The sequence below is a fragment of the Paenibacillus sp. Soil787 genome (assembly GCF_001429545.1).
GTDB lineage: Bacteria > Bacillota > Bacilli > Paenibacillales > NBRC-103111 > Paenibacillus_E.
Genome location: NZ_LMSP01000001.1, coordinates 56366 through 114036, shown reverse-complemented (window position 1 = coordinate 114036; position 57671 = coordinate 56366). Strand labels below are relative to the sequence as shown.

Genomic DNA, 57671 nt, shown 5'->3' with positions numbered 1-57671 from the left:
ATTAGCAACTTTATCTCCGCTAGCACCATTAGCACTGTACAATGAAGACTGGTAGGAATAACGCAGGTCAGGTCCAAATGTAGCAGAGTCACCATAATTAAAATTATCTACTAATGTGTATCTCTTTCGACCCCATAACGGAATGCTTCCTGGATACGGAGACGGGTTTCCACTCGCACCATCGAACTCAACCGGAACAGTCTTCGAACCCTTGTGCTCCCATATCCTACCAGCAGGTTGCCGGTACATTTGATGCATAGGTTTAGTTAGAGATTTACCGTAAACAGTAGTCGCCCCACCCCCTAAACTTGTTAAGGTCACCGATGTGGAAGAAAAGGTTGCAACACCCCCGGAACCACCTCGATTACTCAATGTAACCCCAGTAATCGTCCCACCAACAAGTGCGCTGACATCCTTAGTGAATGCCTTAGTTGCGGAGGAAGAATACTGGGCAGCCACAGATGATGTGCTATAGGTCCCTTGTTCAAAATTGTAATACAGTTTCACAGTAGAAGCTGCCCGCACTCCCCCATGATCTAAGAATGGGATCAATAATTCCATTAAAATCAAGAAGAGCATTGCGATATTAATAAGCTTTCGCAAACTAACCACTCCCCTATTTAGATGCTAATGTTGTTTTATTGTTAAGAATATCAAATACAATGGCAATATTAGCAATTCTATTAGGAAGTGCGTAAGCAACGTAGCCCTCATGGGTCTGCGGTTTATTAAATTTCATCCAGCGAGTTAATGCTTGCTCGGACATTAGCAGGTAATTTGAAGTACCTAATTGCGTCAGTACTTGTACTGGCAACATATCAGGTGCGCCAACACCATCTTCGGTGGCTACTACAGTGAAGTTTGCAAAAATAACTTTGTTGTCGGTTTTACTGGTTGTTGGTTCCCAAGTACTCATATCAACAAGTTTCATATACGGATCTTCGGGATCAGCAGGGTCGGCAACGATAAGTTTGTTCAACTTTACGGTAACGCCATCGGCGTAAGTCCAGGTAGTCCCTATTTCCTTCGGCTTTAAACCAAGCATTGTAACCACATTACTACCAGTCTCAGCAATCTCAGCAGCACTGTCAGCATACTTATCTACCGGTAATTTCTCACCCTTTTTAGCCGACAAGATACGCTCGATAATCGTAATCGCCTGTGCTCGAGTGCTTGTCCCATAAGGCGCTAAATCTGTCGTGCTGACACCATGAATCAAACCTATTTTCACTGCATCAAGCATTGTCCCCTTCAGAGCTTTATCCACACTCCGAGCACTTAACATAGCCATTTCAAAACGTTGAAGCGGCTCATTAGATCTTTCCGGGAATTCCATTGGAATAACACTTAACTCCTTCAGCCTTTTAACATAAGGCACGAACCAATCATTTCCCTCCACCTTTTCTACTTTTTCACCTACTGCGGAAGATAACATTTTGATAAACTCTGCACGGCTAATCGGTAAATCCGGTTTAAAACTACCATCTTCATAGCCATCCACGTATTTCTTCTCAACGGCTGTTTGAATGGCTTGTTCTGCCCAATGCTGAGATGTGTCCACGAACTTGATAGGACTTTGTGCTGAAGAGTTAATCGCATCATACCCAACGGATGCTGCGCATAGCACCGTACATAAAATAATTGAAACCTTTTTTTTCATGAAAAATCCCCTCTTTCTATTGGTCACTCATTAAACGTAACTTATCCTCATCGGAAGTATCACAGAATATAAAAAACCGCCCAGCAATCGCCTAGCACACAGCGACACATGGGCGGTTCTTCCGCTCGCATTCCATATTCTTCTTGTTTGAAAATACCATAAACTAGTAGTTTTGTAAATCTCAAATTTTGAAATATTACTTTTTCGCTTCGTTATCCCCTGTGAGCCTGCTTGTTTCTTGTTTGAAACGGCAGATCATAGGCTTTTTTGCCATAATGATTGTCATATGTGTGCTAGATTTAGAATAAGTAGTAATAGAGAAGAAAAGGAGGACCGCTTGTATGCTAACTTTAAAATCATGGACAAGTTTTTTCAATAGGGAATCGCCCGAATTTTATAAAACCGTTAAAGTCCGTGCACCTCGCGATTTTTTTAACCGAGCAGAAGTTTTTATTGAAGATATCCAATACACTACAAATGAAGAACTGTATGGTATGAATATAACGTTCCTTGTAAAATTATTATTTGATAATTTTCTTGATCACGTTCGCCAAGATAAAGATTTGTACGATTACCTGTTGGATTTGAGAGAAACCTACAGTCATTTTTTAAATATGAATACCAGCGTAATGGGTAACAGTCTGCGAGATATACATAGAGTTGCGAAGTTTCAATGGAGTTTATCTAACGTGTCTAGTATGACCGGTGCAAGAGATTATTTGACCCTGAACGTAGACATCCATCCAAGAGAAGTCAACCGAATAGCCGTATTTTTCGATGATTGGGATTGTAAGTATGAGATTCCATTGGATATGGACCTGAATGAGCTTTTGTCGTTGCTCTTTATTGAATTCATCACTGAACTAAGGAATGGACTTGCTGAGGAGACCAAAAAGGAGATTATTGCATCCATCTTAAAGAAATGGGAAGAGCGTTAGCAAGATACAAAATAAAACACGCACAATCCGTTTCGTACAATCTGGACTGTGCGTACTATTCGTAATTAACTCTAAGTTGCATTCTGCAAAGCAAGAAGTTCCTCTTTACTCAACTCTCTCACTTGACCCAATGCTAAACTTGGATCTAACGCAAGTGGCCCCATCGAAATTCGTTTCAGGTATACGACTTTTTTGCCGACGGCTTGAAACATCCGTTTCACTTGATGGAATTTGCCCTCCATGATCGTTAGCTCGATTTCCGAGGGCTCATTTTCAGACTCTTTGCCGGTCTTCAAAATTCGCAAAATACCCGGAAGTGTTTCATAACCGTCGTCCAAAGTAACACCTTGGGAGAAGGCATCGCGGTCCGATTCGCTTACCTCCCACTCGACTTTCGCGAAGTAGGTTTTGGGTACATGTTTGCGTGGAGAAAGAAGATTATGGGCCAATTTCCCATCGTTCGTTAGCAAAAGAAAGCCTTCTGTATCCTTGTCCAGGCGTCCAACAGGGAATACATCGAATGGTGCATATGCCTTATCCAAAAGATCCACAACCGTGCGGTCGCGATTGTCTTCTGTGGCAGAAACGACCCCCTGCGGTTTATTCATCATGAGATAAACGAATTCACGGTATAATACCGGTTCACCGTTTACAATGATGATATCGGTATCGGGGTTCACCTGCATACCGCTGTCTTTGACTTTCACACCGTTGACGTAAATCGCGCCATCTTTGGTGAGGCGTTTGAGTTCAGAGCGTGTGCCGATGCCCACATGGGCGAGTATTTTATCGAGCCTATGTGTTTGTTTCATGACCGATTAGGTCCACCTCCAGCCGGGCGGGTATTCGTTCTTCAGCATCCCGTCGTGCCATTTGCCCCAGCCGACGGGATGGTCTTCAATGCAGACAAGGCAGTAGCCTTTGGCTGCCTTGGTCACTTCCGGGTCGCGGACGATCTCGCTCTCCGCGACTTCGAGCGTCTCGCCCTTCAGGTACCGAAGGGCTCGCTCGTCGCTCGAAGCCAAGCTCAGCGCTCGCTTGGCTTCGCGCATGCGCAGTCCCATGGCTAGCGCATGGGACGGTTCGAATCGGCCGCGGTGCAGCGCGCCGATGTACCAGCCCGGCCGCACGACTTTCAGTCCGTGCAGCTCGGGCAAACCGGCCGGCGACGCATAGGCGTGCTCGCCGTAACACACGAGCCGCGCGGCGGCGAAGGGCTCGCTGCGCAGCAGCTCGCCCGAGAACGCCTCCAGCGGCTCCAAGCTCACAGCCGCGCGAGTCGACGCCTCCGCGCGCCCCTTCCGCAGCGCCTCACGGCCGCTGCGCTTCCCCGATGCCGACACAACGTCGGGATCACTCCCTACATCTCTTGCATCTCTTGCATCTCTTGCATCCCCATCATCGCCAGCGTCCAAATCCCCATCCCCCCGCAAAACCGCAACAAAATGCCCCTCGCCCCGCAAACGATGCGGCCAAAGCCTCGCGGTCCCAGCTACCGCCTCCCGAGCGCGGTCAGAGAACTCCTCCGCACACCATGGCGCACGCAGCCAATCCGGCCGTCCAACGCCAAAACCCTCAACCGGAACCACATCAAACGCCGGATGCTTGTCCAAAAACTCCGCGATCTGCGCTTCATTCTCCTCCGGTGAAAATGTACAGGTCGAATAGACAATCATTCCGCCGGGCGCTAGCATTTGGGCAGCCTGACCAAGCAGCTCTCTCTGCATACTAGCGAATTCCTGAACAGAATGACGCTCCCACTGCTGCATCATCTCTTCTTCTTTACGGAACATCCCTTCACCCGAACAAGGCGCGTCTATTAATATTTTATCAAAATAGCCTTGAAAGACCTTTAACATCCGCTCCGGCTTCTCATTCAAAACAATAGCGTTTCTAACACCCAAAAGCTCAAGATTTTTAACAAGTGCCTTCACTCGATCAGAATGAATGTCATTAACAACAAGCACCCCTTCGCCTTGAAGCTTAGCGGCTATTTGCGTTGATTTCCCGCCAGGCGCGGCACATAAATCGAGAACACGCTCCCCCGGACGCACTTGCAGCAATTCGACTGGCGCCATCGCGCTTGGTTCTTGAATATAGTAAAGCCCTGCATGATAATACGGATGCTTCCCAGGACGTTCACCTTCTTCGTAATAAAAACCATCGGAAGCCCAAGGCACCGCGCTTAGCGCAAACGGACTTTTCGCCAAAAAATCCGCCTTTTCCACCTTCACCGTATTCACCCTTAAACCAAACGTTCTCGCTTGGTCATACGATTCCAGAAATTGCTCAAATTCATCTTCACCCAATAAATCAATCATTTTTTCTCTAAAAAGAGCAGGCAGCTGCTTCGTCATCCGGACATCTTCTCTTTCATCTTTTATCTTTAGTATTTTATCTTTTCAATCTCTTGTCTTCATTATCAGCCTTCATTTCACATTCATCCAATAACCTATCGGTATTATAGCCGACTTGTCACCAAACAGCCAATTATTTTCAAAATATCAACAGGATATGCTATACTTTTTAAAGAAGATAGTAGAAAGTAAACATTATAAAGAGGTGCATACATTGAAGAAGCTGCTTATTTATCTAGGCGTTGTTCTTGTTTTATTTGGAGGCTTATATTTCGTTAATCAGCAGTCTACCAAAACTTCGGACAAAGCTAATGCTGGCAATCCCTATGGCGTTGCCGCATCCAAATTAAATCCGGAAACAGTGAAGCAATTAAATGATCCGAACTATCAAAACCTCATTCTACCAAAGGATTTGGATCAAAGACTGAAGAACAAAGAAACATTTTTCCAATATTATTACGCTTCGACCTGCCCACATTGTAAATTAACAACCCCGGTTCTTGTACCCATTGAAAAAGAGCTAGGTATTGATGTCAAACAGTTCAACTTGGAAGAATTCAAGGATGGCTGGGAGAAATATAAAATCGAATCCACCCCTACACTCGTCTACTACAAAAATGGTGTAGAAGTGGAACGAATTGTCGGCGGTGTTCCGGAATCCGGTTCAACTGGCGGCAACACGCCTGAGATGTTCAAAGCCTTCTTCCAAAAGTATAAAGGTTAAAATCTTACAAGGATAAACGACTCCGTCGTCCTTTAGGGACGAGGGCGTTTGTCAAGGTAGATGCGAAGCAAAAGTATAAAAACTTATACTTTCTTATGTACTGACAAAAGCAGCGGAGATTCCGCTGCTTTTTGTTATTCATCTCAAATACTCAACTACTCGCACTAGTATAATGGCGCAAAGCGATCTTCCATAAAGCCCTCGTCAATCCAAAACAAACCATAGCAATCCCTACACACCAAACGACTTGCCATCCGCTGATTCGACCAATGAGCGCTGCAGCTGGGAATGTTGTTATGAAAGCAATCGGAAATATATAGGTTAAGGTGAATCGTAATAAACCTTTATAGACCGAAACTGGAAACCGTGCGGTTTCAAAGAACGAACTAAATAGATAAGACAAGTTATCTACTTTAACAGCCCAGAACGAGAACATCATCATGCCCATCCAAAGTGAATAGACCACAACCAACGATGCAAGGAAAACAATAACAAAGCGTAAAAGCTCAACAACACCAGGAACAGCGTTTAGCTCTAAGAGTGCATAAGCCGTCAAACCAAAACCAAGAATAATATCGGCTAATCGCCAGAAAACCAGGTGCCTAAAGCTAATGTAAAATTGGCTGTTAACGGGTTTCGTCAGGATGAAATCCAATGTCCCTTTACGAATATGACTGACAAGACGAGACATATTCGGCTGAAGGATAAACTCAATAAATCCATGTACAGCGTTGAAAATACCTAGAAGCACCAACACCTCATAGAAACCCCATCCGCCAATTTCCTGAGTACGATAAAAGTATAATTGAACGGTCAAGATTGCCACGAATAGCCAAAAAACCGTGGATAGAAGATTTGCGGCAAAGTTAGCTCTATACTCGAACTCTTCGACTAAACATGCCCGCATAAACTCCGTGAACCTCTCTCCAATGAATTGGATAGCTTCTCAAATCATCGAGACTTGTAACCTCGTCTCTCCTTGAAGGCTAGTTCCTAACCTGATTAGACTGGTATGGCTATGATATTTTTTGCAAAGCTAGTTTCAATATGTTAATGGCTGCATTTTCGTCCCGATCTGCCTTGTATCCGCAAGAACATTGATGGACACGAACAGCAAGTGATTTTTTGACGATTTCGCCGCAGTTAGAACATCGTTGTGATGTTTGATAGGGATTCACTTGCATAACCTGACGACCAGCGCTTTCAGCCTTGTACGTCACGAATTGAACAAGTTGCTTCCATCCGCTATCCGCTATGCTTTTTGCAAGATGATGGTTCTTGACCATCCCTTGTATGTTCAAGTCCTCGAAGGCAATGAGTCCATACTCATTTACTAGCTTTCGCGACTCTTTATGGGCATAATCCTTACGCTGATTCGCTACCTTTTCATNTGTTCTAAGGTATCACTGGGTTCCATGAAATAAAGTATGTTCAAGTCCTCGAAGGCAATGAGTCCATACTCATTTACTAGCTTTCGCGACTCTTTATGGGCATAATCCTTACGCTGATTCGCTACCTTTTCATGAAGTCTGGCTAGTTCGCCTACAGCTTTGCGTCTGCGGTTTGAACCCCGCTTTTTCTTCGAGACCGCACGCTGCTTTCGTTTCAACTTTTCTTCGCTTTTACGAAGAAATTTCGGTGATCGTATACGATCACCCTCTGATGTTACCGCAAGCTGTGACACACCAAGGTCAATGCCTATCTGCTTTTCTGACGCTGAAAGGTATTTGCTTTCGACTTCGCAAGAAAAACAAGCGTAATATTTGCCATTCTTCACCATGATGGTACACGTCTTAATCGTTCCTTGCGGTTGCCGATGAAGTCGTATGCGCACATTGCCGATCTTGGAAAGCTGAAGATGCTTTCCCCCTATGGAAAATCCGCTTTGCGGGTAAGTAAAGGAGCTATACTGACTTTCAGGCTTGAATCTCGGAAAGCCTGCTTTCTCACCGTTTTTGACGCGGCGAAAAAAGGCTTGATACGCCTTGTCCAACCGTTCTACGACATTTTGAAGAACTTGTGAATGGACATTTTTGAGCTCGGGTATATACTGTTTTCTCACTGGCAACGTCGCCTTCTGCTCGTAGTAGGTTAAGCTTAGCCCAGTTTGCTTATAGGCANCCTCTATGGAAAATCCGCTTTGCGGGTAGGTAAAGGAGCTATACTGACTTTCAGGCTTGAATCTCGGAAAGCCTGCTTTCTCACCGTTTTTGACGCGGCGAAAAAAGGCTTGATACGCTTTGTCCAACCGTTCTACGACATTTTGAAGAACTTGTGAATGGACATTTTTGAGCTCGGGTATATACTGTTTTCTCACTGGCAACGTCGCCTTCTGCTCGTAGTAGGTTAAGCTTAGCCCAGTTTGCTTATAGGCATCGATTCGTTCTGCGAGCAAACGATTATAGAGGAGACGGCAACGTTGCAGAACGAAATGAATGTTTTCTTGCTCTTCCTTGGTTGGATATAAGCGGAATTTATAGGTTATTAGCATTAGCCCTCTCCTTCCATTTGCCTTGTGGAAATCAAATATATAACATTCGTTTCTATCTGATTCCATTATACCAAACAAATGTTCTTATTCAAAGAGGAGAGGAAGAGTATTGTTAGAATAGGAATTTTTTTGCCCTTGCCATCCCACAAAGGGATATCGGGCAAAGCGGACTTTCATCTACCCCATTAAAATGGGAAGGATTCTCATCCGCATGTCCTAAATAGTCGTATATATTTGATCACTGTCGTACCGTTCCTTCCTCATCCGCCCACTGAAATATAGCTGACGATCCAAGCTCAAGCTTGCCTGTCAGCAGCTCAACTGGAAACCCTACGGTTCCATAGAACGGCAGCCAGGCTGCCATTTTTTCAACCCAAGAAGGAAACATACTCAGCGGGGCTAAGCGACCAGCAAGAAACAAATGAACACCCTCATATAAACTATAAATCGCGGTCTCCCTGTTCGTCCAAAAAGCCATCAGACCAAACTCGAAACCAATCAGAAAACGGATTGCAGAGGAAAGCACAATAGCGAAGAACGAGAGTAAAATTATTTCCAGGGAAATAGTCAACCTGAGCATAGGGACGAAAACAGCAGTTATCGCCCATGCGGGGATTAGCAATACAGCAAAAAACAATTTATATACGAGGTTTTGAGAGATACTCCAATGAACCGGATGGAAAGGCCGTACGATCTTGGTGGAGAGCGACCCGTCCTGAATGCTGGCATCCAGCTCCCACACATCCCATGTACTCGTCAATCGATCTATAAGAAGTACTCCCAGGAAATACACCATATAATCATGAGCTGTATATCCGCCAATGGAATTATTATCGCTTATCGAGAGCCAAACAGCCATACTGACCAGAGGCTGAATGAATGCTCCTATCATCCAAATGAGCGATTCACTCCGATAGGCAAACATAACCGCCCATTCAACTCGAAGCAGCATCCGATATTTTTGCCAAAATAAAGCTAACGCCTTCATGCTCCTTAACTTCCCCCTTCGGTCCCCGCTTCAAACGCTTGTGCGATCACCGATTCCATAGAAGGATCTTCAATGGTCAAATCCAATACCTTCAAATGGGTTAATAATCGGGCTGAAAGTTCGGAAACTTGCTCTCTTGGCACGTCTAATTCCACATTTGGAAACTCATAATGAGATAACGTCCCTAACCCTTGGGTTACAGCAATGAGCTCTGACTCCCTTACCCGCTCAGCCAATTGAAGACGAATACGCTTATTAGGCGCATATTTATCAACTAGTTGGGAAATTGCACCATCGTATAGGAGACGCCCTTTTCCAATTACCAGCACTCGCTCACATAACGCCGTAACATCCGCCATATAGTGACTAGTCAATAAGATGGTCGCCTTATATTTACGGCTGTAATCCTGAATGAATCGGCGCATCACTTCCTGCATATTCACATCGAGGCCAATCGTCGGCTCATCTAGAAATACAATACGTGGGCGATGCAGCAGCGCCGCCGCCAGCTCACACTTCATCCGCTCCCCTAGCGAAAGCTGTCTAACCGGTTTACGGATGACTTCTTCCAACTGGAGCAGCTGCACCAGGTCTCCTAAGGTTTCTTCATATTCCCGATCAGGTATCTCATAAATGACTTTATTAACGAGAAACGTTTCCGCTGCGGGAATGTCCCAGATGAGCTGACTTTTCTGTCCCATAACGAGTGAAATCTGCTTCTTAAATTCCTTTTTTTGCTGAAAAGGAACGAAACCGCCCACATTCACTTCACCACCTGAAGGATGCAGCAGTCCAGTTAATACTTTCATTGTAGTCGTCTTACCTGCCCCATTCGGACCCAGAAAAGCAACTATTTCACCTTCCGGTATAGAAAAGGAAACATCGTCTACCGCTTTAACGGTGCGGAACTTGCGGTGAAACAAGCTTTTCAAAGATGCCATGAAGCCAGGCTCTCGCTCATGAACTTGATAATATTTACTCAGCTGACGAACCTCAATCATGGCCATCCTCCTCTTCATGCTGGGGTGGATGCAGCTTCACTTCAGCAAGAAGTTCACTCAATTCATTATCTACAATATGAATGTCCAAATCATAGGGGGTAAACGGCTCATTCTCTATCCGTAACAGCTTATTTAAGTACTCCCCACTATCTCGGATCAGTCTTTCCAAATCAATGCCGAGCGTATGTGCAGGGTATGGCGCTAGCTTGTCCAGTCCTGCGCTAAATAGCTTGATGGAACCGCTTACGTTTCCATTGGCATGATGATAAAGGCCCACTGCAACCTGCAGTAGACCTTGGTATAAGGGGCTTCGGCCTTCCTCCAGCCAAAGCTCCTCCATCACTTCATGACATTCGAAATAGTCTCTTTGATCATTGAAATAGTATAAGTAAGTCACATATAAACGATCGTAGATACTCATAGATCAGTTATTGTCTCCTTTTTTCGCTCTGGCGATTGCAACCTCAATATCGGATGACAGATCACTCAAACCTTCTTCCGTCTCCCATATCTCGTTAAATCGCAGCTGAAATTGAGCGGCTTCCCGAACTCGATGATAGAAATAAAGTTCCTGAATGTTATTGAGTACTTTGTTTACCAAATTCGAGTTATCTTCAAACATCTTCTGAGACGCAACAATCTCACCACGAATACTGGACATTTCCTGATCCAACAGATAAGCAGCCTCGGCCGCTTTACTAAGGCGTGCTCTAACCTCAGATGGCAATTGTTCTTTATATTTATAATTCAAAGAATGCTCAATCGTCGCCCAGAAATTCATGGCAAGCGTCCGAATTTGCACCTCAGCTAATATTCGTTTCATTCCTAAAGCGGTTTGAACGGGATATTCAATAATAATATGAAAGCTGCGATAGCCACTTGGTTTTTTATTAGCAATATAATCTTTTTCGTAGACTACACTCATATCCTGTCTGCTGCGAATCAGCTCGGCCAAACGATCAATGTCTTCTACGAACTGACACATTATCCGAATCCCAGCGATATCCTCAATACCCGACTCTAATTGATCCATCGGAACGCTCAAGCGTTTCGCTTTCTCCAGCACGCTTGATATCTTTTTGACACGTCCCGTTACGAATTCAATAGGTGCATACTCTTCTCTACTCTTCAGTTCGCCACGCAGTGTCTTGAACTTTACTTTTAGCTCCTCCACTGCTTGTTCATAAGGCAGGAGAAATTTCTTCCAATCTCGTCCATCCATTCTTTTATCCTCCATTCTGAATGAAGTCAATGATGATCTGCGCCGATTGCCTCTGAAATATGTGTATAACCATCTCTCCTGAGCAAATCTTGTAGTCCTTTATTCAAGCTGGCAAGCATGCCGGGTCCTTCATAAATAAAGCCCGTATATACTTCAACTAAGCTTGCTCCGGCCCGTATTTTGTCATAGGCCTCTTGCGCCGTAAATATTCCACCGGACCCAATGATCGGCAGCTTGCCTTCCGTCAATTGATAGACACGTCTAATGACTTCCGTTGTTCGCTTTGTTAGAGGCTTTCCGCTAAGTCCGCCTGCTTGCTCGCGATTAGGGTGAACTAGCCCTTGTCTGCTGAGCGTTGTGTTCGTGGCGATAATCCCAGAAATACCGCTATCTTTAATTGTATGCACGGTTAATTCAAGTTCTTCATCCGTAAGATCCGGCGCAATTTTAACCAAAACAGGTTTACTTGAATGTCCATTCTTCTTCTCTTGAAGCTGCATTTCCGTTGTCACGGCATCAAGCAATCGCTTCAAATCGTTCCCATGCTGTAAATTACGCAAATCCGGTGTATTTGGTGAGCTAATATTCACAACAAAGAAATCACCATATGTATATAACTCCCGAATACATGCTCGATAATCCTCTTCGGCTTGTTCATTCGGTGTCGTCTTGTTTTTACCTATGTTAATAGCTACGGGGATGTCACGTTTACCTGACTTCATCAAGTTTTTGGCCATCACATCTGTACCTACATTATTAAAGCCCATCCGGTTGATAAGCGCCTTGTCTTCCGGAAGACGAAATAGCCGCGGCAGCTCATTGCCCGGTTGCGGCTTTGGTGTAATTGTGCCTACTTCCATGAAACCAAAGCCTAGTTGTGAGAATCCTTTAACAGCCTTGGCATTTTTATCTAAACCAGCAGCCAAACCTATTGGATTTGCGAATTGTATTCCCCATAATTGTTGGGCCAAGAGTGGTGAATTGGGCACTCCATACATGGATTTGAGCAGTTGTTTCCCACCAGGGAAGCTCACTACTGCACTTAGCCCGTCAATCGTAAGATGATGCGCCTTCTCCGGATCCATTCGGAACAAGATTGGTTTTCCTAACTTCTTATACAGCATGTCCTATGCACTCCGTTCTCTAATGACTCTAACAGTCAGTTTAGCTGACAACGTGCAAATATGCAATCCACTGAAAGGTATTTCACCTCTATTTCAAACAAAAAATCCCTGCTCCATGAAGGTTGCAAGGGAATCCAGATTAGCTATTTAACAACCTATGCTTCTGTTCGTTGCAGCAGTCTTTCCAGATGCATCGTCAAGTAACCCGTTTCATCGTCAGGCACTTCTAATTGAAGAGAATCACTCAGCATGAGAGATAACACCTTCGCCTTCACATAGGTGTCTCCATACTCCTCTTTAATCTTTTCAAGCAGCGAGTTCTGGAGTGTCTTTTTTTGTTTGACCCGTTCAATAACACCTTTCAAGTGACTAATGAAGCGCAGTGTTGAGAACGAATCATCGAAATTAAAGCCTAATTCTTTGGCAGATTCGATCGTCTGAGACACAACTCTAACTACCGCTAAGGAATCAGAAGCTTGCTCTTTTTTACGTGAGCCATTGAAATGCATGGTTAAGAAAGCAACTTCATCTTCCGGCAATTTGACATCCAAATGCTCATTGAGAAAATCTACGGACTTCTTGGCTACTTTGTATTCCTCAGGATACATATACCCAATTTCATATGCGAATGGATTCGTGATGAAAATACCGCGTTTTTGTCGTTCGACAGCAAAGTTAATGTGATCGACCAGCGAAGCGTGAATCGTTTCGGAGAAGTCGCCTTCCAGCATGCTTTGCGCATAAGCGATGACTTCCTCCGTAATCCCGATAATTTTCAAATCAACCGCATTCAGAATTTGCTCGTAGTTTTTAAGAACTTCGGATGTATGCAGAAGAAATTCTTGTGTTATTTCGCCTTCATCAATGAGCATTCCCGGCGTTTTTTTGAATCCAATTCCTTTACCGAAAGCAATTGAATTTTTCCCTGATGTCAAATGTGCCATCACCACGTTATGGGATAGTACATGAATAATCGTCCGTTCAATCATAAGACACCTCCTAATCTTTGTTTCGGGGTCCCCGCAAAGTAATCGGAATAGACTTCGAAGGCATACGTCACTTTGTGGGGTAAATTTAGGCTTGTCCTGATTTGTCTTTTTGCAAGTGAAGCAAGGGTTTAATACTTTCTCGAATTTGTTCCGATTCTGTACCAAAAACAACGTGTACATTTCCTTTTCCAAGTCTAATAACCCCAATAGCCCCAAGGTCTTTAAGCTCGCTGTCTATAATTAAGTTTTCTTCATTTACCAGGAGGCGTAGTCGTGTAATGCAAGCATCGATCGAGATAATGTTAGAAGCTCCGCCAATATGCCTTAGAATGCTGGTTGGACGGTCTTCTTTCTTTTCTGCAATGGCCTCAATAGCATCTTCTGTTCCAATCTGAGCAGCTTCGTCCTGAGCGGGCACTTTGAATGGAAAGAAATGAAGATAGGTCCGAAATACCGCATAATAAAGGAAGAAGTACCCTACTCCAACAAGGAGAATCCAATACGGATTCGTAGATTGATGCCAGCTAAGAACGAAATCAATAAATCCGGCTGAGAATCCAAATCCCATTTTCACCTGCAGCATATTCATGATCACCATGGAAAAGCCAGTTAAGACCGCATGTATCAGATATAAGCCTGGTGCTACGAACATAAAAGCAAATTCAATTGGCTCTGTTATGCCAGTTAGGAAGCTGGTTAATACAGCACTAAGCATCACAGGAACAACAAACTGACGGTTAGTAGACGAGCTTCTAATTAAAGCTAAGGCAGCTGCAGGAAGCCCAAACATAATAACGGGATAAAAACCAGTCATGAAAAGTCCCGCTTCTGGATCTCCAGCAAAAAATCGTGAGATATCGCCGTGCAGCATTTTACCTGTTGGTGTGATGTAATCTCCGATTTGAAACCAGGCTATATTATTAATAATATGATGCAAACCCGTTGGGATTAGAAGCCGGTTCATCATTCCGTAGATGAATACGCCAATGTTCCCATTATCAACAATCCATAACCCGATTACACTTATGCCCTTCTGAACTGGAGGCCAGATGAAACCCATCAACACCCCTAGGAAAACCATGACCAAAGATGTAATTAACGGAACGAATCGCTTGCCTCCGAAAAATCCGAGCGCCTTGGGCAGCCGGGTATGTTGGAACCTGTTAAAGAAAGCAGCAGATAGTATCCCAACGAGCATACCGCCTAGAACACCCATATCCAGTCGTTCCGCGGAGTCGGTCCCCACTTGAAAATGCTTCAAGACATTGTCGAACACTAAATAGCCAACCGCTGCAGCAAGCGCCGCTATCCCGTCTCCGGACGTAAGTCCAATGGCGACACCAATTGCAAATATGAATGGCAAATTATCAAAAATCGCACTTCCGCCTAACTCAAAAATCTGAGCCACCTGCATAAGAAATGGATCACTAAACGTCATTTTCCCAATACGAAGAAGAATGGATGCCGCCGGCAGCACCGCAATCGGAATCATCAATGAACGTCCTATTTTCTGCAATATATACATAGCTCTCATGTCATGTTCCCCTATAAAAGCCTACAAGTTTGGCCGTTTCTTGTTTGCTCTTGCCTATCCCAATTATAGTAGAAAGAACACCCTCCCGAAAGGATAAAATCCTCTAGGATAAGGTGTTTATTCTATGCAACCCATTATACAGTTATTTCACAGCACCTGCAGTAATGCCACTTGCGATTTGACGCTGAAAGATCATATATACAATCAACGTTGGAAGTGTCGTTATAAGCAGGCCTGCGAATAACGGCCCCCACTCAACTCTATACTGCATTTCTGCCTGCATAACCGCAAGACCGATTGGAAGTGTGTACTTGGTTGGTTCATTGGTCAAAACGACCCCTAGGAAGTACTCGTTCCAGTTATTCAGCATGTTTGTAATCATCACCGTGATTAGACCTGGTTGAGACAATGGCAGCATAACACGGAAAAACGTACCGTAATAGGAGGTCCCGTCAATAATCGCCGCTTCTTCAATTTCCTTTGGCAGTGATTTGTAGAACCCTACAAGCAAGAAAATTCCAAAAGGAAGATTAAGTGCCGCATAGACCAGAATTAATCCTAACCACGTATTGATTAAGTGCAGATCATTCAACAAGAAGAACAGTGGAATCAGTGCTAGTGCAAAAGGTATCATCATGGACGAGATGTAGATTGTTAAGAGGATTTTGTTCCCTTTAAAATCATACCTAGCCAGGATGTAGGCTGTCATTGCAGCGAGTATCATACCCAAAAGAGTACTTCCAACCGTCACAATAATGGAGTTCATGAAATAGATGCTAAAATTATATTTACTCCAAACATAGGAGAAATTTGACCAAAGCAGCGGGAATTTAGGCAATGCCCATGGGGCATTTAAGAAAAATTGTTCATTATTTTTGAGCGCATCAAGCAGTGTCCAAATCAATGGATACAGGACGGCGACGCTCCAAATAAGAAGAATGATCCCGATAAACATTTTGGCTAACGGATTTTTGATGACCATACGTTGGTTCCCCCTCCTTCAGTATCGTTTTCTATAATGACCTTAATGCATTTCGATTGTTTCTTGGCGCATGATACGCTGCAGGACAAGAGTAGTAATCAGTGAAACGATTAAAATCATGACACCGATGGCTGCCCCATAACCGAAATGATATTGCCCAAAAGCCATCCGATACAGATAAGATCCCATAACTTGGGTCGTATTATCAGGCTGTCCGCCATTTGTCATTAATTGAACAATGACGAATGATCCATTGAGTGTCGTAATGACAATATTAACAATGGAAACCTTAATTTGTTCCCAGATGAGCGGCATGGTAATGTGGCGGAATTGCGACCATTGACCAGCTCCGTCTATATTAGCTGCTTCATAGTAGGAAGCAGGAATATTCACGATTGCAGCAATCATCAAGATCATATAGAAGCCGATACCAGCCCAAATCGTTGGGGGTAATAGCATCCAGATCGTATGCTGTGGAAATCCTAACCAAGTAATATCGACTTTATTACCTGTGAATAGTGACAAGAACGCATTCAGGAATCCAATTTGCGGGTTGTAGATGAAGTTCCAGAGCACACCAATAACAACAACCGAAATTACATTCGGGATAAAAAATATAGCGCGGAAGAAGCCTGAGCCTCTCAGCTTGAAACGAGTTAAAGCAACAGCGAAGAACGTCGCCAGAATCATAATGCCAATAACTTTACCTACGACTAAAAAATAATCATTCCCGATGGCTCTAAGTACAATCGGATCCTTAAATAATTCGACGAAATTATCAAATCCAATAAACGTGCTATTCTCTGACATTCCTGACCAATCATAGAATGACTTCTGCAAAGCTTGTATCACAGGGTATACCGTAAACACACAGAAGAAAAGAAAAGTCGGAATGATGAATGAAGCGATGAACAAATTCCGTTTCCACATTTTCGACTTGGTCTTCATTCTATCCTCACCGTCCTATCATTAAAATGGCGGAGAACTCCTAGGGCTAATGCCTTCCTAGTTCTCCGCACTGCTTCATTCAGTTCCTATTTCTTTTGTTTCGCTACGACATCAGACACACGTTTTACCCACTCTTCAGGCGTAATTGTACCAATCGTCAATGCCACTGTTGCATCTTGCATCGCTTTGTCAACGTCTGCCGCGAAGGAGACAGTTGGCACTACAACTGTTTCAGGGGATGACAAGAATTTCGCCGCATCTTTAACGAAGTTAGGTGCTTTGGAGGAGGAGATGTCACCTTTTACATTCGAAGGAGCACCACTCAACTCAGCCCACTGCGAAGCTTGAGTTTTAGAGAATACGAATTGCATAAACGCTTTTGCTGCATCTTTGTTTTTTGCTTTTTTCGCAACTGCAAACGTAGAAGTCGAAGTATTAGCTACAACTTTTCCGCCTTTGTCTTGTGTGATGGATGGAATGAACCCGAAATCGAAGGAAGCTGGTACGTCTTTGGCCATTTCGTTTGGCAGCCATAGACCGTTCGGGATGAATGCATCTTTGTGCTGCAGGAACAAGGATTGGGAATCCGTGTGATTGATTTGTACGGAAGCTTTGTCGATGTAACCTTTGTCACGAAGCTGAACGATTTTATTAAGACCTTTAAGGATTGCTGGGTTTTTCCAAGCTTCTAGATTATTTGTAGACATGTCTTGCAGCAATTTGTAGTCATTATTGTTCGCAGATACGATTGCAGGAAGCAATACGCCACCGTTGATGTAGTAAGGATATTTCCCCGTGTGGATGAAAGGATTAATGCCAGCACCTTTAATTTTCTCACTTACCGCCAAGAATTCTTCGAAATCTTTTGGCTCTGCCCAACCTTTGTCTTTGAACAAGGCTTTATCGTAGAAAATACCCCATGAGCTCATTACGAAAGGAACGTTGTAGATTTTGCCATCAAACTCTTGTGGTTTTTGAGCAAGCAAATCAATGATTTTCTCGCCGTCAACGTTTTTAGCATCTTTGATCCAGTCCGTCAAATCTTCAAGCTGTCCGTCTGTAACCATTTGGCGATCGAACAATTCAGGTCCGTCAATGTATACGAAATCAGGTGGGTTACCAGCGATCCAACGGGGTTTCATTTGTTCGTTGATTTTTGGTCCCGCACTTTCTTTAATTTTCAGATCAGGGTTTGCTGCTTGGAAATCAGCAATCACTTTTTTCCACCATTTGTCGCCATAACCGCCAACAAAGTACTGGATTTCAAAATCACCGGTTAATTTCTTGGGACCAGCAGCTGTTGGAGCCGCAGTAGCAGCCGTAGTCGGCGCCGCCGATGCTGCAGGTTTTGTTGTTTCCACTGGTGTAGATTTACCACAGCCTGCAGCTACAAGTACCATGGACGCAGCCAAGCCCATTGTTGACCATTTTTTCATATTCATGTGTTCATCTTCTCCCTTTTTTAATAAGTCTGATGGTTATTTATGAAGTAGCGTATTCCTAAATTTAACTTTCCTTGTAGTTTGCGCTACCAACTCCCTTCAGGTTTCATCATTTTTGGCAAAAATAAAAAGGGCATAGTTATAGAAGAAATCTTACATTCTTCAATAACTAATGCCCTTACGGTAACATGTTATTAAAACTGACATATTCAATTATTATTGGCGTTTCATGTGATTAAATCTTACAATAAAATGACATGATCGTCAATGCTTGATTTTAAAATCATTTTTTTACATTCATATTCTATGAACGACCCTACTTATGCTATGATAGTACCATATTCTTTAATTCCCAAGGAGAAGGTGATTCCTATGTCCAGACGTAAACCGATGATGTCAAATCGTAGAGCCAAAGAAGAAGTCAATAAGAAAGCGATCATTTGGACAGGATCCATTTTGCTTGTTGTCATCATTACGATGACGTTACTGATCATTTTGAACAAATGATTAGGAAAGAAGTGATTGAATTCATCACATTTTGAATTGTAATCGCTTTCTACATGGTTGTCAAGGATAAACCTTGGGAACGCCAGGGCAACACGACAAAAACCGTCTGAGTACTTTCAGACGGTTTTTGTCATATTCAAATGAGTTAATCAAGCCATTTGTATTTCTTACTAGGATTGCTGTCATTGGTCTGCAATGGAAGGCCGAAGGATTGATCCGGCTTCCCTCCCCCGGCTCCAAGTCCTGAGCTTCCGCCGCTATTACTAGCATCCGAATTTGATGAGGGAGGCAATACCCCTTTACCAATCGTCACTATCGTTTCATGGGTTACCATGTTATAGAGCTCTTCAATGTCCGCTTGCTGCATTCGAACACAGCCATGTGATTCATCTTTCCCGATACTGGAGGGCTTATTCGTACCATGAATTGCATAAAGTGTATCCGACAAGGTCATTCCTCGGCTGCCAAATTCGCCATTCGATTTGCCATTCGGATTGCGCACCTTTTCACTAATGACGAACTCCCCCTGCGGCGTCTTCTCGCCCCCTAAACCAACGGGATAGCTTCGGATGATGAAATCACCACTAACGAGAGCCAGACGATGCTTATCGGTATCTATAACAATCCTAAGCGGTTCTAGCAGTGGGTCTGCGGAAGCTTTCGGTTGCGAACTAGATGGTGTGGCCTGATCTTTGATCTCTTGTTTAGGCTGCTCATTTTTATCCGCAGCTTGTACCGGATCCTGCGCTTTCCCCGTTTTTGCGCTTTCATTAACCTTGCTTACAGCTTGAGGGAACGCTTCCTGCATTTCGGGAGAGAGTCCTGGCAAGAGATTATCTGGGTAAGGTTTGGCAAGCTGTTCAGGTTTTTCTGGCAGGGTTCCCGTCTTCTTTTGGTAGGCTTGGATTGCGCTTTGTAAGACAATAGCTTGCTCACGTTCATGCATCCAATTATCTATGACGGGAACAATCGCAGAGCTATCTGCGACCTGACAGGAACAAGTTTGAGACTGGTAATACTTTAATGCTGCTAAACCCCCGCCTCCGCCTTTACTCTCAACGCTGATCAAAGGCTTAACCGACCTGTTCCACTCGTTCCATTTATCATCTGCACTCCGGGAAGCTTCCATGATGACAGATTCCCCAGCTCCAGATCCTGAGGATGATAATACTTGCTGAAGCTTCTTACCCCAATCTCCATTAGAGAAATAGAGTTTTAATCCAGAAGGCACTTCCTGTTTAGGAGTTGCAGGTGCAGGTGCATTTGCTGCCGCTGGAACTGCAGCAGCAGTCTCATGCGGTATGGCCCCTATATCCTCCTTTGCTGCTAAATCCATTGCTGCTGGAACAGCTAGCAGGAGTAGAATGACCATTAACGGCATCCATTTCCCTTTACCGCTGGACTTTCTTTTAACAGATCCGACGGTGGTGCCTTTATGTAAGACCGAAGCAGGCGAAGTAGGTAAAGGTCCTTCTATCGTTATTTTCTGACGTTCGAAAGCCTCATAGATTTCCCCAGACTGCGCGAAACAATACGCTGCTTTGCCTTCTTTTCCTTGCGCTGCGTATTCTCTGCCCAATAAGTACCAAGCCATTTTATGATCAGGATGTTCTTTCACATATTTTTTGAGATAAAGAGGATCTTCGATTGGATTATGTTGGAAAAATCGTTCCACCTGATCAATGCGATTCTTGTCCTTCAATCTAGAAAACCTCCTATCGATTACTTTGTAACTCTCCTTCATTTATCGGCAAAAATTACCTAGAGGTGAAGTCACAAGGATAAACGACTCCGTCGTCCTTCAGGGACGAGCGCTTTTGTCAAGGTAGATGCGAAGTAAAAGTATAAAACTTATACTTTCTTATCTACTAAAAAAAGAGCCTGGACAAAGGTTTCCCTCTGCCAAGCTCATCTTGCAGATTACTTATTTCACATATGATTTCGTGCGTAAAATAGCTGTTTGGTGTGCCGCATCCCACTGGACATCGCAGCCAATTTGCTCTGCGAAGAAACGTACAGGCACATACGTACGGTCTTGTTTCACATAAGGCGAAGCATCCGTCACTTGTTTGATGTCATCTCGTCCTATTTGTTTACGTACAACGCCGGTTTCACCAATCGTTAGCTCAACCGTAACATCACCTTTGATAAGCCGAACGACTGATTTCCCGGCTAACTCGACATATTTGACTTCATAGCCAAATGCTTCGCTTATTGCACGGACGGGTACCATTGTGCGTCCGCCCTGAATTTCAGGCTCTGCATCGAATGAAATCACTTTATCACCCTTTACCACTTTTACTTGGTCATTATTCGCTAGATTTCCAGGTAATTGGTAAGGAGTAATTTTACGAATTTTGTTATTAGAAGAGTCTGCTACCACAATATTACCTTGAGCTGTTACAAGAACATCGCTCGGATTGTAAAACTCAGCTGCTTGTTCCACGCCGTCCGTTTCACCCGTTTGGACTGTCCCAGCAATCGTTGAAACCTTTCCATTCAGCAAATAACGAATTACATGATTCAGACTATCAGCAATTAAAACCCCGCCCTCAGAAGTTACTGCAAGCCCTTTAGGGAAGTCGAACTTCGCTTTAAGCGCATCTCCATCTGCAAAGTCTCCGCCAGCATATAACTCATTTTTATCATAGAGTGTCTGATTGCTTACAACAGGTGTCGATCCAGCAACCGTAGTGACAGTTCCTGCTTGGAGGTCGATATAACGTATACGTTGGTTGCCTGTGTCACTGACAAACAAATTGCCTTTGCTATCTAGAACCAAACCAGCGGGTTCATTGAACTTCGCTGTGGCTATGCTGCCATCTTGAAACTCACCAGCGAAAGAAGCTTCACCTGGACGAATTTGAATAGCTCGAGTCGCAGGCGCATTCAAAGTAGAAACACTGCCGTCTACGGCTATTTTACGGATAACATGATTGAGCGAATCCGCTACATACAGAGTTCCATCTGCAGCTGACGCAACATCACTTGGGTGATTGAAGCTTGCCTCCGCACCTTTTCCATCCTTGCTGCCAGGAACGCCATTTCCAGCCAACGTGGAAACTTGTCCATTCGTATCCACTTTCCGAATTGCGTTATTTGCCGAATCAGCTACATACACATTCCCTTTAGCATCTACAGCTAACCCTGTCGGCTCATTGAAAAAAGCTTCAGAAGATTTCCCATTAAGAAGCCCTCCCGTAGGAAAGCCTTGGTTATTCTTCGTCACGACAACTTCCGGGCCTGCGAAAGTGGTAACTTTCCCACCCGAAATTTTACGGATGAGATGATTCCGTGTATCAGCAACAAGAATACTGCCGTCTGAAAGTTGAACAACGCTGCCCGGGGCTCGGAATGCCGCACTTAACGCATCCCCGTTCTTATCTTCAAAATCGCCGATTCCCGCGAAGGTAGACACATCCGAAAGGATTTGTCCATTGCTGGATAATAGAGCATCCGCCGACAAACCTGCCGCCCATGCGGATGAACCTCCCAGTAAGGTTGCGGCCACTAGGGATGAAACGAATATATGTTTTAAGGGTTTCATTGGCTTCTCCTTTTTGCATAATGAATGTTGCTATCAAATTCCAGAAACTTCAGTAACTTCAGTTGTTATAGTAACAGGTAGAATACTAGCTAATGGTATTTCAATATTTTGAACAGTTGAACCATTCTTACGAACAATGACAATTTTGCCAACACTAATCGTTTGTTCACCAGTTCCCTGCAATGGAATTGTCACTAACTTCTGAGCACTTGTAACCGTAATATTCCCTGAAGTACTTCCAAAATTAGTTACGGCATACACTAGTTCCTTTCCAGTGGAACTCTGGTATTCCTTTATATGATTTGCACTATTCTCTGGTTTGAAGATAATCCCATTTATTATTGGTGAATTAGGATTATCGTAATAATAGGTATTTCCACCGTAAAGCAGATGAACTTCTACGCCGTAAATATCATTAGCACCAACAAAATTACTTAAATTGATATCTAAATTAAATCCAGATAAACTTCCAGGAATCGCAGTAGCTTTTAAGCTAACCGACGGATTGAATACTGGCGTCCCTGAATCCGTCCCCCCGGGATTCCCCGAATTCCCTTCTGACGCCGGAGCCGGAGTATTCGTCCCATTCTTCTTATCATCAAAATCCTTTTTCTCTTTATCTGTGTAGCTTTCCTTCAGTTTCGCTTCAGCTTCAGCTTTAGCCTTCTCTTCCACAACTTTCGCCGCTTCAAGAACCTTTATCTTTTGCTCTTCCAAAGCTTTAAGCGCTGCTGCCAGCTTTATTTTGAGCTCTTCTTGCTTCTTCGCTTCTTCAAGTTCCTTTTTGAGCTTCTCCGCTTCAAGTTTTTGAAGCATATCTTTCTTTATTTTTTCTTTTTCTGCGTCGACACCCGCCGTTTCATCTAATTCTTTAACATTATTTAAATCTAATTTCTTTTCTTGTTTATCGATTTTTGCATTTGCTTGTTCAATGACTTTATTCAAAGACTCTCTATCAAACTTATTTTCTGTGAGAGCCTTCTTGGCAATATTACCAATTAAGTTATCTAAGTTTTGTTTCACTTTATCTAATTCAGCCTGATCCTTCACGGACAAAGAAGTCTTATCATCCACGAGTTTGCCATCTTCGATTTCTTTCTTTTTCTTAGCAATGAACGCATCATTTTCTTTATCTATTTCGGCCTTGTTCAGGATAATTTCTCTAATGATTTCCGGCGACGCATCCTTAATAAAATCACTTAAATCTAGGAAATCTACTTTAAGAGACAGATCATCCGTCTCATCCCTAGCATCCAAAGAAATTTGTTGCGTCGGATATAAGTATGTAATTGAAGACGTTAGAGTGGAGTCAGGTCCGTTCGTTACAGTCGTTGCAGAGACTTTCCCTGCTCCAACCGCCATTTTAATTGCGCCTGTTTTCGGATCAACGGTAACGAAGAACTGCGTTCCACGAACACCCATCACGGCGGTTGGCGTCTCAACTTCAAATTCATCATCTGATCCAGCTAAAGATTTCACCTTGACCCACAAGGAACCGGCCCATACTTTAAGCTTGGATTTCTTATTTCCATTTGAGGTATTGAGGTCTGACACGTTAATCTCAGCATTTTCGCCTAATGTTACATCTGCATCCCCATTGCTCAAATTAAGCTTGACTGATGAGCTAGCTCCTGTGTAAACCGTGTCGCCTTGATTTAAACTCATACTTTCATAGGCATCGTACGATTTGGAGCCTCCGCCTTTCTTGATCGTAACATCACCAGATAATGCCGCAATGACTGCTACCCGAACGGTTTTTGCGTCCACAGGCTTTATAAGCATCGCTGAGACCAAGCTAAATACTAAACAAAAACTTATGAATAAGGCCACAAATGATTTCTTAGTTACTCCCACACTGAATTCCTCCCCAGCATCCATTTATTAGAGATTCCCGATAACTTCATATACCGTCACAGGCTTTTCTTTTCCTTTCACCTTAATTTCACCAATGGATTCTATCTCAAATAGGTCTTTGACCCTCGCATAGGTCTGTTCACTGATTAGTATTTGACCTGGTTTCGCGTTCGCTTCTAGTCGAGCTGACAAGTTAACCGTATCTCCGATAGCCGTATAATCAAGCCTTAGATCTTCGGAACCAATGTTTCCAACAACCGCAGGCCCACTGTTAATACCCAGACCGAACTTCACGCCGATTCCATACTTTTCAATCAGTCTCTGCTCAAGAATAGTAGCCTGCGACTTCATCTCAATCGCTGCTCGCACAGCCATCTCCGGGTGATTGTCATATTCAATCGGAGCACCGAACATCGCCATGACACCATCACCAATAAACTTGTCGAGTGTCCCGTTAAATTTAAAAATAGCTTTCGTACATACATCCAGATACTCATTCAATACTTGAATCACTTGCTCTGGCTCTAGTCGTTCCAACATGGGAGTAAACCCGCGAATATCTACGAAAATAAGCGAGATATCTTTACGGCTGCCGCCAAGCTTAACATCTTCACCTGACTGCAACAGCTCGTCTACAACCGATTTGGAAACGAACCTTCCGAAAATACCAGTTACACGGTTGCGTTCCTTCCGCTCTTCCAGGTAATGACTCACCAACGACCAAATATAGATCAAAACTAAAGCAAATTGCGGATACACTAGTGGAGCAAAGGTTGATCCAGCAATGTAGAAGGTTAACCACACGCCACCATAGATCACGAACATTCCTATAAAAATAAATAGGGCTGTTTTACCTTTATATCTATGAAATAAGAAAATGGCCAGCAAAGAAATAAGTAAGATAATACCTACACCAAAAGGCTTACTTGTCTCTTTATAAAATTTGCTTTCTAATATTGTTTGAATCATATTCGCATGTATTTCGATCCCAAACATCTTAACAGAGCTGATCGGTGTTGGATATTCATCCTGCATGGCCGTTACGAACGGTCCTACCAGAACTATGCTTCCTTGCAAGGGTAAGGGATTTTTACTATTCATAACATCAATGAAAGAGAGTGATTCATAGCCTGTTGTTGCATCTACTTTCTGCCTAGGCAGTGTGAAGAATTCTGTCGTAACTTGATTTCTTTCGTTCGTTGGCATTACGATATTGCCGCGCTTCCATTGTCCAGTTGCTTCATCTCGCTTCACTTTGTCTTTATCATCCAGAACTAGATTGGCAAGCGCAACGCTGAACGCAGGTATGTATGCTCCATTCTCATCCGGCAGCCCAACTGGCAGCTTCCGTGCCTTGCCATCCTTATCGACGAACACATTAATATGTGCCATTTGCTGCCTACTGGTTGTTAGTGTTGGAGTGGGGTAGTCGATTTTCTCAGGCAGTAGATTGCCTGATTGCTCTTGCTTGGAGGGATAATTAATTTGGACGGGCATAATGACATTATGATACTTGGCCAAAACATCAGCCAATGCTTTATCGTCGGCGGGGTTTTTCGAAGGTTCAGCTAACACAACGTCTATACCAATTGCCGCTGCGCCTGACTGCTCTAGCTTCTCTATCAATTGCGCATAGGTCGTTCGATCCCATGGAAACTTTCCAATAGCTTTAAGTGATTTCTCATCAATCTTAACGATTTTGATGCGATCATCCGGCTGACGTTCATCAACAGATTTCGCTTTTCGCAAAACATCTTGGAGGGGACCCTCAACAAAATAAAATAAGCCGCTAGAGTTAACCGTGTAGAAATATGTCGAAAATAACATTAACACAAGTCCTACTACTAAAGCTTGAATCCATTTCTTCTTACCCATAAGATCCTCCCCATGTTTACTAGCTTCATTGTAAGATGGCACGTAAAAAATGGCAATAAATAGTTACAAGTAAAAACAATTTCACCAACAAAAAAGAGCCCAATTCCTTTACAGGAACTGAGCTCTTTCGACATTCTGCGAATCACTTCACAGAATTATGTTGTAAACTGATTAGCTAAAAGGTGTATCCGCCACTTTAATGGAATCCGTTGGGCAGCCATCTTGCGCATCCTGTAGATCATCAAACAGATCTTCTGGAATTTCAGTTACCCCTTTGTTGCCATCTCCATCAAAAATTACTTCAGCCAAACCTTCATCATCGTAATCATAAATGTCTGGAGCTGTAGCTCCGCAAGCGCCGCAAGCGATGCAAGTATCTTTATCAACAAATGTATACTTTGCCATGATTTCTAACTCCTCCTCAAATTATCCTCAATGTAAAATATAATATAAATACGGACAAAGTTCAAACCTTAAAATTAATTACTCTCAAAATATTGTTCAATAAAGTCAGCTATACCAGGGATATTGTTCAAATCGAAGGAAGGAACTTTCAAATCATAGTTGAAATCGTCCATATCTGTTGCAACAGCAATCGGCCTAGGCTCAAGAACCTGAATAATTTCACTTTGCTCTATAGTACGAAAAACAGCAATCTTTGGATGCTTTTCCTTCTTGAAGCCTTCGATAAAAACATAGTCTAGATGTGCATAAGCACTTACTTGTTCTTCTAGGCTTGGATTCCACTTTTTCTCAAACACATGAATCCCTTCTGGAGATAAGGTTACAACCGCTTCTGCACCCGACTCTGCAAAAGTCGTGGAATCCGTCCCTGCTGCTTCTTTATAATGTCCATGCGCATCATGTTTCATTACGGCTATCCGATAGCCGCGCAGCTTCATTTCTACGATTAGCTTGGCCACTAACGTTGTTTTTCCGCTGTTCGAATATCCGGCAAAGCCCATACAATGTGCCATTCTTTCGTCACTTCTCCTCTTCTTTGTGAAGGGGATTGTTCCTCAAATGGTCCATTTGCAGGGACGTCCCTCTTGTTTTATGATTTCTAATCATGGTTGAAGGATTATCGCCCATCATCCCTGCGGTTAGAATCGCATTTTCCCCAAATTTATCACGTAGTCCGTCCATAATGCGATTCAAATTTTCTCGTTTAGGCTGCTTTTCATAATCGAATAAATCTAACTGAACGAACGTTTCTTCCTTCACCGTTAGATTTTGCAGCGTAATCCCTAACAGCCGAACAGGGTTGCCTTCCTCCCATTGATGATCATATAACTGGCACGATGTTCGATAAATATCGTCCATATGCTCGGTTGGCGTAGGCAAGGTTACGGATCTCGTAATCGTTCTCATCTCTGGATCACGAATCGTGATTTGGATCGTAGAGGCCATCAACTCCTGCTTACGAAGCCTTCTGGCTACTTGATCCGCCAGATTTAAGAATACTCGGTGAATTTCTTTGGTATCGGTAAAATCCCGCGGCAGCGTCGTCGTATGCCCAATTGACTTGCTCTGTTCTTGTTCGGGGTTTACAAGTGAATGGTCAATCCCATTAGCCGAACGCTTCAGATGTGCACCTAAGATGCCAAAGTGTTTACTTAGCAGCAACTCGTCCCCAACTGCTAGTTGACCTAGCGTATGGATGCCAAGTTTAATTAGTTTATCTGCCGTCTTATTGCCAATCCCATATAAATAATTGCAGGGTTTGTCCCACAATACAGTGGGCACATCCCGTAGACGAAGCACAGATATCCCGTTCGGCTTCTTCATATCAGAGCCCATCTTGGCAAGCAGCTTATTCGGGGCAACGCCGATCGAACAGGGCAGCATCAGTTCCTTCATGATCTTCTGTTGAATGCTATTCGCGATCTCAAGCGGGGTTCCAAATTGTTTGGACCCTGTAATATCAACGAAGCATTCGTCAATAGACATGGATTCCACCATAGGCGAATAACTATAAGCAATCTGCATAAACCGTCTTGAGAAGCTTCGATATAGATCGAAATCAGGTCTTATCAGTATCAAATCCGGACACAACTTCACCGCTTGCCTAACTTGCATGCCTGTCTTGATCCCAACAGCGCGCGCAGCATAAGATGAAGTAACAATAATCCCTTTACGAAGCTCAACACTGCCAGCAACAGCAATAGGCTTACCTTTGTATAACTCAGGCTGGGTAGCCTCATGAACAGAGCAATAAAATGCATTCATATCTATATGCAAAATGACTCTACCTTGCTTGGGATAATGATGCTGTGTTGTCACCATTCATATTCCCTCCCATTGATAAACAACTAACTTTAAGAGCCATTTTCAGCATACAAAAAATTATTCTTTCAAGCAAACGTATTTTTGCGTTATGATGTCTTTACCCGTACTATTATGGTATAATCGTAAATTATACATTAGCGCTTTAAAGCAAGCACAAGCACCTGCAAATCAAGCACCGAAGTCACTTTGCTAGCTTTTGAAGGAGGAACCTATGCCAACATCAGTCAAAATCTTCGACACCACACTACGAGACGGTTCGCAAGGAGAAGGCATCAGCTTATCCGTCGAGGATAAAATTAAAATTGCCCGCAAGCTCGATGAGCTTGGGGTTCATTATATTGAAGGCGGATGGCCGGGCAGCAACAGCAAAGATATTGAATTCTTTGAACGCGCTCGCGACATGAAATTCACAAATGCGAAGATTACTGCATTCGGCAGCACAAGACGTAAAGACTCCATAGCTGCGAACGATATTAATTTGAACAGACTCGTGGAATCAGGTGCTCAGGTAGCAACAATCTTCGGTAAGTCTTGGGATTTCCATGTCACAACGGCCATTCAAACTACACTTGAAGAAAATCTCGCTATGATCTACGACTCCGTTCTTTATTTAAAAAGCAGCGGTCTTGAAGTCATCTACGATGCCGAGCATTTCTTCGACGGTTACAAGAATAATCCCGATTACGCTTTGCAAACAATCAAAAAAGCACAGGATGCCGGAGCTGATTGGATTGTCCTATGTGATACCAACGGCGGCTCCTTACCAGGAGAAATTTCATCCATTGTCACTACCGTTAAACAAAATGTCACCACCCCTGTTGGCATTCACGCTCATAATGATTGTGAATTAGGTGTGGCAAACAGCCTTGCCGCTGTACAAGCAGGAGCAGGACAAGTCCAAGGAACCATCAACGGCTATGGAGAACGGTGCGGTAATGCTAACCTTAGCTCCATTATTCCTAACCTTCAGTTGAAGCTTGGCTATTCGGTTATTTCCGAGGAGCAGCTGAAATCATTAACGCCTGTTTCGAGATACATTAGCGAGATCGCCAACATGCATATGCCAGTTAATCAACCTTATGTCGGGAATGCGGCATTCGCGCACAAAGGCGGTATTCACGTTTCAGCTATTCTCAAGGATGCTAGTACGTACGAGCATACGAAGCCTGAACTCGTCGGCAATAAACAGCGTGTTCTTGTTTCAGAGCTTGCAGGGCAAAGCAATGTACTTGTGAAAGCCCATGAACTGAATCTAGACTTTGATAAAGAACATCAGAAAACCAAAGAAGTCATTGAGAAAATTAAAGATCTCGAGCATCAAGGCTATCAATTCGAAGGTGCCGATGCCACACTTGAGCTTTTGCTGCGCGAAGCATTCGAAGGCCTAGAAGAGATTTTCACATTAGAATCATTCAAAATGCTGGTTGAGAAGTCCGCGAATCAGTCGGTCGTTTCCGAAGCCATCGTTAAAGTGAAGGTTCATGGGGAAACAATCTACACCGCGGCTGAAGGCAACGGTCCTGTAAATGCTCTTGACAATGCCTTGCGTAAAGCGCTGATCCAATATTACCCTGATATTAAGAACGTTCATCTTTCCGACTATAAGGTACGTGTCCTTGATGAGAAGGGTGCTACAGCTGGCAAGGTTCGCGTTCTGATGGAATCGACTGACTTCAACTCAACATGGAACACGCTTGGTGTGTCCAGTAACATTATTGAAGCCAGTTGGTATGCACTCGTAGATAGTTTGCGCTATGCATTAATCGGAAGAAAACGCGTAGAGCCTGTAAACAAAGATCAACAAGAGCGCCTAGGTTTAGTGAACCACTAATAAATAAAAAAAGCTGCAGAGATACGCCAAACCATCAGCGCTCTCTTGCAGCTTTTTTACTCTTTAATGAGACTTGCAATTTTCTTATCCAAATCTCTAGGAGAGAGTACATGGATGACTTCACGAATGACCCCATTTTTATCGATTAAGAAACTGGTTGGAATGGCAACTACCCGATAGGTATCCGCATTCGTTCCTTGCTTATCCAATAACACCGGGAATGGGTATTTGTAGGTTTCCACAAACTTCGTTATGTTCTCCATTTTATCACCAGGTGTCACATTCACCGCATAGAGATCAAACTGCCCTTGATATTTGTTATACACATTCACCAAGTCTGGTGCCTCTCCCTCGCATGGACCACACCATGAAGCCCAGAAATTAACGAACAAAGGCTTCTCACGCGGTCCACCTACCGTATAATCTTTCCCATCAAGCCCTTTTAACGTAAACGAGGGAGCCAAGAAATTCACTTTTGGCGCTCGCTCCGTAGGCATAAGCGTCTCTTTATTCTGGCGCTGGGCATTTTGATAAACAGCAAAACCAGCTAATATAATAACCAAGGCGATCACAAACACATTTCTTTTCAAAAGTATTCCCACCTCCACTCTGTCTATATTATCTCCAAATTCACCGAAATTCCAACATCCAAGGATAAACGACTCCGTCGTCCTTCTAGGAAGAGCGAGTTTGTTAAGGTAGATGCGAAGCAAAAGTATAAAACTTATACTTTCTGCCCTGAAAATTAAAAATTTTCATTCATCAGTGGTGCTGCAACGCGGCATGGAAGTCTTATCTACTTAAAAAAACGGCTTTCGCCGTCTTTGATTGAGAGCTTTTATAAATGTTGATGCAAAGTGTCTCCAACACGCGAGACGCATATGCTTTTGCTTTTGCTTGTCCGTGTATTGTTGCACTTTGCACAACATTTGGCAAGCTAATCCGCTATTTTCACGCGATTGTTGCAAAAAATACAACAATTCTGATCCAAAGTGGTCCATTAGAGTGAGTTAAGGCCAAATTGTTGTACAACATACAACATTCTGAGCTTTCCAAGGAAAAATTAAAGAAATTGTTGTACGTTACACAACTTGTAAATCTAATTTCCCTATTTCTCCCAAAAATCAGAACCAGAAGAAAAAATCAAAATAGAGAAAAGCCAAACACAGAAAACCAAACATAGAAAAACCAAACACAGAAAACCGAAGTCACTAACGAAGCATCATGTCACTATCCTTAATTTCACTCAGCATTAGCAAAATCCAAAGCTATCCAAGCAAAATAAGGAGTAAGCTGCTAAGCGCCGAGTGGCGACCGATCTGACGACCTTGCGCACAATTTTTGTGCGCTAGTGCCCGGTGGCGGCGGATCCGACGTCCTTGCGCACAATTTTTGTGCGCTAGCGTCCGGTCGCGGCGGATCTGTCGACCTTGAGCACAATTTTTGTGCGCTAGCACCCGGTCGCGACCGATCCGATGACCTTGCGCACAATTTTTGTGCGCTAGCGCCCGGTCGCGACCGATCCGATGACCTTGCGCACAATTTTTGTGCGCTAGCGCCCGGTCGCGACCGATCTGATGACCTTGCGCACAATTTTTGTGCGCTAGCGCCCGGTGGCGATCGATCCGACGACCTTGCGCACAATTTTTGTGCGCTAGCGCCCGGTGGCGGCGGATCTGATGCACGAAAAACCTGACCGATGTCAGGTCCTTGTCCCCATACATTTGAGCATGGAGATGGAATTGGATATGAGGTTCCAACCTGGAATAATATCTTTACGGCTTGTGCATTACTGTGCACGCTTTGCAACAATATGAATCTGAATTGGCTAAAACCACTCCCATTGGAAAATGTACAGTATTTTAAGGGACGGCGGTCGAAAAAAGATTGGTCTCTTCATCAGAAGAGTTCATCTGTACGTTTTCCAGTACTAACATTGATGAACCTAGCCAAAAGAGGTCTCTCATGCCTCAGAAAACTTATCCTTATACCGCTAGGATAAACAACTCCGTCGTCCGTAATGGTGACGAGCTGGTTTGTCAAGGTTAAGCGAGGTAAAAGTATAAAACTATACTATTTTTCAATAATGAAAATCCAAGGAATGCTTTCAACTTTAATGGGAAAAGTAAACATACTACATGTTCTGAAAGGACTCTCATTATTATGACTACAAAAGCAGCCACGGGCAAAAAATTCAGTAAAAACATTTTTGAAGACAAATCCAAAAACAAATCCCAAAAAGGTCACATCTGGGAATACGTAGCCATTGCAACAATCCCTTTAGTTCTCGTTCTAGGTAATTCAATGCTAGTCCCTATCTTGCCAGATATGCAGGAGAAAATGGGCATTTCGCGTTTCCAGAGTTCACTTGTCATTACCCTGTTTTCCATCACAGCCGGACTCATCATTCCTGTATCAGGTTATTTATCAGACCGTTTCACACGCAAAGCCGTCATCATCCCTTCCTTAATCATTTACGGTTCTGCGGGCGTTCTAGCAGGCTTTGCAGCCGTTTGGAATTCCTATCCCATATTGATAGCTGCACGAGCGATACAAGGCCTTGGCGCCGCAGGTACGGCCCCTATCGCAATGGCGCTTGTCGGTGATTTGTACAAAGGCGGGGAAGCAAGTAAAGCACTCGGACTCATCGAGGCATCTAACGGAACAGGCAAAGTTGTGAGTCCTATTTTAGGATCATCATTAGCCTTAATTACTTGGTTTGCTCCATTTTTCGCCTTTCCTATATTTTGTGTATTGGCGCTGCTCGCTGTTATCTTTCTGATTAAGGAGCCTCCCAAAGATAAAGAAGCTGAGCCTCTTAAGCAATACTTGAAACAAATTGGCAAGATTCTTAGAGAAAAAGGACGCTGGCTCATCCCTGCGTTTTTCGCTGGCTCTATTACGCTTTTTATATTGTTCGGCGTCCTCTTTTACTTATCTCAGATACTAGAGGAAGCACCTTACAGCATTGAAGGTATACGCAAAGGCCTAATTCTTGCTATCCCTTTGCTCGGTATGGTTATTACCTCTTACACAACTGGCGCCATAATCAAACAAAACGGCACTCTCATGCGCTGGCTAATGAATATCGGACTCATCCTGATGACGATTTCGCTCGCATTAGCCATCTTCCTAAATACCAATCTCTACATATTTATCGGTTTACTTACGCTTAGCGGTATTGGCACAGGCCTCCTGCTGCCTTGTTTAAATACATTGATTACCGGTTCGGTAGAGCGTGACCAGCGCGGCATGATAACCTCGTTGTACAACAGTCTCCGTTTCATTGGCGTCGCCTTTGGACCACCACTTTTCGGATGGCTCATGAACATTTCACACAAAACCATATTCATTACCGTTTCTTCTATGGCGCTCCTTATGCTTGTACTCGTCTTCTTCTTTATTAAGCCTAAAGGGGATTTGAATAAAAAAGCATGATATACTAACCTCATTCTAACATGCGCTTTGATTAGGAAGGGGGGGATAAAGGGTGAATGTATATATAAATCAAAAGGTATACAACGATCTTATCTCCCACAGCTTTAAGCGACTCCCCGAAGAAGCATGCGGCTTCATTCTCGGTGGACAAGCCCATGGTAAGAATGAAGAACTGCAAGCAAGTACCTTCATTCCTTTACGTAATGTTGCCAGTAACCCACGGAATCGTTTTGATATAAGTCCCGTAGAAATGCTCCCTTATCTAATGGACAGCAATAACACCGTAATCGGACTTTTTCATTCGCACCCTACGGCTCCTCCCATTCCTTCGGAACAGGATCTGCAAACCCTTTGGCATGCGATTCCTACCTATTGGATCTTATCTATGCTACAACCGCAGCACCCCAAACTACAGCTATACCAAATAAAAAAAGCCACCTCGACCACATATCACAAACTTGCGTTTGTCATCGGTCAGTGATGGCTTAATAAGGCGTACAAATCCCCTAAGGTATCTACATTTCTTGATTTTATTTCCTCCATGAATCTAGACCATAGCTGCGCAGTCATAAGGGAATCATCAAGCGCATGGTGACGATTCGTTACCGGAATATCATAGGCATGAAGCAGAGAGTCCAAACTCAAGTTTTTTCTCTTTGGCATTAGCCACTTGGCAATCATTATAGTATCGAGAACACGATGTGATAAGCTTACTTTGGACGTACGCCATAAAGCCGAATTCAAGAAGTTTTTATCGTGCCCCGTTGCATGAGCAACCAATATTCTTTGCCCAACAAACTCCAAGAAGTCACTTAACACTCCTATTAATTCAGGCGCGTCAGCAGCCATTTCGTTCGTAATGCCGGTTAGATTAACAATCTCATCCGGAATCTTACGTTTTGGATTTACCATACTATAGAATGTATGATTATTTTGTACTTCACCGCCTATGACAGAGACGCCTCCGAATGAAATAATTTCATCACCGTTATAAGGAGAAAATCCTGTCGTTTCCAAATCAAAAACAACGATTTCCATCGAGTGAAGCGGTATCTCAAACAGGGAATCTTTCCTTTGCTCCTTCAACATGGAACGAATAAAAGCCATCTGTTGAGCACTCTGTACATCAAACATGGACGTAAGCGCTGGTGTAAGACCACCCATTTTGTACAAATGCCACATTCGCCCAGCCGGACGCATATCTTTCATCTCGAATCACCACTCCCTGCCTAATGAAAAATAATCCCGTTATTTCTAACCTTTTCCTGTCTCTAGGTGTGAATCGATTGATTTTCTAACGTACTTTTGTAATCCTATCCCCGTACGTAAGCAATGTTTTAATTCTTGCTTCATCTCTTTGGTCAACTGATCAGCGTTTAGTTTCCCTCTTGTCGTGTACATCTCATGATCAAGCTGATAAGGTGTCAAATCTCTAAGTTTAAGCGCAACTCCAAAAGCAGACTGCCATTCAACGGCTAATTGCTTAGGGATGAAAGAAGTTTCCTGCAGCAATCTAATTCTCTCCAACGTAGAGGAGTGTATGATCCCTGCTTGGATAGCAAGAAGTCGAATCCCATTTACGATAGGAATATAGGCGCCATACTTAATGTCAAACCCGCCTGCATCCTCTCCATATCTCTCTGTGATCAAATGTCCGAATACGCCCATTGTTATTCTGTGATGAAGTGTATTGGATAACAGATACTTCAAGATACTCGGATGTTCCTGAACATAAGCAAGAAACTCGCCTTTAAGCCGATCTACCAGAGCTTCTGAACCGAAGATACAGCGCATATCAGCAAGGATGAGTAAATAACGAACATTTTCCCAATCTGGTTCCATAAACCATGCTGTCATCATATCGATATACTTGGAAAACGATTTTCGCCATTGCTTGTTGCTCGAGATCACATTGCCTTCACAAGGCGGATAGCCTAAAATATCAAGACCACGAAGGATACATTCTACAAGTTTGATAAAATAATCATCTAATTCTTCCTCTGTGTGATCTTCACTTTCTTCATAAATAAGTCCGTTATCTTGATCACTCCAAAGCGTTTGTTCTCGTCTTCCGCCACTGCCAAACAAAATAAATGAATAAGGTACGGGCGGTTTCCCGAACCCTTCATCCTCCAGCATATGTTCAGCCAGTTCTATCGTCCTATGAATAAAAGCATCGTGAATTTGATTTACTTTTCGCCCAATTTCAGGTGAATGAGAGAAAAGGAGATGCTCCCGAAACATCTCATGCACCTGATCTCTGGTTATTCGCATCTCATCGAACTGTTCCGATTGATAGATGCGTTCCAGGATCTGTTCCATTGAGAGATGATTCATGTTGCATCCCCTTTGCTCTAGTAGAAAGTGTAAGTGGTATTAAACGGACATGCCGTTTTGAGCTGCTTTTTTCATTTGTTCTGGATATCCGTATGAACCATGTTCAGACAAATCCAGACCGATAATTTCTTCTTCTTCTGTAACACGAAGACCAATTGTTGCTTTCAGAATGCCTAAGATAATGAAGGAAAGGACAAGTACGAATATTAATGCTCCAGCTAAACCTAGTGCTTGAACGCCTAATTGGTGTAAACCACCGCCGTAGAACAATCCTGCACCGCCAACACCAACCTTCGCTGAAAGCTCAGGTGTAGCGAACAAACCTGTGGATAGAGTTCCCCAAATACCGGCGATACCATGCACGGAGAAAGCATAGATCGGATCGTCGATACCAGCTCTTTCGAACCATTGTGCTGTGAAGAATGTAACAATACCAGCTACAGCACCGATGACGATGGCAGCCCAAGTATCTACGAATGCACAAGCTGCTGTAATCGCAACTAGCGCTGCAAGAACACCGTTCAACATGCTAGGAATATCTGCTTTACCGAAATACATCCAAGAAATGATTAGAGCCGCAACCCCGCCTGCCGCAGCAGCCATGTTCGTTGTCAGAGCAATATAACCAAAGAACCCATCACCCATTGCACTTAGTGTACTACCTGGGTTGAAACCGAACCAACCGATCCAAAGAATGATAACACCGAGGACAGACAACACTTGGTTGTGACCAGGAATCAAGTTTGGCGTTTTATCTTTATTATATTTGCCAATACGTGGTTTTAACAAGATAGTAGCTACGAGCGCTGCCGTTGCACCTTGTAAGTGAACAACTGTTGATCCCGCGAAATCCTGCATACCAAGCTTGCTCAGCCAGCCGCCGCCCCAAACCCAGTGAGCAACGATTGGATAAATCACGACGGTAAACAAAATTCCGAAGATGAAGTAAACGGGAAGTTTCGCTCTTTCGGCAAATCCGCCCCATGCAATCGCTAAAGATACACCTGCGAAAGCTAATTGGAACAAGAACTTAATACCGATAGGTACATCTGAGAACGAAAGGGATCCGAATGCCGCCGCCGCTTGATCTTCTAAACCTGTAACGAAGAACCCAGTCGTTCCGAAGAAAGCATTTCCGTCACCGAAGGCGAAACCGAAACCTACAGCCCAGAAAGCAATGGCGCATAAGCCAAATGTTAAAATTGTTTTACCGGCTACGTGACCGGCATTCTTCATTCTAGTAGACCCAGCTTCTAATAAAGCAAAACCAGCTTGCATGAAGATGACCAAAATAGCTGCTAACATAACCCAAACTGCATCGATAGCACTTTGAAGTTGCGGTACAGTCGCTTCATCTGCAGCGAATGCGAGAGTAGGGAACAATAGTGCCATAACGCCGAAAGCTAACAACAACTTCTTAACCATACGACCACTTCCTTTAATGTTATATTAAGTAACATGTAATGAAACTCTTAATGTCATTATATACAGGTTAAATGGGTTTGACAATAGGATATTCTTTGAAAAAATGAAAAAAACGAAAAATAACCTGACATCGAACAGGCATAATTCGTGTTTTCGCTCATAGATCGACCAAAATGTTACAATTCCTATCCTAGAATCAATGTCAGCTTTGAAAAGTATTACGTTTGACTGTACGGTTTGTAATCAGTTATCATTACTATATAGAAGAACTCATTCATAACATTGGAGTAGAGGTGAATTTATTATGGGGAAAGAGAAGCTTTATAAAATCGGAGAACTAGCCAAACTTGCCGATGTCAGTTCTCGAACCATTGATTACTACACCAAGTTGAACTTGATTGAACCAGAGAAGAGATCAGATACCAATTACCGCCTTTATAGTGATGAAACTTTGACTCGACTTAAACGTATTGAATCAATGAAGAACGAGAAATATACCTTAGAGGAAATCAAAGCGAATTTACAAAAATGGAGTAAGGTGTCCCCAGATGATACAGTGAGAGATAAGCTGACATCTATCCAGCTTCATTTAGATCAGTTAATGAAAGAAGCTAAAGAGTTGGGACCCCTTATCCAACAGTTGAAACCAAATCAAATGAAGAAGCTTTCCCGTATACTTACTCAGCCAACTGCGGCCTGTATTGAAGCGCTTATAGTTCTTCTAGGTAAAAATCCGTTCTCTTAACGAAAATACGGAGGAATGTCAAATGTTTTTTCATCCCATGGATTTTCTCATTATTATTGCATTCGGACTTTCGTTGTGGGCCTCGTTTCGAGTTCGGGGAACATTCAACAAATGGTCAGAGGTTCCCATTTATTCAGGAATGACAGGTGCTCAGGCAGCAAGACGCATGCTTGATGCCAACGGGCTATATGATGTCCCTGTTGAAGCTGTACCCGGAACCCTATCAGATCACTATGATCCGACAGCTCGAGTAGTACGTTTATCTGAGCCAGTCTACTATCAAAGCTCCATATCTGCAGTTGCTGTCGCCTGTCACGAAGTCGGCCATGCCATTCAACACCAAGTTCACTATCCCATGCTTGTCGCAAGGCACCACATGTTCCCGGTTGTTAATTTCGCTTCTGGTGTAGCTCCCTTGCTTATACTTGCCGGCTTCTTCTTCCAGCAGATCCCATGGTTACTCGGTCTTGGCATTATCTTTTTCGCAGCAGCCGTTGCTTTTCAATTAGTCACATTGCCTGTAGAATTTAACGCCAGCTCAAGAGCCCGAGATGTAATGATTGCTGAAGGCTTCATCTCTAATGAAGAAGAACGTGGGGTAGCCAAGGTATTGAATGCAGCCGCGCTTACGTACGTTGCAGCCGCATTAATCTCCGTTCTTGAACTTCTGAAATATATTATGATATTCAATGGCCGTAATAATGACGATTAAACATAAAAGCTCATCTTATAAGGTGTCATTCACACACCCAAGATGAGCTTTTTTTCATTGAAAATAATCACATAGAAACCGCCTGAAAACTTCAGCCACCAAGGGCAGCTTTTCACTTTTTCGGCAAATTAAACCGACCGTTCTAGTGACCACAGGATCAGTCACACGAATTTTGACTGGCTGCATTTGACCGTTTTCCATTAAAGCCATGGAAGGAAGCAAACTGACCCCCATGCCTGCGGCTACTAGCCCACGAATGGTATCTGTTTCTTCCCCTTCGAACTCAATCTTCGGAACGAAGCCTGCTTTCAAGCAAGCCTCCATCACAATCGTGCGCAGCGTATATTCTTCACTAAACATAACGAAAGGCTCATTCTTTAACTGCTCCAGTCGTATGGATGTGTAATCCGCAAGGATATGGTTGGAGGGAATAATCGCATATAACTCTTCGGTCAACAAAATTTCACCCGAAACATGTTCATGTGTTTCAGGAAATGGTGAAATGAAGGCCAGATCTATTTCTCCCTTAGAGACATCTCGGATTAAGGACGTATAAGTCCCTTGACGAAGCCTGAATTTAACGTTAGGGTGATCTTTTTTAAAGGCTGCAATGACAGCAGGCAGCAAATTGATGACCAGGCTATGCGGAAACCCAATGCGAATTTCCCCAGCTTCCGGATCAAGAAATTCATGTATTTCGCCAACAGCGCGTTCCAAGTCCGTCAATATCCCCTCGACCCGGCTTAAGAATAAATGACCTACTGAGGTAAGATGAAGATTACGACCTTTTTGCACAAACAAATTAATGCCCAGCTCTTCCTCCAAAAGATGAATCTGCCGGCTAACAGCCGACTGCGCAACATGCATTTCTTCCGCTGCCTGGGTCACATGCTGCTTTCTTGCTACTTTAACAAAATACTGCAATTGTCTTAATTCCACTTGGATAAATCCCCCGACTATTGTTACGTGATTACGAGCTTACAAAATCTTTAAACATTTTAAATTATAGCCTTACAGTAACGATTGGACAACCTAAGTTCAAAAAGCTTATAATAAATAGGTTGTTATTTAGCATGGAAAATAAAGGAGGAAACAGTTCATATGGCACAAGAACGTACTGGCGTTGCTACGATTAAAGGCAATCCGATTACTTTGGTAGGACCTGAAATTAAAGTGGGTGACAAAGCACCTAACTTCACAGTTAACAAAGATTTGATGACTCAAGTTTCCCTCGCAGATTATGCAGGTAAAGTAAAGCTGATCAGCGTTGTTCCTTCTTTGGATACAGGCGTTTGTGACGCACAAACTCGCCGCTTCAATGAAGAAGCAGCAGGTCTAGGCGACAATGTTGCTGTTCTGACCATCAGTGTTGATCTTCCTTTTGCACAATCCCGCTGGTGTGGTGCGGCAGGTATTGACAAAGTGATCACTTTGTCCGATTACAAAACAAAATCTTTCGGCGAAGCTTATGGCGTTTTGATCAAAGAACTTCAACTTGATATGCGTTCCATTTTTGTCGTTGATGCGAATGATACCGTTCAATACGTTGAGTACTTGGGCGAAATGACGGCTCACCCTAATTATGAATCAGCTGTAGAAGCTGTCAAAAAATTAGTTTAATACGCACAAAAGGATAAACGACTCCGTCGTCCTTCAGGGACGAGCGCGTTTGTCAAGGTAGATGCGAAGCAAAAGTATAAAACTTATACTTTCTTATCTACAAAATAAAACAGCAAGGAGGCCTAGCTTCCCTGCTGTTTTTGTTATCCTTCAATTTTATACGGAGCAAGCTTTCTGTCTAATTGTTTATAAATATCTATAATAGTACGGTAATTGGAACCCAGATCCCCCATTGAGCCTCGGGATGCTGAATAAATGTCTACCGCGGTTTTCACGGGATTAATCCCAAATAGAGTTAACGTAACATCCTGTGTTCGTCCAGTCATTGTTTTACGTTCCGCAAGAATTTCACCAACATTTTGAACTTCGTGGAGAAGTTTATAGCCCGGCGTTTTTTTCAGAACGGCAGTGACTTCTTCCCATACTTGTTCTTTAGGAAGTTTGTAGTATCTTGTTTTAAGCAAAGGATCTTTGGCTTTATCTCCGGTCGTTTCATGACTGCGAAGTAATCCGATTAAAGTTCTCTTAAGCAAAAGCCTTTTCCCCCTTCAATAGTACATATAGACCACTTGCCATTTCTACACTGCTCTCTATCTTACCATTGTTTAGGCTTAAGAAAAAGAGGGGAAATAAAAAAACGGAGGATGGCTCCTCCGATTTTCCATTTGTATACCATGTTTTTTTACCCAAAAAAAGTGGCGTAAAGTAAGTATGCATTCAGGCCCGCAATCAAAATAGCCACAAACCAACTTAGTGCAACCATCCACCTTGGCGTTACAAGCTCCCCCATCTTCTTTCGGTCCGAAGTAAACGTAACAAGCGGAATAACTGCAAAGGAAAGCTGTAAGGATAAAATAACTTGACTGAGAATAAGTAAATCTGTTGCGCCGCTTTCTCCATAAATACCAATGACAATGACGGCGGGAACGATTGCGATCATTCGTGTAATTAATCGGCGAAGCCAAGGAGTGAGTCTAATATTAAGGAAGCCCTCCATCACGATCTGACCAGCCAATGTACCTGTAAGTGTAGAATTTTGCCCTGAAGCTAGCAGCGCAACTGCAAATAGTATGCTCGCGGCACCTGTGCCAAGCATAGGCCCCAAAAGGTGATAGGCATCTTGTATTTCCGCTACTTCTTTACCTGCCGAATGAAAGGCCGCTGCCGAAAGAATGAGTATCGCGGCATTGACGAACAAAGCCAGCATTAAAGCTACAGTCGAATCTATCGTGGCGAATTTAATTGCTTCACGTTTACCTTCTACTGTCGGCTCGATTTTGCGCGTTTGTACGATAGAAGAATGCAAATATAAATTGTGAGGCATGACCGTTGCTCCAAGAATACCAAGTGCGATATATAACATAGCTGGGTTCGTTACAATTTCTGTTCTAGGAATAAAACCAACAGCAACAGCACCAAAATCTGGTCTTGAGAAAATAAGCTCCATCACGAAGCAAAAAGTAATTAGAGCGATTAGACTAATAACCATGGCTTCAATATACCGGAAACCCTTTTTTTGCAGCATAAGAACCAATAAAACATCTAACGAAGTAAGAATGACTCCATAAATAAGCGGTATACCAAATAATAGCTGTAAGGCAATCGCAGCGCCAATAACTTCTGCCAAGTCACATGCTGCAATAGCTAACTCACACAATACCCATAGTCCGAATGAAACGGGTTTACTATAATGATCACGACAAGCTTGCGCTAAGTCTCGACCTGTAACAATTCCTAGGCGGCCAGCCAAAGCTTGCAGCAGAATCGCCATCAAATTTGATATTAAAATAACAGAAAGCAATGTATATCCGAATTTGGAACCTCCTGCTAAATCAGTTGCCCAATTTCCCGGATCCATATACCCAACGGCTACAAGATAACCCGGACCTACAAAAGCAAGCAGTTTGCGGAAAAAGCCCGCTTTCTTTGGCACTCGCATACTCTGATGGACTTCTGGCAGACTAGGCATTGGTGAGCGGCCATTCCATCCATTGGACTCATGCTCTTGTTTTTTATATGCTATACCCATATGATTACCTCATCTTTCGTAAGACCAATAATGTTGTTCAAAGGAAACTTTATTTATGATTATACTATATGCCCTTATCTTATGCTATAGGTAAACAATCATGTGCATATAAAAAACATTTTCCCTTAGGAAAGTTTTTACAAGGAGGTATGTAAGGATGCTGATTCGCCCAGTCGAAAGTACCCAAGATATAACAAAGGCTTATGAGATCGAAACTTCCGTGTTTTCCAAAGAGGCAGCTGCTACACTAGAAGCTTTTCACATGAGAAAGCATGTGTTTGGAGCTTATTTTCTTGTGGCAGAAAACGAGCTAAACCATCAAATTATTGGCGTAACCAATAGTGTAAAGATACATAATAAGGAATTAGCTGATGATTGTATCAAACAAGAGACACATCCCGCTGAGGATGGACAATACCTCTGTATTTTGACCATAGCCGTGCATCCGTCCTACCAACGACGCGGTGTCGCCACTGAACTTCTGCAGCGTATCATCGAATTAGCCAGAAAAGATGGCTTGAAGGGCATTGTTTTGATGTGTGAAGAGCACTTAATTTCATTTTACAAAAAAAATGGATTTCTTTATGCAGCACCATCAAGTTCTCAGCATGCTGGCATCCAGTGGCATGAAATGAATTTAATCTGGAAATAAATATCGCTGTAAGCAGGAATTCCATTATATCGTGCGAATATATTAATTAATAATCTTTGTATATTTATTAAACAAACAAAGAATATGGAGCAAAATACTCAACTACAACAACTTATCAATAGGGGGAATTTTCGTGTCATATTTCATGGGCATAGATTTAGGAACTTCTGCAGTCAAATGCATCCTTGTGGATGACTCTGGTCAGGTGATTGGCAGCCATAGCGTCCCATATCCGCTTCAGCAGCCCCATCCAGGATGGGCGGAGCAGCATCCAGAGGATTGGTGGAACGCTACAATTAAGGGTATCCGCGCTCTTTTAGAGAAAACAAGCGTCGCTGGCGAAGCCGTCGCTGGTATCGGCTTCTCCGGCCAGATGCACGGGTCGGTATTCCTGGACGAGGCGCAGCAGGTCATCCGGCCTGCGCTGCTTTGGTGTGATCAGCGCACCGCGGAGCAGTGCGCTTACATCGAGTCGACCGTCGGCGAAGCCGAACTCGGACGACTAACGGGCAACCGGGCGCTGACCGGCTTCACCGCGCCCAAGGTCATTTGGCTCCGGCAGCATGAGCCGGAGCACTACGCGCGCGTTCGACACCTGCTGCTGCCGAAGGACTACGTCAGGCTGCGCCTGACGGGAGCGTTCGGCATGGACATGGCCGACGCAAGCGGCACCCTGCTGCTGGACGTCGCCCACCGCAGCTGGTCGCAGACCGTCACTGAGCGGCTGGACATTCCTATGGAATGGCTGCCGCCGCTCTATGAGTCCGGCGACGTGGCCGGACACCTGCTGCCGGAAGCGGCCAGCCTAACCGGTCTAGCCGCAGGCACGCCGGTCGTCGCTGGCGGCGGCGACCAAGCTTGCGGCGCCGTCGGCGTTGGCGTTGTGCGCCAAGGCATCGCCTCTGTGGCGCTCGGCACGTCCGGTGTCGTCTTCGTTCACGACGACACCTACCAAGTGGATGAAGCTTATCGGCTTCATTCCTTCTGTCACGGCGTGCCTGGCAAGTGGCACCGCATGGGGGTCATGCTGGCCGCCGGCGGCTCGTTCCAGTGGTGGCGCAACCACTTCGCGCACGAAGAGCTTGAGCGTGCGCAGCAGGAAGGCAAAGACGTCTATGAGATCCTGACGTCTGCAGCAGCCACAGCTCCCCTCGGGAGCGAAGGCTTGCTATTCCTGCCTTACTTATCCGGGGAGCGGACACCGCACCCCGACCCGAAGGCTCGAGGCGCCTTCATCGGTCTTAACCTGCGGCACGAGAAAGCACATCTCACCCGTGCCGTTCTCGAAGGCATTACCTTCGGGCTCCGCGACTCCCTGCAGTTAATCCGCGAGTCCGGCATTGAAGTCACCGAACTTCGCGTGAATGGCGGCGGCGCCAGAAGTCCGTTCTGGCGTCAAATGATTGCTGACATCTTCGGTATCCCTGTGGTCACTGTTAATTCCACAGACGGCCCTGCCTATGGGGCTGCTATTATGGCTGCTTCCGGCGTACTGCAAGAAGATATGACTACACTTTGTGAGAAATGGATCAAAGTTACCGACCGCGTAGAACCAAATGTTGATAATCAGAAACAGTATGACGCCTACTATCAAATATATCGCGGTCTTTACGGAACACTTCAGAACACATTCCATCAGCTAAGTGATTTGGCTGGTCATTGATGAGAAAACCTCTATCGAGGTCATTCACGGATGAGTGACCGCGTTCAGATGTAGGTTTTATCGCCAATAAGAAAGCGGTTTTCGGGAACCGAAAATTTATACTTTCTTATGTTGTAATAAATTAAAAAGAGGTTGAACAGGAATCTACCTGTTCAACCTCTTTTTAATACAAAAAAACCCGCCTATGCCGTCCGGTTTTGGTGCTTCAAACCCGCTCTCGCAGGTGGGTGTCCGCAGAGGTGTATTTGAGGTCCCCTTTCGAGGGCATGTCAGCCACACTTCAATGTAGGTCTCCCTAGAAACAGTCATTGGTTTAAAACAACTTAAAACCGTTACGTACATCGCAGGATTCTTTTGTATTTCTTATTATAGTGCCGTACCGGTTGATTATCAACTGGTAGGTTTAGTCTCTAGTCTTTTCATTCTCATCTTTTTTATTCAAACTAATTTCTATCTTACTTTCTTCTTCACTTTCAGGTATAGCTTCTGCATTACTTTGTGCTTCCTCTTCTTGCGCTTCAGCCAGCCTCTGCTGTTCCTTCTCTTCTAGTTCTTGCTGCTTCGTTTGTAGTTTGGTGAAGCTGCGGTTAAACTGCCAGAAAGAGAAAGTCGCCATAATACTTCCCATAAAGAAAACGACAAGGAAGAAATTAAATTTGGTCAAACAAATGTAAAGGATGGCTCCGTTACAAAGCAGCAGAACAATCGAATTGATTGGATTACCAATCGTAATCAATACAGCATTCTTCAAAATTTGTAAAACCTTCATATGCAAATGAACCATAATTGAAAAGAAATTGAACAAAGAAATGGTGATAATGACCGTGAAAGCAATAAACAATACGGCCAATAATTTCAACGAACTTCCCTGCTTCAAATAAAAGAAGTAGTTCACTGCAATGATAACGAAAATGATTACGAAGAAAATGCCGCCAACCATGCTCTGTAGGTAGTTTTCTTTATATCCACGGAAAAAAGTTTTCAAGAGTGGTACATCTTCTTCACCTGTAACCCATTTCCGAGCTACAGCAAACATCGCGGAAGTTGCAGGAAATAAAGTAAACGGTGCCAAAATGGCGATAATGGGCAGCGATGCCTTCAATGCATCAACAGATGGACTCACCAAGCCCATAAAAGCAAAAAAGAAAACCGGAACCGAACATAGCATCCAAAGCAGATTAATGACCGACAAACGCATAATCCACTCCGATATTCTGTACAGTCCTCCCATAACTCCTCTAAACTCCAAAACTGCTTCCTCCTTAGCGTTTCCTTCGGGAAACTTTCTACGTTGATTGTTAAAACGCATTCATCTTAAGTTGTCTTACTTTTTCATTGGTTTAATTATAGCCTATTTTTAAACATATAGGTAGACGTCTAGTCGTTCTAGGTTCTTTTACATAGTATAGTATTGTCAATAAGCACTTCCCCCAAATCATTATTCAGGAGGTTGATACTATGTCTCATCCAGTTGGAACATCCGCAGGTGCCATTTTGGTTCTCTTCATCCTGCTCGTTATCATCACTAGCTCTTTTGTAATCTAAATCATATACCCATGCTAAAAAGGCGAAGATCCTTCTGGATCTCCGCCTTCTTTTTTGGGGTTTAACCTTTATTTATTCACTAGTGTATCTTCGCTCTTACGAGGAGCTCTGGAACGATCGCGGTTCCCGGAGTTGTTGCTTCCGTACTCACGGTTTCTGGAAGATGAACTGCTTCCACCTTCTCTGTTTGAACCATAATCTCTGCTATCTTTACGCGGGTAACGGGAGTTCGAGCTGCTGGAACCAGCACCGGAGCTGTATCCGCCACCTTGACGACGATCTCCTGATCCTGAACTTGAGCCATAACCGCCGCCAACTCGTCTGCCTGAGCTGCGAACATCGAATTTTTTCTTTCTTGCACGAATCGGATCTTCTGGTGTTAACTCAATATTTGTTTCCTTTTTGTCCCCTGTCAAAAGCTTCATAGCTGCTGCAAGGAGATTTACGGAATCATATTGTTCTAACATTTGAATAGCTAGGCCTTTGAATTCTGCCTGAGTATCATTTTGAAGCACATCAAGGATACGCTCAGCTGTCATTTTTTGTTTACCTTCAATGGCTTCAGCCAAGCTAGGTAATGGTTTTTTGTTAATTTTGTGACGAGTAACTTTCTCAATAAAGTGCAGGTGATCGATCTCTCTAGGTGTTACGAAGGTCCATGCTGTACCTTCTTTACCAGCGCGGCCTGTACGACCGATACGGTGGACATAGCTTTCTGGATCTTGCGGAAGGTCAAAGTTAATGACATGAGTAACACCGGATACATCTAGACCACGCGCAGCAACATCTGTTGCTACAAGTACATCAATGCTGCCGTCACGGAATTTTCTCATCACGTTATCGCGTTGATTTTGGGATAAGTCACCATGAAGACCTTCAGCTGCATAGCCTCTTTTTTGAAGAGCTTCTGCCAATTCATCAACCCGACGTTTAGTACGACCGAAGATGATGGCAAGATCTGGAGCTTCCATGTCGATCAAACGGCTAAGTGCTTCGAACTTTTGTTTTTCGTGCAATTCGATATAAGCTTGATCAATCAAAGGCGCACTAACTTGTTTCGGGATAACCGATACATGCTCAGGGTTACGAAGAAACTGTTGTGCCAATTTTTGAATATTCGTTGGCATTGTTGCAGAGAACAACATCGTATGACGCTCTTCTGGAACCAATTTCAAAATGGACTGGATATCATCCATGAAGCCCATGTCAAGCATTTCATCCGCTTCATCCAGAACCACTGTTTGTACATCGTCTAATTTGATTGTTTTGCGATTAATGTGGTCAAGTAGACGTCCCGGTGTACCGATAATGATTTGCGGCTTTTTCTTCAATGCACGAATTTGTTTAACGATATCCTGTCCACCATAGATGGGTAAGGAACGAATGCCTTTGAAACGACCGAGTTTCTCAATCTCTTCCGCAACCTGGATGGCAAGTTCCCGTGTAGGACACATGATAAGAGCAGAAATGCGCTCTTCTTTCATATTGATTTTGTGAATAAGCGGAATACCGAAAGCAGCTGTTTTACCTGTTCCTGTTTGCGCTTGCCCGATCAAATCCCGGCCTTCCATAGCCAAAGGAATCGTTTTTTCTTGGATCGGTGTGGACTCTTCAAAGCCCATCTCCGTAATAGCGCGCAAAATCGTTGGTTCTAAACCAAACTCTTGAAATGTTTTCAAATATATTCAATCTCCTTTTGTACAGGGCAGGCTAATGCCTTGTATCTTTTTTACCCTTAAGTACGACTTCCTATCCGTGTCTATAGTTTTATTGGTGGAATACACTTTCGATTTATCATCTTCCATGATCCAACTGGCCGCCCTTAAGAACATCTAAAATATTATAGCACAACTCATACACACATTTCCAGTAGCGTCTTACATAATGAGAACGAAACCTAACGCATAAGCTAAACGTATTACAAGGTAGAACAATAAACGGAATAGAGGAGAGTTTTCAATGTCCATATTTAAACGAGTTAGCAGCATCCTGCGCAGTCAAAAACAAGAACCAACAACAACACCTGCAGGTAATCCACTTGAAGATACCCGAGTTGGGGATATTGTTAATGTAGACTTAGAAGAGTATGTTGTTTCCGGAAAGGTCATTTATTTTGACCGCGGGTTTGCTCCACATCGTTACGCTTATTATTTACAAAGTGGCAAAAATATTCAGTGTTTGATTGTGGAAAAAGGGCGAACCTATGACTGCTTCCTTTGCAGCTTTGTCGAAGGTGCACTCGATGATCCGAATGATGTCCCTACTCGTTTGGAGCTTGACGAAGATGTTACCTTCGAATTGGAGTTTCATCGTAATGACGTCACTCGGACGGAAGGAAACACCGACTTCCGCAGCGGAGATGATTGTCTCTTTTGGAGATATTTTGGACCGGACCATAGATTCTTCTTTCTTCAATGGCAGGATGGCAAATTTATTGCTCTAGAAGGAGAGCGTACGCCGGGCAATCAGATAAAATTTTTGAAATCGACGCCCTAGACAACCTATGTTATCATTAGTAATGTTTGGAAAGGAGGGATTACTGAAAAGTGAAAAGATGGACTTCATGGGTTTCTTTCTTATTGATCATCGCCCTTCTTACCGCGTGTGGCGCTGATGCCGGACGTTATATCAAAGATCAGTATCCGTTAGTCAGCGTGGATGGCAAAGGGAGCAATCTCTCCAAGGTTTATTTAGTTGAGAACAAAAGCGTTCCGGCTGTATCTGCTGAACTAGCAGCAAAAGAGTCACCGAAGGAAAAGAGCAAGGAATCTGACGATCAAATGTTCCTTGTTTATAATGATAAGGTTATTAACGTCCAAAAGGATCCAAGTGATAGTAAAAACTCACTTGTCCAGATCGATAGTATTGAATATGCCAAATCACATTACGACTCCTCGTTCTTGCAAGGTTATTTGACAGCCACTCTGCTTCAATCCTTATTCGGTGGGGGATGGTTCAATAATAAACGTCCTTATGATGACTATAGAGGCTATACCCGGACACCGACTTATAATGCAGGCGGCGGTAAGGCGACTGCGCCAACAACGGATGTATCGAAGGATAAGCAACCAACAACGTCAGATCGAACGGGCAGTTTCAAGACCGGTACAGGCACGCCAAATTCAGGCAGCAGCTCTACAACACGTAAAAACGACGGCTCGACTACAAATAAGGTAACAAAACCTTCAACCAGTGCGCCAAGTACCTCTAAAAAGACAGGCTCTTTCAAAAGACGCTGATTATTTATTCTCTATAAAGCTGTTGTCCATGAATTGGACACAGCTTTTTTTCATCCTAATAAAAGGATTCACTTATTTGTCATTAATATCTACTTAATTGAACTAAGGTAAATTATGATTGAAGTTTTAGAAGAATGAATTATACTTGCTTTATGCTGCATACTATTTTAGAGGTGATTTTTTTTGAAAAAGGCGCTAGATGCTTTCATAATTCTAGTTGGCGCACTGCTTGTCGCGGTTGGCTTCAACATGTTCCTCATTCCTCACCAACTGCTTAGCGGCGGGGTTTCTGGATTTGCCATGATTATTGGTTATTTTACGAATTTTAACATTGGTTTCTTGTATTTATTGTTTAACCTGCCATTGATGATTTGGGGATTGGTTTCAATTGGACGCAGATTTATTATGATCAGTGTAGCGTCTGTCATACTAACGGTATGGTTGATGCAAATTATACCAACAAGCTATGTCGCGCAGGAGCCCATTCTCGGTGCAGTCTTTGGAGGCGTACTCATTGGTATAGGAAGCGGTATCACCTTAAGAATAGGTGGCTCAAGTGGAGGCTTTGATATCGTCGGCTTGATTTTGACGCGAAAATTTGATTTCCCTCTTGGCACCATTCTTTCATCAATGAACGGTATTGTTATTGTTGCACTTGGCTATTTCAAGCACAATTGGGACCTCGCTCTTTATTCGATGCTTGCCATCTATATTAGTGGCAAAGTTGTAGATACGATACATATTCGCCATGTCAAAGTGACAGCATTCATTGTAACGAAACAAAAGGATGAGTTGATTAACGAGCTGCTTCTACTGCCTAGAGGTGTTACTTTAGTTAAGACAGAAGGCGCTTATACGAAACAGCAGCATGATATGCTCATGACCGTCACTACACGCTATGAACTCGTAGAATTAAAACGAATTATTAAGAAGATAGACCCGAAAGCATTCGTGAATATCGTTGAAACCGTTGGTGTTGTCGGGGAATTCCGCAAGCTTAAGTGAGAACAAACCTCAGGCTCTGCCTTATGTCCTTACTGTAACTCATACTTTTGTACATGGGGAGGGATGGATGTGGTTTCCAAGCGCTGTTGAAGTCAAGTTATTTGAAATGATTAGGCGGTAATATACGACTGGTACTTGGCGGGTTTCTTTGAATGGGGCTACTCGCTGTTCTCCGGTATACAAGAAGGCTTTTGCGTTTAGTAGTTACATCCCCTTAGTACTTCAATACCTTCGAGGAGAACGACTATTCACTCAAATCCACAATAACTGCGAAAGTGCAGGTATTTTTGCTAAAATCGATTAAAAAGAAGAAAAGCCTGCGATTATGCAGGAATTTTTTAGCTTTTCCATCCTGAAATAAGAAATGACCGTAAAAGCCTGCACAATTGCAGGAATTTACGAATAGGAACTATTTCAAAAAAGAAAAGCATGTATTATTGCAGTTATCACAACCATAGTCACTTCTTCTCGTTAAAGCTCGTGCCAACCCAAAACATTTATATTTTCTTTTGAGAAAACGTCTTACGTAGTCCTTGAATACAAGGCTTACAACATGCTTACTTGTTTCCTTTTTCTCCAACGAATAAGAAACCGAAACCGTTAGAGAAAATAGTCACTTACCAAATGGCTTTGGATATATCCACATTCTCACTCGGCTCAAGCTATGTCTGTAGCTAACGATGCTAAACAGGCGGTAAGCTTCGCTTGTCCCAAACCCCAAAAATGTATAAACCCCTTTTTTTGGGGGAAACCCTCTATCAAGGCTATTCAAAAAGAAGAGCGACCGCGCTTAACAAAGAGAGACTTTAGTCTCCGACCAAAGATCCACATATGCGGAGAGACTTTGGTCTACGACCAAAGATCCCTATATTAAGAAGGATTTGTCGCCAATAAGATAGTTATTTCCGGAAATCGAAAACTATCTTTCTTATATGGAGAGTAATCGTGCAATCCGCCTCTTTATTCCAAGTTGAATTGTGTTATAATGATAATAATTTCATATAGTTCTGGTTTTCATCGTGAGTGGTTCAGGCGTAGTTCTTATTCTAATCTTTTGATTGGAAGGGTGATGCTTGTGGAGACAGTCAAATTATCCAGGATTGTAATGAAATTAACACCCGAGTTGTACCCCTTCTTAACCAGCTATGAGCTGGACTCCGAGATCGTCCTCCGGTTTGGCATTGAGGCGCTCGAAGCAGAAGATGTCATGGAAATTATTCAGTTCAGCATTACGGAACATCATAAAGACGCCCTTTATCATTAAGGGGCGTCTTTTTCTGTAGATAAGACTTCCATGCCGCGTTGCGGCACCACTGATGAATGAAAATCTTTAATTTTCAGGGCAGAAAGTATAAGTGTTATACTTTTGCTTCGCATCTACCTTGACAAACGCGCTCTTCCCAGAAGGACGACGTAGTCGTTTATCCTGGGTTAACTATCGCTTTATTCAATTAATGTTATTGAGTTTGTAATAATTAGGGTATATAGGTTATGATAAGATCATGGTATACTAGAACTAAGATAAACTAATGGAGGTGTCTGGAATGGGAGCATTATCTCCTTGGCACATCATCTTAATTGCAATTGTTGCCCTTCTTTTGTTTGGGCCTAATAAACTGCCTGAACTTGGCAGAGGTTTTGGCAAAATGTTTCGTGAATTTAAAGATGCAACGAATGGAAATAGCGGTAATACAGCTACTGATGATCAGCCTGTACCGGTTCGTAAAGAGATTAATCCTGCAGAAGTCACGAAAACTGAATCAGGACAAGTTCAGAAATAAGTCCAAACACCCGGCTAATTTGCTACCGGGTGTTTTTTTACGTTTAGCTTCTTCTACGCATTACAGCTTGAGTACCGAAGAACATGCCTGCTGCTATGGCCGACATGACTGATGCAAACACATACATGCTTGCGCCTCCCCACTGCTCACTCAACCATCCGCCGACCGAACCGCCGATAATGCCTGCTAATCCCATGAACACCATCGCAAGAATGGATTGACCCGTTGAGCCAAATTGCTCCGGAAGAAGTCGCACGACATACTGTACAGCAACGATCCACAGAACAGCAAAGGTGACCATATGTGCCGTCTGCAAACCAAGAAGCACCCATGGATCGCTGAAGAGTGTGTAGAGTAACCAACGCATCGTGTACAAGACCGAAACGAGGCCTAAGATGGTCAGTTCATGATAACGATGTATGTACCGATTGATATAGGCAAATACCGGAATTTCTGTGCATGCCGCAATGGCCCATGCCCAGCTGACCATAGAGTCCGTAGCACCTAATTTATTCAGATATAATCCTAATAGTGCATCGTTCATTCGATGTGGAATGGATATCATCAGAACCATGACCATAAACCATAAGAAGTTTTTATTTTTGAAAATAGTACCGATCGTACTTAATGTTATTCGCTGTCCGCTGCCCTTCTCGTCTTTGATAAACGCAAGCAGTAGAAATGGGAAGATCCATAACGCCCAATAAAAATAAGGTATGTTGGCTACTCCGCCTAATTCTTCGAGTAAAAGACCTGAAATTAAAGCAACACCCGAGAATCCGATAGAACCCCATAATCGGACGGATCCATACGACATCCCACGCTGCGCAGTTGATTTGACAACCAAATTGTCGATGAGTGGAATCGATGGCAGCAAGAAAAAATAAAGCATTAAAATAAATCCCAGTGTAAGCCCGAAGCCTTTTGTTAAAAACAAGCCTAAACTTCCTAGTAAGGAAAGGCTCCAAAGTAAAAATACGATATTCCTTACCGAGTTGAATCGGTCGCTGACATATCCCCAGAATGGCTGTGCGAATATGGAGACGAATGGACCAATCATCATTAAGAGTCCAATCTCGCTAGCTGAATAGCCCTTACTTTGCAAATATAAAGGTAAATAGGGCAATAAAATAGCACTAGATGCATAGTAAAAAAAGTTAACGCCAGATAATGAAATAATTTGTTTATCAAGTTTCAATGGGCGACTACCTTCTTTCTACATAACTTTACAAATTTCCTCTGTGCGTAGTTTCCCGCTTGCTTTATAATAAAAGCTAGAATCAAAGATTGGAGAGGACTTATACATCATGGAAATATTACTTGCTTCACTTGCCCTAATCTGGGGCAATGTAACGGCCGCTAACCCGGATGCCAGCTTTGAACAGCTCGTGCAAGCTTCTCTGAATGCAAAGAATGCCGTTGCGATCGTTCAACCCAATCCGTCCCAAGAGATGGATCCACTCGCTCCAGTTAACAAACAGGACCCACAGAAGGATGCTCCCATTGTTAAAGGTATTTACGCAACAGCCCATAGTGCTGGAGGTTCACGTCTAAACACACTTGTAAAGCTCCTAGACGACACAGAACTTAACTCAATGGTTATCGATGTTAAGGATGATTGGGGTTACATCACTTGGCAAACAGGGAACGCAGAGCTTGAGGCGATGGGAACGACAGAGAAAATTATTGGTGATATGCCTGGTTTAATGAGTACCTTGAACGAACATCACATTTATCCAATTGGCCGTATCGTTGTATTCAAGGACACGGTTCTTGCCAAGAAGAAACCAGAATGGTCTTTCGTCAACCCAGATGGAACTCTATGGGGCAACGGTAAAAACCCGCCGGACAGCTTCGTAAATCCGTATAACAAAGAAGTATGGGATTACAATATCGCAGTTGCTAAAGAAGCCGTAAAAGCTGGATTTAAAGAAATTCAATTCGACTACGTCCGATTCCCGGAAGGTTTCGAGAAAAGAGCTGACATTCTCAAGTATACCAAGGATGAACGTTCACGTATTGATGCTGTTGCTTCCTTCGTCAAATATGCCAAAGAACAATTGCAGCCGCTTGGTGTTCGTGTATCTGTTGATATTTTTGGTTATGCGGCCTCTGTTCCGGCAGCCGAAGGCATTGGTCAAGATTTCGAGAAAATCTCTCAAAATGTCGATGTCATCGCTCCCATGATTTATCCAAGTCATTACAGCACAGGCTGGTTTGGCTCCAAAGTACCGGATGCAGCACCTTTTGTCACTATCGATGGAGCATCTAAGGACACAATCAAGAAGCTGGAAGCCATTGACAAGAAAGGTTGGAAGCCGGTTGTTCGACCTTGGATTCAAGATTTCACAGCTTCTTGGGTGTCTGGCTATATCAAGTACGGTAAACATGAAGTGGAAGAACAAATTCGTGCGTTGAAAGAAAACGGCGTGAATGAGTTCCTCCTATGGAACGCCAATAACAACTACACACCCGATGTGAAATACTAAGATGGAGACGCCCTGAGAGCCTAAGAGCTCTCGGGGTGTTAACATTAAAGGAGTTGAAATGCAATGAATATTGTCGCCATTACTGGGATGGATTTGACTTCCATGCAAGAGCAGATGCCGCAAGACTTGAAGGAACGCTGCCAATTTCGTTGGTTTAAATCTTCAAGTGAAGCTGGTGAACATATTGCAGATGCAGATGTAATTATCACGGCTGGCCGCCTGAATCCGGACGCCCTCAAACAGGCGACCAAGCTGAAATGGATGCAAACCATATCTGCCGGCGTTGATAAACTCCCACTACAAGAGTTAGCCATGCGTAATGTCATACTGACCAATGCCCGTGGGGTACATACGATCCAGATGAGTGAATTTACGCTAAGTCTCATGCTGCAATGGGTTCGTAAAGCGAATCTTCTCCATGAGCGTCAGCAAAGTAAAGTATGGGACAATCAAGTCAGTTTCGATGAGCTTTACGGTAAAACGATTGGCATTATTGGTGCTGGTGCAATCGGCGAAGCTGTTGCTCGCAAAGCTAAGGCCTTTGATATGACTGTCATTGGTTTGAATCGTTCCGGTTCGCCTGGGCCAGCTTTCGATTCGACGGTCTGCGGAGAAGAAGGTTTAACGACTTTGCTTTCACAAAGTGATTTCGTCGTTCTTCTACTGCCTAGCACAGCTAAAACGCGAGGCTTCTTGACCAAAGAACATCTTCGCTTAATGAAACCAAGTGCTTTCTTAATCAATTTGGCTCGCGGTGATGTCATTGATGAAGAGGATTTGATCCATGCGCTGCAAGAAGGCAAGCTGGCAGGTGCTGCACTCGATGTTTTTGAGCAGGAGCCTTTACCGGCAACTTCTCCCCTATGGAACATGGATAATGTTATCCTTACTCCGCATATCGCTGGATCTTCCGCTCACTACACAGAGCGAGTTTCCACCATTTTCTATCATAATGTGAGAGCTATTTTAGATGGCACCGAAATGATGAATGTCGTTGATTTAACAGAAGGTTATTAATATACGATAACGTACCCCCTCCCAAAGTGGAACTTCTAGAGATGGGTACGTTATTTTATTTATTCGGAATGACAGCAAGCCCTCTCATATAAGGTCTCAGAGCTGCTGGCAGATATATTGAACCATCTGCTCGCTGATGATTCTCAAGTAATGGAATTAGAATTCTAGGTGTGGCTACAGCCGTATTGTTCAGGGTATAGCAATAACGCAGTTCACCGTTCTTATCTCTATAACGTAAGCCGCTGCGGCGAGCTTGAAAGTCAAGAAGGCTTGACGACGAGTGCGTTTCGCCATAGCTATTCCGGCTTGGCATCCATGTCTCAATGTCATACTGCTTGTAGTTTTTGGCGCCCATATCTCCAGTACATACAGCAACGACACGATAAGGAAGCTCAAGTAAATCTAGAATATCTTCGGCATTCCGTGTAATTTGATCTAACATTTGATCAGCAACAGCGGGATCATTCTCACAAAGAATGACCTGCTCAACTTTGGCAAATTGATGCACACGATATAATCCTCGTACATCTCTACCTGCCGAACCGGCTTCTTTACGGAAACAATTCGATACAGCTGCCAGTTGTATCGGCCCCTTCGATAAATCTATTATTTCATCCGCATAATAGGAAACCAACGGACCTTCCGATGTGCCAACTAACCATTTATGTTCATCCTGCAATTCATAGGTCTGGTCCTTCCCGGCGGGGAAGAAGCCCGCATTCTGCAGCGTCTCTTCCCGCACCATCAGAGGGACATCCATCACCGTGAAGCCTCGGTCTGATAGCAGATCAAGAGCAAGCTGTTGAACAGCTCTGTGTAAGTATAGTCCCATCCCTTTGAGGTAGTAATTCCGGCTTCCAGCCACCTTCACTCCGCGGGGGAAATCGAATAAATCCAACTCCTCACCGATTTGCATGTGATCACGAGGCTCAAATTCAAACGAGGTAGGCTGACCCACTACTTTTCGTACAACATTATCTTGATCGGTAGCCCCGATTGGCGTTTCAGGTGAAGCGAGATTCGGTACCGCAAGCATTAGCTCCTTGAACCGATCCTCCAGTTTCGCAAGCCCCTCTTCGTACTTCGTCAATATTGGGTTCCAGCCGCGAACCTGATCTTTCAAAGCTTCGGCTTCTCCCTTTTTCTGATCAGTCATACACTGCGCAATCTGAGCAGATGCGCGATTCCGTTCTGTACGCAGCTGATCCACTTGTTGATGCAGCAGCCTTTTCTTCTCATCTACCTCAAGCAGCTCATCAAGGGGACATTCTACTCCTTTATTTTGGGCCGCTTCCTTCACTTGATCCTGATGCATTCGAATCCATTTGATATCCAACATACCGCTCACCGCTTCCTTTTCTACTATTGGAAAAAGACAAAGAACGCCCCTGTCCGATTGGGACGAGGAGCGTTCTGCTCGCGGTGCCACCCAACTTGATGATGACATCAATATGTCATCATCCGCTTGGTTCCGCGATAACGGGCGGTGCCGGTTTATTTAGAGTAGAGCGCAGTATCCCGCGCCTTACCGATCATGAACGTCTCCGAGTTGGATGCTCTTCACAGACCTAATGTCGCTTTGTATTTGTTCGATATTATAAGCGAAGATATGATACAGGTCAATAGCGTTTGTTCCAATGTAGACCTACTGGGATAAACGACTTGCCAATT

General features: G+C 43.5%; 53 protein-coding genes, 1 other RNA gene and 2 pseudogenes (2 of these 56 running past the window's edge). 18 read left to right on the top strand and 38 right to left on the bottom strand.

The window, feature by feature from the left end; genetic code table 11:
* Nucleotides 1-603 carry the start of a PKD domain-containing protein gene (locus tag ASG93_RS00570; RefSeq protein ID WP_056827776.1) on the bottom strand. The gene continues 6351 nt to the left of window position 1, outside the view, so the window shows 603 of its 6954 coding nt (coding positions 1-603); the start codon lies at nucleotides 601-603; its stop codon lies off the left edge, out of view.
* Nucleotides 604-616: 13 nt separating this feature from the next.
* Nucleotides 617-1660: an S-layer homology domain-containing protein gene (locus tag ASG93_RS00565; protein WP_056827774.1), complete on the bottom strand. Its 1044-nt coding sequence runs from the start codon at nucleotides 1658-1660 to the stop codon at nucleotides 617-619.
* 341 nt (nucleotides 1661-2001) lie between these two features.
* On the opposite strand from ASG93_RS00565, the gene ASG93_RS00560 reads away from it, so the two are divergent.
* Entirely contained in the window at nucleotides 2002-2598 is a 597-nt protein-coding gene (locus ASG93_RS00560; protein WP_056827772.1) for a hypothetical protein, read from the top strand.
* 71 nt (nucleotides 2599-2669) lie between these two features.
* Here the strand turns inward: ASG93_RS00560 and ASG93_RS00555 are convergent, their stop codons facing one another.
* A complete protein-coding gene (locus ASG93_RS00555) occupies nucleotides 2670-3410 on the bottom strand; it encodes a pseudouridine synthase (protein ID WP_056827771.1) in 741 nt (246 codons plus the stop codon).
* A gap of 6 nt (nucleotides 3411-3416) precedes the next feature.
* Entirely contained in the window at nucleotides 3417-4955 is a 1539-nt protein-coding gene (locus tag ASG93_RS00550; protein ID WP_056827769.1) for an RsmB/NOP family class I SAM-dependent RNA methyltransferase, read from the bottom strand.
* 214 nt (nucleotides 4956-5169) lie between these two features.
* Here ASG93_RS00550 and ASG93_RS00545 point away from each other — a divergent pair, with 214 nt between their 5' ends.
* On the top strand, nucleotides 5170-5679 hold the full coding sequence (locus tag ASG93_RS00545) for a thioredoxin family protein (RefSeq protein ID WP_056827766.1): 510 nt from the start codon (nucleotides 5170-5172) through the stop codon (nucleotides 5677-5679).
* 151 nt (nucleotides 5680-5830) lie between these two features.
* Here the strand turns inward: ASG93_RS00545 and ASG93_RS00540 are convergent, their stop codons facing one another.
* From ASG93_RS00540 to ASG93_RS00480, 14 genes and pseudogenes are all read right to left on the bottom strand, one after another.
* Complete coding sequence (locus ASG93_RS00540) at nucleotides 5831-6586, bottom strand: ABC transporter permease (protein ID WP_056827765.1); 756 nt, start codon at nucleotides 6584-6586, stop codon at nucleotides 5831-5833.
* A 109-nt stretch (nucleotides 6587-6695) separates the two neighbouring features.
* Nucleotides 6696-7069 (bottom strand): annotated as a pseudogene (locus ASG93_RS37005) (RNA-guided endonuclease InsQ/TnpB family protein); the annotation flags it as partial.
* A gap of 1 nt (nucleotide 7070) precedes the next feature.
* Nucleotides 7071-7799: pseudogene (locus ASG93_RS37000) on the bottom strand (RNA-guided endonuclease InsQ/TnpB family protein); the annotation flags it as partial.
* Between the two features lies 1 nt (nucleotide 7800).
* On the bottom strand, nucleotides 7801-8170 hold a 370-nt coding region (locus ASG93_RS36995), incomplete at its 3' end, for an RNA-guided endonuclease InsQ/TnpB family protein (RefSeq protein WP_414858829.1).
* A 238-nt stretch (nucleotides 8171-8408) separates the two neighbouring features.
* Nucleotides 8409-9158, bottom strand: coding sequence for an ABC transporter permease (locus tag ASG93_RS00525; RefSeq protein WP_056827759.1), 750 nt, complete (start codon nucleotides 9156-9158; stop codon nucleotides 8409-8411).
* Nucleotides 9159-9163: 5 nt separating this feature from the next.
* Nucleotides 9164-10159, bottom strand: coding sequence for an ATP-binding cassette domain-containing protein (locus ASG93_RS00520; RefSeq protein ID WP_056827757.1), 996 nt, complete (start codon nucleotides 10157-10159; stop codon nucleotides 9164-9166).
* The gene (locus ASG93_RS00515; protein WP_056827755.1) at nucleotides 10152-10580 is read right to left on the bottom strand and encodes a DUF309 domain-containing protein; all 429 of its coding nucleotides are present in this window, start codon (nucleotides 10578-10580) and stop codon (nucleotides 10152-10154) included. Before ASG93_RS00515 ends, ASG93_RS00520 begins: the two co-directional genes overlap by 8 nt.
* A gap of 3 nt (nucleotides 10581-10583) precedes the next feature.
* Entirely contained in the window at nucleotides 10584-11381 is a 798-nt protein-coding gene (locus ASG93_RS00510; RefSeq protein ID WP_056827754.1) for a GTP pyrophosphokinase family protein, read from the bottom strand.
* Between the two features lie 26 nt (nucleotides 11382-11407).
* The gene (locus ASG93_RS00505; RefSeq protein WP_056827752.1) at nucleotides 11408-12505 is read right to left on the bottom strand and encodes a quinone-dependent dihydroorotate dehydrogenase; all 1098 of its coding nucleotides are present in this window, start codon (nucleotides 12503-12505) and stop codon (nucleotides 11408-11410) included.
* A 155-nt stretch (nucleotides 12506-12660) separates the two neighbouring features.
* Nucleotides 12661-13494, bottom strand: a complete 834-nt coding sequence (locus ASG93_RS00500) for a PRD domain-containing protein (protein WP_056827750.1) — start codon at nucleotides 13492-13494, stop codon at nucleotides 12661-12663.
* 85 nt (nucleotides 13495-13579) lie between these two features.
* On the bottom strand, nucleotides 13580-15028 hold the full coding sequence (locus tag ASG93_RS00495) for a PTS transporter subunit EIIC (RefSeq protein WP_063891734.1): 1449 nt from the start codon (nucleotides 15026-15028) through the stop codon (nucleotides 13580-13582).
* Nucleotides 15029-15170: 142 nt separating this feature from the next.
* Nucleotides 15171-16010 (bottom strand): carbohydrate ABC transporter permease, encoded by an 840-nt coding sequence (locus ASG93_RS00490; RefSeq protein ID WP_056827749.1) that lies wholly within the window; start codon nucleotides 16008-16010, stop codon nucleotides 15171-15173.
* A gap of 42 nt (nucleotides 16011-16052) precedes the next feature.
* Nucleotides 16053-16958, bottom strand: a complete 906-nt coding sequence (locus ASG93_RS00485; protein WP_056827747.1) for a carbohydrate ABC transporter permease — start codon at nucleotides 16956-16958, stop codon at nucleotides 16053-16055.
* Nucleotides 16959-17044: 86 nt separating this feature from the next.
* Complete coding sequence (locus ASG93_RS00480) at nucleotides 17045-18400, bottom strand: ABC transporter substrate-binding protein (protein WP_056827745.1); 1356 nt, start codon at nucleotides 18398-18400, stop codon at nucleotides 17045-17047.
* Nucleotides 18401-18772: 372 nt separating this feature from the next.
* On the opposite strand from ASG93_RS00480, the gene ASG93_RS36750 reads away from it, so the two are divergent.
* Complete coding sequence (locus tag ASG93_RS36750) at nucleotides 18773-18907, top strand: hypothetical protein (RefSeq protein ID WP_268795978.1); 135 nt, start codon at nucleotides 18773-18775, stop codon at nucleotides 18905-18907.
* A 145-nt stretch (nucleotides 18908-19052) separates the two neighbouring features.
* Here ASG93_RS36750 and ASG93_RS00475 read toward each other — a convergent pair whose 3' ends face one another.
* The 7 genes from ASG93_RS00475 to ASG93_RS00445 all read right to left on the bottom strand — a co-directional run bounded on the left by ASG93_RS00475 (nucleotide 19053) and on the right by ASG93_RS00445 (nucleotide 28469).
* Entirely contained in the window at nucleotides 19053-20501 is a 1449-nt protein-coding gene (locus ASG93_RS00475; RefSeq protein ID WP_414858837.1) for a L,D-transpeptidase, read from the bottom strand.
* A gap of 330 nt (nucleotides 20502-20831) precedes the next feature.
* Complete coding sequence (locus ASG93_RS00470) at nucleotides 20832-22454, bottom strand: stalk domain-containing protein (RefSeq protein ID WP_056827741.1); 1623 nt, start codon at nucleotides 22452-22454, stop codon at nucleotides 20832-20834.
* A 33-nt stretch (nucleotides 22455-22487) separates the two neighbouring features.
* Complete coding sequence (locus ASG93_RS00465; protein ID WP_056827739.1) at nucleotides 22488-24308, bottom strand: FecR family protein; 1821 nt, start codon at nucleotides 24306-24308, stop codon at nucleotides 22488-22490.
* Between the two features lie 27 nt (nucleotides 24309-24335).
* Nucleotides 24336-26183 carry an adenylate/guanylate cyclase domain-containing protein gene (locus ASG93_RS00460; RefSeq protein WP_056827738.1) on the bottom strand — a complete coding sequence of 616 codons (1848 nt, stop codon included), beginning with the start codon at nucleotides 26181-26183 and terminating at the stop codon, nucleotides 24336-24338.
* 171 nt (nucleotides 26184-26354) lie between these two features.
* On the bottom strand, nucleotides 26355-26588 hold the full coding sequence (locus ASG93_RS00455; RefSeq protein ID WP_047686106.1) for a ferredoxin: 234 nt from the start codon (nucleotides 26586-26588) through the stop codon (nucleotides 26355-26357).
* Between the two features lie 74 nt (nucleotides 26589-26662).
* Nucleotides 26663-27160 (bottom strand): molybdopterin-guanine dinucleotide biosynthesis protein B, encoded by a 498-nt coding sequence (mobB, locus tag ASG93_RS00450; protein ID WP_056827735.1) that lies wholly within the window; start codon nucleotides 27158-27160, stop codon nucleotides 26663-26665.
* Nucleotides 27161-27167: 7 nt separating this feature from the next.
* Nucleotides 27168-28469, bottom strand: a complete 1302-nt coding sequence (locus tag ASG93_RS00445) for a DNA polymerase IV (RefSeq protein ID WP_056827733.1) — start codon at nucleotides 28467-28469, stop codon at nucleotides 27168-27170.
* A gap of 214 nt (nucleotides 28470-28683) precedes the next feature.
* Here ASG93_RS00445 and cimA point away from each other — a divergent pair, with 214 nt between their 5' ends.
* A complete protein-coding gene (cimA, locus tag ASG93_RS00440; protein WP_056827731.1) occupies nucleotides 28684-30303 on the top strand; it encodes a citramalate synthase in 1620 nt (539 codons plus the stop codon).
* Between the two features lie 56 nt (nucleotides 30304-30359).
* On the opposite strand, the gene ASG93_RS00435 is transcribed toward cimA, so the two are convergent.
* Nucleotides 30360-30893, bottom strand: a complete 534-nt coding sequence (locus ASG93_RS00435; protein WP_056827729.1) for a TlpA family protein disulfide reductase — start codon at nucleotides 30891-30893, stop codon at nucleotides 30360-30362.
* A 1573-nt stretch (nucleotides 30894-32466) separates the two neighbouring features.
* Here ASG93_RS00435 and ASG93_RS00430 point away from each other — a divergent pair.
* Both ASG93_RS00430 and ASG93_RS00425 read left to right on the top strand, forming a co-directional pair.
* Nucleotides 32467-33741: an MFS transporter gene (locus ASG93_RS00430; protein ID WP_056827726.1), complete on the top strand. Its 1275-nt coding sequence runs from the start codon at nucleotides 32467-32469 to the stop codon at nucleotides 33739-33741.
* Between the two features lie 52 nt (nucleotides 33742-33793).
* Nucleotides 33794-34222 (top strand): Mov34/MPN/PAD-1 family protein, encoded by a 429-nt coding sequence (locus tag ASG93_RS00425; RefSeq protein ID WP_056827724.1) that lies wholly within the window; start codon nucleotides 33794-33796, stop codon nucleotides 34220-34222.
* Here the strand turns inward: ASG93_RS00425 and ASG93_RS00420 are convergent.
* Genes ASG93_RS00420 through ASG93_RS00410 form a run of 3 tightly spaced genes read right to left on the bottom strand, consistent with a single transcriptional unit; the run spans nucleotide 34216 to nucleotide 37503 of the window.
* Nucleotides 34216-34950: an exonuclease domain-containing protein gene (locus ASG93_RS00420; RefSeq protein WP_056827722.1), complete on the bottom strand. Its 735-nt coding sequence runs from the start codon at nucleotides 34948-34950 to the stop codon at nucleotides 34216-34218. The two genes, ASG93_RS00425 and ASG93_RS00420, sit on opposite strands and share 7 nt — an antisense overlap.
* Nucleotides 34951-34995: 45 nt before the next feature.
* Nucleotides 34996-36078, bottom strand: a complete 1083-nt coding sequence (locus tag ASG93_RS00415) for a DUF294 nucleotidyltransferase-like domain-containing protein (RefSeq protein WP_056827720.1) — start codon at nucleotides 36076-36078, stop codon at nucleotides 34996-34998.
* Between the two features lie 39 nt (nucleotides 36079-36117).
* The gene (locus ASG93_RS00410) at nucleotides 36118-37503 is read right to left on the bottom strand and encodes an ammonium transporter (RefSeq protein ID WP_056827717.1); all 1386 of its coding nucleotides are present in this window, start codon (nucleotides 37501-37503) and stop codon (nucleotides 36118-36120) included.
* A gap of 304 nt (nucleotides 37504-37807) precedes the next feature.
* Here ASG93_RS00410 and ASG93_RS00405 point away from each other — a divergent pair, with 304 nt between their 5' ends.
* Together ASG93_RS00405 and ASG93_RS00400 are read left to right on the top strand one after the other, a co-directional pair.
* Nucleotides 37808-38248, top strand: coding sequence for a MerR family transcriptional regulator (locus tag ASG93_RS00405; protein WP_056827715.1), 441 nt, complete (start codon nucleotides 37808-37810; stop codon nucleotides 38246-38248).
* A gap of 22 nt (nucleotides 38249-38270) precedes the next feature.
* Nucleotides 38271-38960: a zinc metallopeptidase gene (locus ASG93_RS00400; protein WP_056827713.1), complete on the top strand. Its 690-nt coding sequence runs from the start codon at nucleotides 38271-38273 to the stop codon at nucleotides 38958-38960.
* 54 nt (nucleotides 38961-39014) lie between these two features.
* On the opposite strand, the gene ASG93_RS00395 is transcribed toward ASG93_RS00400, so the two are convergent.
* Nucleotides 39015-39899 (bottom strand): LysR family transcriptional regulator, encoded by an 885-nt coding sequence (locus ASG93_RS00395; RefSeq protein ID WP_056827711.1) that lies wholly within the window; start codon nucleotides 39897-39899, stop codon nucleotides 39015-39017.
* Between the two features lie 162 nt (nucleotides 39900-40061).
* Here ASG93_RS00395 and tpx point away from each other — a divergent pair, with 162 nt between their 5' ends.
* Nucleotides 40062-40580 (top strand): thiol peroxidase, encoded by a 519-nt coding sequence (gene tpx, locus ASG93_RS00390; protein ID WP_047686140.1) that lies wholly within the window; start codon nucleotides 40062-40064, stop codon nucleotides 40578-40580.
* Between the two features lie 143 nt (nucleotides 40581-40723).
* On the opposite strand, the gene ASG93_RS00385 is transcribed toward tpx, so the two are convergent.
* Together ASG93_RS00385 and ASG93_RS00380 are read right to left on the bottom strand one after the other, a co-directional pair.
* On the bottom strand, nucleotides 40724-41113 hold the full coding sequence (locus tag ASG93_RS00385; protein ID WP_029193446.1) for a DUF1499 domain-containing protein: 390 nt from the start codon (nucleotides 41111-41113) through the stop codon (nucleotides 40724-40726).
* A gap of 149 nt (nucleotides 41114-41262) precedes the next feature.
* The gene (locus ASG93_RS00380; protein ID WP_056827710.1) at nucleotides 41263-42609 is read right to left on the bottom strand and encodes an Nramp family divalent metal transporter; all 1347 of its coding nucleotides are present in this window, start codon (nucleotides 42607-42609) and stop codon (nucleotides 41263-41265) included.
* Between the two features lie 157 nt (nucleotides 42610-42766).
* Here ASG93_RS00380 and ASG93_RS00375 point away from each other — a divergent pair, with 157 nt between their 5' ends.
* Nucleotides 42767-43261, top strand: a complete 495-nt coding sequence (locus ASG93_RS00375; RefSeq protein ID WP_056827708.1) for a GNAT family N-acetyltransferase — start codon at nucleotides 42767-42769, stop codon at nucleotides 43259-43261.
* A gap of 145 nt (nucleotides 43262-43406) precedes the next feature.
* Nucleotides 43407-44924: a xylulokinase gene (xylB, locus tag ASG93_RS00370; protein WP_056829236.1), complete on the top strand. Its 1518-nt coding sequence runs from the start codon at nucleotides 43407-43409 to the stop codon at nucleotides 44922-44924.
* A gap of 171 nt (nucleotides 44925-45095) precedes the next feature.
* Here the strand turns inward: xylB and ssrS are convergent.
* From ssrS to ASG93_RS00360, 3 genes are all read right to left on the bottom strand, one after another.
* Nucleotides 45096-45277: non-coding RNA, 6S RNA (ssrS, locus tag ASG93_RS33550), on the bottom strand.
* A gap of 50 nt (nucleotides 45278-45327) precedes the next feature.
* Nucleotides 45328-46173 (bottom strand): YesL family protein, encoded by an 846-nt coding sequence (locus ASG93_RS00365; protein WP_056827706.1) that lies wholly within the window; start codon nucleotides 46171-46173, stop codon nucleotides 45328-45330.
* 364 nt (nucleotides 46174-46537) lie between these two features.
* Nucleotides 46538-48148 carry a DEAD/DEAH box helicase gene (locus tag ASG93_RS00360; RefSeq protein ID WP_056827703.1) on the bottom strand — a complete coding sequence of 537 codons (1611 nt, stop codon included), beginning with the start codon at nucleotides 48146-48148 and terminating at the stop codon, nucleotides 46538-46540.
* Between the two features lie 280 nt (nucleotides 48149-48428).
* On the opposite strand from ASG93_RS00360, the gene ASG93_RS00355 reads away from it, so the two are divergent.
* The 5 genes from ASG93_RS00355 (at nucleotide 48429) to ASG93_RS00335 (ending at nucleotide 52494) form a co-directional block, all read left to right on the top strand.
* Complete coding sequence (locus ASG93_RS00355) at nucleotides 48429-48965, top strand: DUF4178 domain-containing protein (RefSeq protein ID WP_056827701.1); 537 nt, start codon at nucleotides 48429-48431, stop codon at nucleotides 48963-48965.
* Between the two features lie 50 nt (nucleotides 48966-49015).
* Nucleotides 49016-49708: a DUF4247 domain-containing protein gene (locus ASG93_RS00350; protein WP_056827699.1), complete on the top strand. Its 693-nt coding sequence runs from the start codon at nucleotides 49016-49018 to the stop codon at nucleotides 49706-49708.
* 183 nt (nucleotides 49709-49891) lie between these two features.
* A complete protein-coding gene (locus tag ASG93_RS00345; protein ID WP_056827697.1) occupies nucleotides 49892-50713 on the top strand; it encodes a YitT family protein in 822 nt (273 codons plus the stop codon).
* A 1069-nt stretch (nucleotides 50714-51782) separates the two neighbouring features.
* Nucleotides 51783-51977, top strand: a complete 195-nt coding sequence (locus ASG93_RS00340) for a hypothetical protein (RefSeq protein ID WP_029193437.1) — start codon at nucleotides 51783-51785, stop codon at nucleotides 51975-51977.
* A 280-nt stretch (nucleotides 51978-52257) separates the two neighbouring features.
* Nucleotides 52258-52494, top strand: a complete 237-nt coding sequence (locus ASG93_RS00335; RefSeq protein WP_056827695.1) for a twin-arginine translocase TatA/TatE family subunit — start codon at nucleotides 52258-52260, stop codon at nucleotides 52492-52494.
* Between the two features lie 43 nt (nucleotides 52495-52537).
* Here the strand turns inward: ASG93_RS00335 and ASG93_RS00330 are convergent, their stop codons facing one another.
* Entirely contained in the window at nucleotides 52538-53692 is a 1155-nt protein-coding gene (locus ASG93_RS00330; RefSeq protein WP_056827692.1) for an MFS transporter, read from the bottom strand.
* A gap of 109 nt (nucleotides 53693-53801) precedes the next feature.
* Here ASG93_RS00330 and ASG93_RS00325 point away from each other — a divergent pair, with 109 nt between their 5' ends.
* Both ASG93_RS00325 and ASG93_RS00320 read left to right on the top strand, forming a co-directional pair.
* Nucleotides 53802-54983, top strand: coding sequence for a putative glycoside hydrolase (locus tag ASG93_RS00325; RefSeq protein WP_056827690.1), 1182 nt, complete (start codon nucleotides 53802-53804; stop codon nucleotides 54981-54983).
* 63 nt (nucleotides 54984-55046) lie between these two features.
* Entirely contained in the window at nucleotides 55047-56000 is a 954-nt protein-coding gene (locus tag ASG93_RS00320; RefSeq protein ID WP_056827688.1) for a D-2-hydroxyacid dehydrogenase, read from the top strand.
* Between the two features lie 55 nt (nucleotides 56001-56055).
* Here the strand turns inward: ASG93_RS00320 and serS are convergent, their stop codons facing one another.
* On the bottom strand, nucleotides 56056-57339 hold the full coding sequence (gene serS / locus ASG93_RS00315; protein WP_056827686.1) for a serine--tRNA ligase: 1284 nt from the start codon (nucleotides 57337-57339) through the stop codon (nucleotides 56056-56058).
* Between the two features lie 306 nt (nucleotides 57340-57645).
* Nucleotides 57646-57671: the 3' portion of a 6-phosphofructokinase gene (gene pfkA / locus ASG93_RS00310; protein WP_056827684.1), read on the bottom strand. It continues 943 nt past the right edge of the window; 26 of the gene's 969 nt are visible here — the last part of the coding sequence; its start codon lies off the right edge, out of view — the gene reads right to left on this strand; it ends in the stop codon at nucleotides 57646-57648.

Excerpts from the sequence above, each read along its gene's own strand:
- ASG93_RS00515 (WP_056827755.1), bottom strand. The coding sequence starts at position 10,580 with ATGAGTATCTACGATCGTTTATATGTGACTTACTTATACTATTTCAAT.
- ASG93_RS00335 (WP_056827695.1), top strand. The coding sequence starts at position 52,258 with ATGGGAGCATTATCTCCTTGGCACATCATCTTAATTGCAATTGTTGCC.
- ASG93_RS00420 (WP_056827722.1), bottom strand. The coding sequence starts at position 34,950 with ATGAAAGATATGCGTCCGGCTGGGCGAATGTGGCATTTGTACAAAATG.
- serS (WP_056827686.1), bottom strand. The coding sequence starts at position 57,339 with ATGTTGGATATCAAATGGATTCGAATGCATCAGGATCAAGTGAAGGAA.
- ASG93_RS00405 (WP_056827715.1), top strand. The coding sequence starts at position 37,808 with ATGGGGAAAGAGAAGCTTTATAAAATCGGAGAACTAGCCAAACTTGCC.
- ASG93_RS00510 (WP_056827754.1), bottom strand. The coding sequence starts at position 11,381 with ATGGATGGACGAGATTGGAAGAAATTTCTCCTGCCTTATGAACAAGCA.
- ASG93_RS00445 (WP_056827733.1), bottom strand. The coding sequence starts at position 28,469 with ATGGTGACAACACAGCATCATTATCCCAAGCAAGGTAGAGTCATTTTG.
- ASG93_RS00430 (WP_056827726.1), top strand. The coding sequence starts at position 32,467 with ATGACTACAAAAGCAGCCACGGGCAAAAAATTCAGTAAAAACATTTTT.
- ASG93_RS00500 (WP_056827750.1), bottom strand. The coding sequence starts at position 13,494 with ATGATTGAACGGACGATTATTCATGTACTATCCCATAACGTGGTGATG.
- ASG93_RS00325 (WP_056827690.1), top strand. The coding sequence starts at position 53,802 with ATGGAAATATTACTTGCTTCACTTGCCCTAATCTGGGGCAATGTAACG.
- ASG93_RS00460 (WP_056827738.1), bottom strand. The coding sequence starts at position 26,183 with ATGGGTAAGAAGAAATGGATTCAAGCTTTAGTAGTAGGACTTGTGTTA.
- xylB (WP_056829236.1), top strand. The coding sequence starts at position 43,407 with ATGGGCATAGATTTAGGAACTTCTGCAGTCAAATGCATCCTTGTGGAT.
- ASG93_RS00560 (WP_056827772.1), top strand. The coding sequence starts at position 2,002 with ATGCTAACTTTAAAATCATGGACAAGTTTTTTCAATAGGGAATCGCCC.
- ASG93_RS00470 (WP_056827741.1), bottom strand. The coding sequence starts at position 22,454 with ATGAAACCCTTAAAACATATATTCGTTTCATCCCTAGTGGCCGCAACC.
- ASG93_RS00475 (WP_414858837.1), bottom strand. The coding sequence starts at position 20,501 with ATGGCTTGGTACTTATTGGGCAGAGAATACGCAGCGCAAGGAAAAGAA.
- ASG93_RS00320 (WP_056827688.1), top strand. The coding sequence starts at position 55,047 with ATGAATATTGTCGCCATTACTGGGATGGATTTGACTTCCATGCAAGAG.
- ASG93_RS00525 (WP_056827759.1), bottom strand. The coding sequence starts at position 9,158 with ATGAAGGCGTTAGCTTTATTTTGGCAAAAATATCGGATGCTGCTTCGA.
- mobB (WP_056827735.1), bottom strand. The coding sequence starts at position 27,160 with ATGGCACATTGTATGGGCTTTGCCGGATATTCGAACAGCGGAAAAACA.
- ASG93_RS00375 (WP_056827708.1), top strand. The coding sequence starts at position 42,767 with ATGCTGATTCGCCCAGTCGAAAGTACCCAAGATATAACAAAGGCTTAT.
- ASG93_RS36750 (WP_268795978.1), top strand. The coding sequence starts at position 18,773 with ATGTCCAGACGTAAACCGATGATGTCAAATCGTAGAGCCAAAGAAGAA.
- ASG93_RS00495 (WP_063891734.1), bottom strand. The coding sequence starts at position 15,028 with ATGAGAGCTATGTATATATTGCAGAAAATAGGACGTTCATTGATGATT.
- ASG93_RS00340 (WP_029193437.1), top strand. The coding sequence starts at position 51,783 with ATGCTTGTGGAGACAGTCAAATTATCCAGGATTGTAATGAAATTAACA.
- ASG93_RS00480 (WP_056827745.1), bottom strand. The coding sequence starts at position 18,400 with ATGAATATGAAAAAATGGTCAACAATGGGCTTGGCTGCGTCCATGGTA.
- ASG93_RS00380 (WP_056827710.1), bottom strand. The coding sequence starts at position 42,609 with ATGGGTATAGCATATAAAAAACAAGAGCATGAGTCCAATGGATGGAAT.
- ASG93_RS00455 (WP_047686106.1), bottom strand. The coding sequence starts at position 26,588 with ATGGCAAAGTATACATTTGTTGATAAAGATACTTGCATCGCTTGCGGC.
- ASG93_RS00485 (WP_056827747.1), bottom strand. The coding sequence starts at position 16,958 with ATGAAGACCAAGTCGAAAATGTGGAAACGGAATTTGTTCATCGCTTCA.
- ASG93_RS00490 (WP_056827749.1), bottom strand. The coding sequence starts at position 16,010 with ATGGTCATCAAAAATCCGTTAGCCAAAATGTTTATCGGGATCATTCTT.
- cimA (WP_056827731.1), top strand. The coding sequence starts at position 28,684 with ATGCCAACATCAGTCAAAATCTTCGACACCACACTACGAGACGGTTCG.
- ASG93_RS00415 (WP_056827720.1), bottom strand. The coding sequence starts at position 36,078 with ATGAATCATCTCTCAATGGAACAGATCCTGGAACGCATCTATCAATCG.
- tpx (WP_047686140.1), top strand. The coding sequence starts at position 40,062 with ATGGCACAAGAACGTACTGGCGTTGCTACGATTAAAGGCAATCCGATT.
- ASG93_RS00565 (WP_056827774.1), bottom strand. The coding sequence starts at position 1,660 with ATGAAAAAAAAGGTTTCAATTATTTTATGTACGGTGCTATGCGCAGCA.
- ASG93_RS00520 (WP_056827757.1), bottom strand. The coding sequence starts at position 10,159 with ATGATTGAGGTTCGTCAGCTGAGTAAATATTATCAAGTTCATGAGCGA.
- ASG93_RS00355 (WP_056827701.1), top strand. The coding sequence starts at position 48,429 with ATGTCCATATTTAAACGAGTTAGCAGCATCCTGCGCAGTCAAAAACAA.
- ASG93_RS00505 (WP_056827752.1), bottom strand. The coding sequence starts at position 12,505 with ATGCTGTATAAGAAGTTAGGAAAACCAATCTTGTTCCGAATGGATCCG.
- ASG93_RS00555 (WP_056827771.1), bottom strand. The coding sequence starts at position 3,410 with ATGAAACAAACACATAGGCTCGATAAAATACTCGCCCATGTGGGCATC.
- ASG93_RS00400 (WP_056827713.1), top strand. The coding sequence starts at position 38,271 with ATGTTTTTTCATCCCATGGATTTTCTCATTATTATTGCATTCGGACTT.
- ASG93_RS00540 (WP_056827765.1), bottom strand. The coding sequence starts at position 6,586 with ATGCGGGCATGTTTAGTCGAAGAGTTCGAGTATAGAGCTAACTTTGCC.
- ASG93_RS00550 (WP_056827769.1), bottom strand. The coding sequence starts at position 4,955 with ATGACGAAGCAGCTGCCTGCTCTTTTTAGAGAAAAAATGATTGATTTA.
- ASG93_RS00410 (WP_056827717.1), bottom strand. The coding sequence starts at position 37,503 with ATGGTTAAGAAGTTGTTGTTAGCTTTCGGCGTTATGGCACTATTGTTC.